This window comes from Streptomyces sp. NPDC047014, assembly GCF_040644195.1.
Taxonomy (GTDB): domain Bacteria; phylum Actinomycetota; class Actinomycetes; order Streptomycetales; family Streptomycetaceae; genus Streptomyces.
The window spans coordinates 1-57,671 of the sequence record NZ_JBEYVX010000032.1 but is presented as its reverse complement, the minus strand read 5'-3'; the positions used below and the strand labels follow the sequence as shown (position 1 = coordinate 57,671).

The following is a 57,671-nucleotide window of genomic DNA, read 5'->3' as shown; positions in this document are numbered from 1 at the left end:
CCCGGCCTAGTCCGGGTCGCGGACGGCTGTCCGACGGCCGGGCCCGCCTCCCCCTGGGGGGCGGGCTCCGGCCATTCGAATACCTGTCTAAGATTCACCCCCATGACGGAAACGCACGCGCGGCCCCGACGCCGCCGACGCCGCATTCTGCGGATCACCCTGCTGCTGGTCGCCGTGCTGATCCTGGGCGCCGCCGGGGCGGGCTGGTGGACGTACAGCCACCTCAACGGCAACATCGACAGCGTCGACCTGGACCAGGCGATCGGTGACAACCGGCCGCAGAAGGTGGTCGCGAACGCGCAGAACGTGCTGGTGCTCGGCTCCGACTCACGGGCCGGTGCCAACGGCGACCTCGACCACGGCGCCGTCAGCGGCGCCCGCTCGGACACCGCCATGCTGGTGCACATACCCGAGGGCCGGGCCAAGGCCACCGCGGTGAGCATCCCCCGCGACACCCTGATCACCCGGCCCGAGTGCAAGGACCGGGACGGCAAGAGCGTGCCGTCCGCGAAGCGGGTCATGTTCAACTCCGTCTACTCGCTGGCCGGTCCCGCCTGCGTGGTGAACACCGTCGAGCAGATGTCCGGGGTCCGCGTGGACCACTTCGTCGAGGTGGACTTCGCGGGCTTCAAGGGCCTGGTGGACGCTCTCGGCGGGGTCACCGTCACCCTGGACAAGCCGATGAGCGGCGCCAAGGGCGGTCTCAAGCTCGACGCGGGCACCCACCGCCTGGACGGCACCGACTCGCTCAAGTTCGTCCGTACCCGCTACGGCTACGGCGACGGCAGCGACCTCGGACGCATCGGTCTCCAGCAGCAGTTCATGCTGGCGATGCTCTCCGAGATCAAGAAGCAGGACGCCCTGGGCAACCCGGCGCGGCTCTACAAGCTCGCGGACGCCGGTACCAAGTCCCTGACCACCGACTCCCAGCTCGGCTCGCTGACGGCGCTGGCGGACTTCGCGCAGAGCATGAAGGGCGTGAACCCGGAGACGATGGAGACGATCATGCTGCCGGTGGCCTACGACAAGGTCGACCCCAACCGCGTGATCGTGGCCGAGCCGCAGGCCGGGCAGCTGTGGGACGCCATCCGCAAGGACCAGCCGGTCCCCGCCTCGGCGAAGAACTCGCCCGCGAAGGGCTGAGCGCGCGCCGCCGCCGGCGCGAGGACGCGAGGAGGGCCGTACGGGTGATCCCGTACGGCCCTCCTCGCGTCGTGGGCCCGGTGAGCGGTGCCGCCCGTCAGAACCTGGCGTCCTGGCCGGCCCTGCCGAGCCGGCTGTGGCTGCGGCCGTAGAGGAAGTAGACGACCACGCCGATGACCATCCAGACGCCGAAGCGCAGCCAGGTCTCGGTCGGCAGGTTGAGCATCAGCCAGAACGAGGCCGCGATCGACAGGATCGGGACGAAGGGCACCCAGGGGGTGCGGAAGGACCGGTGCAGGTCGGGACGGGTCCGGCGGAGGATGATCACGCCGAGCGCGACCACCACGAAGGCGAACAGCGTGCCGATGTTCACCAGTTCCGCCAGGCTCTCCAGGCTGGTGAAGCCCGCCACGATCGCGATGATGCCGCCGAGCAGCATCGTCGCCCGGTACGGGGTGCGGTACTTGGGGTGCGTCACGGAGAACACCCGCGGCAGCAGTCCGTCGCGGCTCATCGCGAAGAACACGCGGGTCTGGCCGAGCAGCAGGATCATGCACACCGTGATCAGGCCGACGGAGGCGCCCAGGCTGATGGCGCCCGAGAAGAAGGGCTGGTTCACCGATTTGAAGGCTTCGGCGAGCGGCGCCGTCGGGGACATCTCCGTGTACTTCTGCATGCCCGTGACCACCAGGGTCACCGCGACGTAGAGCACGGTGCAGATGAGCAGCGAGCCCAGGATGCCGCGCGGCATGTCCCGTTGCGGGTTCTTGGTCTCCTCGGCGGCGGTGGCGACGACGTCGAAGCCGATGAAGGCGAAGAAGACCAGCGAGGCGGCGGTGAAGATGCCCATCACACCGAAGTTGGTGGGCTCGTAGCCGAACATCACCTGCACCAGCGGCGCGTGCCAGCCGCTGACGCCCTCGGCCTGCGGCTGGGCCGGCGGGATGAACGGCGAGTAGTTGTCGGCCTTGATGAAGAACAGGCCCGCGATGATGACCAGCAGCACGACCGTCACCTTGATGGCGACGACGACCGCGGTGATCCGGGCCGACAGCTTGGTCCCCACGACCAGGATCGCCGTGAGCACCAGGACCAGCAGGAAGGCCAGCAGGTCGAAATGGCCGCCGGCATCGGGCCCGGAGAGGGAGGTCGGCATGGTCCAGCCGAGGTTGGTCTCCATCAGATGGCGTACGTACCCGGACCAGCCGACGGCCACCACCGCCGTGCCGAGCGCGAATTCCAGTACGAGGTCCCAGCCGATGATCCAGGCCGGGAGCTCGCCGATCGAGGCGTAAGAGAACGTGTACGCCGACCCCGCGACCGGGACGGTGGACGCGAACTCGGCGTAGCACAGGGCCGCGAGGGCGCAGACGACGCCCGCCGCCACGAAGGCGAGGGCGGTGGCGGGGCCGGCGTTGTTACGGGCGGCGATGCCCGTGAGGACGAAGATGCCGGTACCGATGATGACGCCCACACCGAAGACCGTCAGGTCCCAGGCGGAGAGCGACTTGCGGAGCGCGTGTTCCGGCTCCTCCGTGTCGCGGATGGACTGCTCCACCGTTTTGGTACGGAACGGGCTGTTCAGATTGCTCACCGACGCCTCCGGGAGGTGACGACGCACGACGGGCCGGGAGGCCCACTCCTCAAGAGTGATCTCCCGGCCCGTGACGTGCAACCGCGCCTCGGTCCCCGGCGGGGGTGCGGCGGGGCGGCGGACTAGTCGACGGCGGTCGCCGGCTCGCTGTCGTAGCGCCCGTCGAGCTTGGCCACCAGGCCGGTGACCTGCCGGGCGATGTCCGGCGCGGTCAGGCCGATCTCGGCCAGGATCTCCTTGCGGAGGGCGTGGTCGAGGAAGCGCTGCGGGATACCGAAATCGCGCAGCGGTACGTCGACCCCCGCGTCCCGCAGGGCCTGCGAGACGGCGGATCCCACGCCTCCGGCGCGGCCGTTGTCCTCGACGGTGACAACCACGCGGTGGCGGTCGGCCAGCGGGGCCAGCGCCTCGTCCACCGGCTTGACCCAGCGCGGGTCGACCACGGTGGTGGAGATGCCCTGCTTGTCGAGGAGGTCGGCGATCTCCAGGCACATCGGGGCGAGTGCGCCGACCGAGACGAGCAGTACGTCCGGACGGGTGACCTCGGGGGCCGGGGCGCGCAGCAGGTCCATGCCGCCGATGCGGCCGACGGCCGGGACGGCCGGGCCGACGACGCCCTTGGAGAAGCGGACCACGGTCGGGGCGTCCTTGACCTCGACGGCCTCGCGGAGCTGGGCGCGCAGCTGCTCGGCGTCGCGCGGTGCGGCCAGGCGCAGGCCGGGGACGACCTGGAGGATGGACATGTCCCACATGCCGTTGTGGGAGGCGCCGTCGTCACCGGTGACGCCGGCCCGGTCCAGGACGAAGGTGACCCCGCACTTGTGCAGGGCGACGTCCATCAGCACCTGGTCGAAGGCACGGTTCAGGAAGGTCGCGTAGACCGCGAAGACGGGGTGCACGCCGCCGGTGGCCAGGCCCGCGGCGGAGGTCGCGCCGTGCTGCTCGGCGATGCCGACGTCGTAGATGCGGTCCGGGAACGCCTCGGCGAACTTGTTGAGGCCGACGGGGTGGAGCATCGCGGCGGTGATGCCGACGACGTCCGGGCGCTCGTGGCCGATCTTGACCATCTCGTCGGCGAAGACCGAGGTCCAGCTGGCGGCGGCGGTCTTGACGGGCAGGCCGGTGTCCGGGTGGATCACGCCGACGGCGTGGAAACGGTCCGCCTCGTGCTCCAGGGCCGGGGTGTAGCCGCGGCCCTTCTGGGTGAGGCAGTGGACGATGACCGGGCCGCTGAACCGCTTGGCGCGCTGGAGGGCGGACTCCAGGGCGTCGAGGTCGTGCCCGTCGATCGGGCCGATGTACTTGAGGCCGAGGTCCTCGAACATGCCCTGCGGGGCGATGAAGTCCTTGAGGCCCTTCTTGGCGCCGTGCAGGGTCTCGAAGAGCGGCTTGCCGACGACCGGGGTGCGCTCCAGGAGCTCCTTGCCGCGGGCGAGGAAGCGCTCGTAGCCGTCCGTGGTGCGCAGGGTGGCCAGGTGGTTGGCGAGGCCGCCGATGGTGGGGCCGTAGGAGCGCTCGTTGTCGTTGACGACGATGACGAGCGGGCGGTCCTTGGCGGCGGCGATGTTGTTCAGCGCCTCCCAGGCCATGCCGCCGGTGAGCGCGCCGTCGCCGATGACGGCGGCGACGTGGTGGTCCTCGCGGCCCAGTACCTCGTTGGCCTTGGCCAGGCCGTCGGCCCAGCCCAGCACGGTGGAGGCGTGCGAGTTCTCGATGACGTCGTGGTCGGACTCGGCGCGCGAGGGGTAGCCGGACAGGCCGCCCTTGGAGCGCAGGTTGCCGAAGTCCTGGCGGCCCGTGAGCAGCTTGTGGACGTACGCCTGGTGGCCGGTGTCGAAGAGGACCTTGTCCTTGGGCGAGTCGAAGACCCGGTGCAGGGCGATGGTCAGTTCGACCACCCCGAGGTTGGGGCCGAGGTGCCCGCCGGTCTTGGAGACGGCGTCGACGAGGAAGGACCTGATCTCGGCGGCGAGCTGTACGAGCTCCTCCTGGCTGAGCCGGTCCAGATCGCGCGGTCCCTTGATGCGGGTCAGCAGCACCCGTGCCTCCTTGCAGTTGCTTGCTGGTCTGTCGAGTCTAATGTTCCGCTCGCGGACGCGGTCATCGGGCCGTCCCGGCGGGGTCACACCTTTGTCATACATGTACGCACGATCATGCGATCACACATCACATACGGGCGTATACCCGTACAGGAGTACCCGTCTCCGCACGCGCGGATGCCCGGCGCCACTCGGGGTGGCGCCGGGCATGTGACCGGTCTTACCGCCGGACACCGCTCCGGCGGGCAGTCGGGCGCGCGGTCAGGCGCGTCCGGCCGTCTTCTGGGTCTTGCGGGTGACCGAGTCGATCACCACGGTGGCCAGCAGGACCGCGCCGGTGATCATGTACTGGATCGGCGTGGCGATGCCCTCCAGGGCCAGACCGTACTGGATCGAGATGATGACCATGACGCCGAGGAGGGCGTTCCAGGTCCGGCCCCGGCCGCCGAAGAGGCTGGTGCCGCCGATGACGGCCGCGGCGATCACGTTCATCAGCAGGTCGCCGGCGCCGGCGCTCTGGTTGGCCGCCGCGATCTTGGAGGCCCAGAAGAGGCCGCCGATGGCCGCGAAGGTGCTGGAGATCGCGAAGACCGTGATCCGGATCCGGGTGACGTTGATGCCCGCGCGGCGGGACGCCTCGACGCTGCCGCCCAGTGCGAAAACGTTTCGCCCGAAGGTCGTGCGGCGCAGCAGGAAGTCCGTGGCGACCAGGGCCAGCAGGAAGATCACGACCGCGAGCGGCAGGCCCTTGTACTGGTTGAACACCACGGCGGGGCCGAAGGTGAACACCGCGAGCAGGCCGGTGCGCAGCAGGATCTCGGCCATCGGCCGGGAGGGCATCCCGGCGGCCTCGCGGCGCCGGGCGTCGAGGAGGACGGCCACGAAGTAGCCGGCCACCGCGAGCGCGGCCAGCCCGTAGGCGACGGCCACGTCCGAGAAGAAGTACGTGGTCAGCTGGCCGACCACGCCGTCGGCGTCGATGTTGATCGTGCCGTTGCTGCCGAGGATCTGCAGCATCGCGCCGAGCCAGAACAGCAGGCCCGACAGGGTGACGGCGAAGGCGGGGGCGCCGACCCGGGCGAAGAAGAAGCCGTGGATGGAGCCGATGAGGGCGCCGCCGACGATCGCCGCGAGGATCGCCAGCCACTCGTTCACGCCGTGGGTGACGGCGAGGACGGCCACGATCGCGCCGGAGACACCGCTGACCGAGCCGACCGAGAGGTCGATCTCGCCGAGCAGCAGCACGAAGATGATGCCGATGGCGATCATGCCCGTGCCGGTCATGGTGATCGCGATGTTGGTCAGGTTCTCCGGGGAGAGGAAGTTCGAGTTCAGCCCCTGGAAGATCGACCAGATCACGATCAGGCCGATGACGACCGGGAGGGAGCCCAGGTCGCCCGCCTTGAGCTTGCGCTTGAACTCGCCCACGTACCCGGCGAGCCCCTCCTCGCGGACCAGCAGGCGGGGGTCCACCGCCGGGATCGCGTCGTGGGCGGCCGCCGGGTTGACCGGGTCGATGTGCTCCTGCTGGTCGGCGGCAGGCTTGTGGGTGCTCACTTGCGGGCCTCCCCGGTGCGGGCCGCCCGGCGGGTCACGGCGTTGTCCGTGGCACCGGTGATGGCGGAGATGATCTCTTCCTGCGAGGTGTCGGCGACGTTGAAGACACCGTTGTTGCGGCCGAGCCGCAGGACCGCCACCTTGTCGGCGACGGCCTTCACATCGGCCATGTTGTGGCTGATGAGGATCACGGCGTGACCGCGCTCGCGCAGGCGCTCCACCAGGTCGAGGACCTGCGCGGTCTGCTCGACGCCGAGGGCGGCGGTGGGCTCGTCGAGGATGACGAGCTTGGGGGCGCCCAGCATGGAGCGGGCGATCGCCACGGTCTGGCGCTGGCCGCCGGACAGCGAGGCGATGGGGATCCGGACACTGGGGATCCGGATGGACAGCGTGGTCAGGAGCTCGCGGGCGCGGCGCTCCATCTCCACCTCGTCGAGGACGCCGAACTTCTTGAGCTCGCGGCCGAGGAACAGGTTGCCGACGACGTCGATGTTGTCGCACAGCGCCAGGTCCTGGTAGACCGTCGCGATGCCCAGGTTCTGGGCGTCGTGGGGCTTGCCGATGGCAACCGGGCGCCCCTCCCACTCGATGACGCCGTCATCGATGGGGTGCACGCCGGCGATCGTCTTGACCAGCGTGGACTTGCCGGCGCCGTTGTCGCCCACCAGGGCGACCACTTCACCGGAGTGGATCTCGAGTTCTACGTCGGTCAGGGCCTGAACGGCGCCGAACCGCTTCGAGACCCCTCGCAACGCCAGCACGGGCGCAGCGGACACATGAACCATCTCCTTCGCCGCCTGACCGGCGGGGATGTCGTGCAAAGAGCAGGAGCGGGGCGAATGGGGGAACGTTTCTGCCCGGCGCCCCGCCCGGTGGCGGGGTGATGAGGGGCGGGACGCCGGTCAGGCACGGGGGGGCACGCCTCCGGGGAGGCGGCGGGGGGCCGTTACTTCAGGCCGAGGGTGGCGCAGGCGGCCGCGTACTTGTCGGTGCAGATCTCGTCGGCCGTGTAGACGCCGTCCTTGACGACGGTGTCCTTGATGTTGTCCTTGGTGAGCGAGACGACCGGGATCAGCACGGACGCCACACCCTTGGTGGTGGGGCTGTCGACGGTGGAGGTGGTCAGACCGTCGAGCTTCTCGCCCTTGGCGAGGGCGACGGCCATCTTCGCGGCGGCCTCGGCCTCGGGGGCGTAGGGCTTGTAGACGCTCATGAACTGCTCGCCCGCGACGATGCGCTGCACACCGGCGAGTTCGGCGTCCTGGCCGGTGACCGGCGGGAGCGGGGTGACACCGGCGGCCTTGAGGGCGGTGATGATGCCGCCGGCCATGCCGTCGTTGGCGGAGTAGACGCCGACGACCTTGTCCTTGCCGAGCGCGGAGAGGGCGGCCGCCATGTTGGTGTTGGCGTTCTCCGGCTTCCACTCGACGGTGTCGTACTCCTTGCCGACGTTCACCTTGCCGTCGAGGACGGAGTGCGCGCCCGACTTGAAGAGCTTGGCGTTCGGGTCGGTGACCGAGCCGTTCATCATGACGATCTGGCCGTCCTTGGCCTTGTCGCCCAGCGCCTCCAGGAGCGCCTTGCCCTGGACCTTGCCGACCTCTTCGTTGTCGAAGGAGGTGTACGCGTCGATCGGGCCCTCGGCCAGGCGGTCGTAGGAGACGACCGGGATGCCCTTGTCCTTGGCCTTCTTGACCGAGCCGGCGATCGCCTTGGAGTCCACCGCGTCGACGATCAGCACGTCCACCTTGTTGGTGATCATCGTGTCGACCTGGGAGTTCTGCGTGGTGGCGTCCTGCTTGGCGTTGGCGTAGACGACCTCGCCCTTGCCGTTCGTGAGCTCCGCGACCTTCTTCTCGATCAGCGGCTTGTCGAACTTCTCGTAGCGCGCGGTCTGGTTCTCCGGAAGGAGCAGGCCGACCTTGATCGCGTCACCCTTGGCGGTGCCGGAGGACTCCTTGGTCGCGTCGCCGGCCTCCTTCGCACTGCCACAGGCGGCGAGGGAAACGGCCATGGCGCCCGCGGCGACGGCTACGGCGGCTCTGCGCATACGCGTGTTCATTACTTGAACCTCCCTGACGAGGCCGCAGCACTGCGGCCGAGGTGGATGTGAGTCAACCCCGGCCGCGTTTTGCCGTCAAGGAGTGAATTCTTAACGAGATGACAACGGTGCCATTCGTTATCTACCTGAAGGCAAGACGGCGGGAGCTCGCACTCCACTTCCATGGTCCGACAAAAGTGTCGAATCGCCCATCTCGCTGAGTACGAGGGCCAGCGCGCCCAGCACCTCGGCACGCCCGCCCAGGGACCCCGTGAGCACGGACAACTGCCGGGCCGCGCTCGGGATCGCGTACCTCCCCACTGATTCACGGATGGGGGCCAGGACGAGTTCACCGGCCTCCGCCAGCGAGCCGCCGAGCACCAGCCGGCTCGGGTTCAGGAGGTTGCACAGGCTGGCCACGCCGCTGCCGATGTGGCGGCCCACGTCCGTGATCACGCGGCGGCAGCCCGGGTCCCCGTCGCGGGCCAGCTCGACCACCCGCTCCATGGTCAGCTCGGGGCCGTGCGTGCCCTGGAGCAGGGGCAGGACGTACCGGGCGGCGGCGAAGGTCTCCAGGCAGCCGCGGTTGCCGCAGCGGCAGACGGGCCCCGACTCGTCCAGCGTGATGTGCCCGATCTCGCCCGCGGTGCCGCCCGGTCCGCGGTAGATCTGGCCGTTGATGACCAGGCCGGCGCCGACGCCGCTGGCCACCTTGATGTAGGCCAGGTCCTTCACCCCCCGGCCGCTCCCCCAGACGAGTTCACCGAGGGCGCCGAGGTTGGCGTCGTTGTCCACGTAGACGGGCACGCCCAGCCGCTGGGAGAGCTCCTGGCGGGGGTTGATGCCCGCCCAGCCCGGCAGGATCGCGGTGGAGCCGAGGGTGCCGGACTCCACGTCGATCGGGCCGGGGACGCCGAGCCCGACGCCGATGACCTTCTCCAGCGCCACCCCCACCTCCGCGACCAGCCGTCCGACCAGGGCTTCCGCCCGGTCGAAGCCGTCCACCCAGGAGGCGTCGACGTCCAGCGGCTCGGCCTCCTCGGCCAGGACCCGGTGGGCGAGGTTGCCGACCGCGACCCGCAGGTGGGTGTGGCCGAAGTCGACCCCGATCACGATGCCCGCGTCACCGCTGAGCGAGACGCTGCGGGCCCGGCGGCCGCCGGCCGAGGTGTCGGTGACCTCGACGGTCCCGCCGTCCTTGAGCTCCCGGACGATGTTGGAGACCGTGGCCGCCGACAGCCCGGTGGTCCGGGCGATCTCCGCCTGGGTCAGCGATCCCGCGAGCCGCACCGCCCGTACGACCCGTTCGAGGTTCGCGCGGTGCAACGAGGACTGCGATCCGGGAGTCTGCACGACTCATCCACTCCTGCCCATAAGCGACGGCCAGCCGTCGCCCCCCGGCCGGGTCACCTCGCGACAGCGCGCTCCGAGACCCCGGCGTCTCTCCAACTTGTGAACCTTAAGTCGAGCCTTTGCGCATCCACACGTCAAGAGGCTGACACGGCACGAACCGGACACATTGTCCGATAGAGGGAGAGAAGCGGCCGCCGGGGCGGCCGGTTGTGGCCGTTACTTGAGGGTGGCCGAGGTCAGACCCGCCTGGATCTGGCGCTGGAAGGAGAGGTAGACCACCAGCATCGGGATCATGGCGATGGTCACGCCGGCGAAGAGCACGGGCAGGTCCGTCTCGTAGCCCTGCTGCTGCTGGAGCTGGATCAGGCCCTGGGTGAGCAGGTAGCGCTCGGGGTCCGATCCGCTCTGCGGCTGCATCAGTACCGAGGGCAGGATGTACTGGTTCCACTGGCCCAGGATGTTGAAGATCCCCACGCTGATCAGGCCGGGCTTGGCCATCGGCACCATCACCTGGAAGAAGATCCGGGTGTCGGAGGCCCCGTCGATCACCGCCGCCTCGTGCACCGCCGTGGGCAGGGTGCGGAAGAAGGAGTGCATGAAGAACACGGTGAACGGCATCGAGTAGGCGACGTACACGAGGATCAGGCCCTGGTACGTGTTCAGCATGTCGAAGCGCTTGACCATGAAGAAGAGCGGGACGAGCGCGAGGAAGACGGGGAACATCGCCCCGCTGACGAAGAAGTAGTAGACGAAGCGGTTGCCGGGGAAGGGGTAGCGGGCCAGGACGTACGCCGCCATGGAGCCGAGCAGCATCGTCAGCGGCACGGAGAACGCCATCACGATGAGGGTGTGGGCGAAGTAGTCCCCGATGCCCTTGTCCCAGGCGCGGCCGAAGGCGTCGAGGTTCCAGTTCGTGGGCCAGCTCAGGGCCGAGCCGCCGATCTGCGCGTCGGTCTTGAAGGAGCCGAGGGCCAGCCAGAGCAGGGGCAGGACGATCAGCACGGCCCAGAGGGCGAGGAAGCCGTGCGAGAAGACGTTGAGGGCCATGCCCTCGGAGCGTCCGCCGCCCTCTCCCCCGGCCGGGCCGGCTCCCCCGGACCGCTCCGCGGCGGCCTCGCCCGGAGCCTTGATCACTGTGGTCATGAGGGTCTCCGGCTCAGAACTCGATGCGCTCGCGGCGGGTGGCGCGCAGCGTGACGACGGAAAGGATCATGGTGAGGACGAGCATGACCACGCCCATGGCGCAGGCGTAGCCGCTCTTGCCGAAGTAGAGGAAGTTGCGCATCAGGACCGTCGCCATGACCTCGCTGTGGTGGTCGGGGCCGCCGCCGAACTGGCCGGAGGTCATGGTGGAGACGAGGACGAACATGTCCATGGCGGCGATGCCCAGGTAGACCGCGGAGGTCTGCACCGAGTCCCAGAGCAGGGGCAGGGTGACCCGCAGGAAGGTCTGCGCGCGGCCCGCGCCGTCCAGGAGGGCGGCCTCGTAGATGTCCTTGGGCACGGACTGCATGGCGGCGGAGAACAGCACAAGGTAGAAGCCGACCCCGTGCCAGACGACCACGAGGAGCAGGCACCACAGGACCAGGTCGGGCTCGTTGAGCCATTCGACGGGATGGAGCCGGTCCACCAGGCCGAGCTTGATCAGGATGCCGTTGAGCAGGCCGCCCTCGTCGGTGCGGTAGACGGCCCCGAAGAGCACGGCGAGGATGGCGAGGGAGAGGACCTGCGGGAAGAAGTAGACGATCTTGTAGAAGCCCGATCCGCGGACGCCCTGCACCCCGCCGGCGCCGCCCCGCCCGCCCGCGTTCACCATGAAGGCGAAGAAGAGGGCGAGCAGGATGGTCACCGCCGGGACGAACACCAGGAGGAGCAGGTTGTTCCACAGCGCGCCGCGGAAGACCTCGTCCTTCATCAGGGCCGTGTAGTTGTCCACCCCGACGAAATCGAACGTCGGCGACTGGCCCGACCAGTTGGTGAAGGAATAGCCGAACGTCTGTACGTACGGCCAGATGACGAAGGTCAGATACAGCGCGAGGGGTGCGAGGAGGAAGCCGGTGATGAAACCGGCCCGTCCCCTGCCCCGGACTACTTGGCTCATGGTGTCCGTCCCTGGTGTGCCCGGTGACCGGTGGCGCGCGAGATCAGCTGCGGCGGTTGTTCTTGGCGTTGGGGTCCTGCGCCGCCTTGTTCACCGCGGCCTGCGCCCGCTTGATCCACTCCTTCGGCTGAATCCGCTTGGCCATCAGTTCATTGGACGCGTCCTGGATCGCCGTGTCCATTTCGCTGTACCAGTCGGTGTAAAGGTAGTTGAAGGTGTTGGTTCCCGCCGCCTTGAGCGCGGTCACCGCGGACTGGGTGCCGGGCCGCAGCTTCACGCCCGGGTCGACGCCGTCCTTGACCACGGTGAGCGAGTTCGCCCGCTGGGCGAAGACCGTGGACCACTCGCGCGAGAGCATCGAACGGATGAACTCCAGACCGGCGGCCTTGTTCGCGGCCTTCTCCGGCACGATGAAGGGCTCGCCGGCCCCCGCCCGGATGGCCTCGAAGGGCAGCTTGCTCCCCGCGAGCAGCGGCATCGGCAGGAACTGCATGTCGAAGTCCTCGGGCGTCTGCTTCAGCTGCTCGTTCTCCAGCCAGGAGCCGGAGGGGATGAAGGCCGCCTTGTACTGGTTCCACGCGGTCTGGGACTCGGTGTGGGTGAGGCCGTTGGTGCCCGGCAGGAGCAGGTCCTTCTCGACCACCTCGTAGACCGCCTCCACGGCGGCGAGGGCGTCCGGACTGCCCTCGAAGGCGTTCGGCTCCAGGTTGTCGATGGCCTTCATGGCCTCCAGACCGCCCTTCTTGGCGATCAGGTCCATGATGACGACGTTGATGTAGTACGGGAACTTCCCCTGGTGGGCCAGGCCCCCGATGCCGGCCTCCTTGGCCTTCGCGCAGACCGCCAGGAACTCGTCCCAGGTCTTGGGCGGGGTCCAGCCCTTCTCCTTGAAGAGCTTGCCGGAGTACCAGAGCCCGTAGACGGTGTAGACGTAGTTGAGCGAGACGAACTTGCCGCCCTGCGTGCCCTGTTCGATGGTGCCGGCGATCAGCGTGTCGCGGACCTTCTTGCCGGGGTCGTCGAGCGAGGGGGCGTCCAGCACCGGGGTGAGGTCGGCGAGCTGGTTGCTCTTGAAGAGGACGTCGAGCTTGATCTTCTGGGCGCCGGAGTTGTCGACCACGTCCGGCGGGTTGCCCGCGTTGAAGCGGGTCTGGAGCTTGCCGGTGATCTCCTGGGTGCCCAGGTGGTCGCTGGTGGTGCCCCACTTCTTGTCGAAGGCGGCCTCCCACGCCTTCGCGTAGTCGTCCCCGAACCCGCCCTTGAAGACGACGACGTCCAGCTTGCCGCCCTTCGCCACTCCGAAGGGGTTCTGCGCACTCGTCGCGGCCTTGGAGGGGCCGTTGGTGGTCTCACCGCCGCCGGAGGCGCAGGCGGACAGGAAACCCATCGACGGCACGGTGATCAGGCCGAGTGCCGCGGAGCGCTTGATCAGATCACGGCGGCCGAGGCCCTCACCGGTGGAAGCCATGCTCATGTCCTCGCCTTCGTCAGAAGTATGAAGGAGGCGGGAAATCACGGCAGTTGCCGCGCACGCGGACGACGCCGCAGTTCCCCGCTGTCCTCCGGTCCCGGGCCGCTCCTGACGGAGCGACCTGAACGCGCACAGGTATAGTCCACTTCCGCTCGACTGAGCAAGATCGTGCACAAGGATGACCGCCAGCTTTTCCGAGTTGAGACCTGTCCGTCATCTGGGGCACCGCCGTGACGAAATGCGGAAGGGCCGTACCCCCGTGACGGGGATACGGCCCTATGGTGCCGATGACGCGGAGCGGGGCTCCGCGAGGCGCGCCCTTAACCCCGGATGAGGTTCCGCAGGACGTACTGCATGATGCCGCCGTTGCGGTAGTAGTCCGCCTCGCCCGGCGTGTCGATGCGGACGACCGCGTCGAACTCCACACCGGAGTCGGTGGTGACCTTGACGGTGCGCGGGGTGGTGCCGTTGTTCAGCTCCTCCACACCGGTGAAGGAGAAGGTCTCCTCGCCGGTGAGGCCCAGGGAGGCGGCGGTGGCGCCCTCCGGGAACTGCAGGGGCAGGACGCCCATGCCGATCAGGTTGGAGCGGTGGATGCGCTCGTAGGACTCGGCGATGACGGCCTTGACGCCGAGCAGCGCGGTGCCCTTGGCGGCCCAGTCGCGGGAGGAGCCGGAGCCGTACTCCTTGCCGGCCAGGATGACCAGCGGGATGCCGGCGGCCTGGTAGTTCTGCGAGGCGTCGTAGATGAAGGAGACCGGGCCGCCCTCGGCCGTGAAGTCGCGGGTGAAGCCGCCCTCGGTGCCCGGCGCGATCTGGTTGCGCAGGCGGATGTTGGCGAAGGTACCGCGGATCATGACCTCGTGGTTGCCGCGGCGGGAACCGTACGAGTTGAAGTCGCGGCGCTCGACGCCGTGCTCGGTGAGGTACTTGCCGGCCGGGGTGTCGGCCTTGATCGCACCGGCCGGGGAGATGTGGTCGGTGGTGACCGAGTCGCCCAGCTTCGCCAGCACGCGGGCGCCGGCGATGTCGGAGACCGGGGTGGTCTCCATGGTCATGCCCTCGAAGTAAGGGGGCTTGCGCACGTAGGTGGACTGCGGGTCCCACTCGAAGGTGTTGCCGGTCGGGATCGGCAGCGCCTGCCACTGGGCGTCGCCCGCGAAGACGTCGCTGTAGGACTTGTTGAACATGTCCTCGCCGATGGCGTTCGCCACGACGTCGTTGACCTCGGCCTCGGAGGGCCAGATGTCGGCCAGGTAGACCGGCTTGCCGTCGGTGTCGGTGCCGAGGACGTCCTTGGTGATGTCCACCTTCATGGAGCCCGCGATGGCGTACGCGACGACCAGCGGCGGGGAGGCCAGGTAGTTCATCTTGACGTCGGGGTTGATGCGGCCCTCGAAGTTGCGGTTGCCCGAGAGCACCGAGGTGACGGCGAGGTCGGCCTCGTTGATCGCCTTCGAGATCTCCTCGTCCAGCGGACCGGAGTTGCCGATGCAGGTGGTGCAGCCGTAGCCGACCAGGTTGAAGCCCAGCTTGTCCAGGTACGGGGTCAGGCCGGCCTTGTCGAAGTAGTCCGTGACGACCTTCGAGCCCGGGGCGAGGGTGGTCTTGACCCACGGCTTGCGGGACAGGCCCTTCTCGGCCGCCTTCTTCGCCACGAGCGCCGCGGCGACCATGACGTAGGGGTTCGAGGTGTTGGTGCAGGAGGTGATCGCGGCGACGGTGACGGCGCCGTGGTCGATCTCGAAGGAGGTGCCGTCGGCCAGGGTCACCAGGGTGGGCTTGGTGGGCACACCGTTGGAGGACGCCGGGGCGTCGGACGCCGGGAAGGACTCCTTGCCGGCCTCCTCGTCGTCGGTGACGTAGTTGCGTACGTCGACGGCGAACTGCTGGGCGGCGTTGGCGAGGACGATGCGGTCCTGCGGGCGCTTCGGGCCGGCGATGGAGGGGACGACCGTGGAGAGGTCGAGCTCCAGCTTCTCGGAGAAGTCCGGCTCGGCGGCCGGGTCCAGCCACAGGCCCTGCTCCTTGGCGTACGCCTCGACGAGCGCGACCTGCTGCTCGGAGCGGCCGGTGAGCTTGAGGTACTTGAGGGTCTCGTCGTCGATCGGGAAGGTCGCGGCGGTGGAGCCGAACTCCGGCGACATGTTGCCGATGGTGGCGCGGTTCGCGAGCGAGGTGGCGGCGACGCCCTCACCGTAGAACTCGACGAACTTGCCGACGACACCGTGCTTGCGCAGCATCTCGGTGATGGTCAGCACCAGGTCGGTGGCGGTGGTGCCGGTGGGCAGCTCGCCGGTCAGCTTGAAGCCGACGACGCGCGGGATCAGCATGGAGACCGGCTGGCCGAGCATCGCGGCCTCGGCCTCGATGCCGCCGACGCCCCAGCCCAGCACGCCCAGGCCGTTGACCATGGTGGTGTGCGAGTCGGTGCCGACGAGGGTGTCGGGGTACGCCTGGCCGCCCCGCACCATGACCGTGCGGGCCAGGTGCTCGATGTTGACCTGGTGGACGATGCCGGTGCCCGGGGGGACGACCTTGAACTCGTCGAAGGCGGTCTGGCCCCAGCGCAGGAACTGGTAGCGCTCCTTGTTGCGGCCGTACTCCAGCTCCACGTTCTGGGCGAACGCGTCGTGGGTGCCGAACTTGTCGGCGATGACGGAGTGGTCGATGACCAGCTCGGCCGGGGCCAGCGGGTTGATCTTCGAGGCGTCGCCGCCGAGGGCCTTGACGGCCTCACGCATGGTGGCGAGGTCGACGACACAGGGCACGCCGGTGAAGTCCTGCATGATCACGCGGGCCGGCGTGAACTGGATCTCCTGGCTGGGCTGGGCCTGGGAGTCCCAGCCGCCGAGCGCCCGGATGTGGTCGGCGGTGATGTTCGCGCCGTCCTCCGTGCGGAGCAGGTTCTCCAGCAGCACCTTCAGGCTGTAGGGCAGGCGGGCGGAGCCCTCGACCTTGTCCAGCCGGAAGATCTCGTACGACTCGTCGCCCACCTGCAGCGTGCTGCGGGCGTCGAAGCTGTTCGCCGACACGACAGTCTCCTTCATGCATGATTTCGCGCGTATTACCGCAATCCTGCCGCCACGCCCCTTGGCCAATCCGCTAAGGTAGGGCTAAGTTAGGTAACCCTTACCAGCGGGGGCGGCTGCGGTACGCCTTCGGCAGATATCTCGATGTCGAGATAACTCTAGTACATGTCCGGGGGGAGGGACGAGGCGCGCACCCGTAGGGCTGCCGCGATCGTGCGCTGCCCGGGCGGTTCCGCATGCCCGGATTCGATCAGGTTGACCAGGACAGACACCGCCGAAGCGGCGATCCGCTCAGGATTAAGGGTGACGGTGGTCACGGCGGGCCGCGCGGCGGCGTAGGCGGGATCCTCGCTGGCGCAGACGAGCAGCAGTCCGTCATGCCCGGAAGCTCCGCTTATGCGCGGGCCGGGTGCAGGGAGCCCGGGTGTACGGAGTCCGGGTGTACGGGGCCCGGGTGTACGGGGCTCCGGTGTGCGCAGTCCCGGTATACGCAGTCCCGGTATACGCAGGCCGTGGCGCGCGGCGGCGGCCAGGACCTGGCGGCCGCCCGGGTCGTAGACGCAGTACACGGCGTCGGGGCGGTCCGGCCCGGCCAGTGCGGCGTCGAAGGCGTGCCCCGCCGTGTCCTCGGGGTCGAAGGGGATCAGCAGGGGCGCCCGGCCGTGCTCCGCGCACCACTGTTCGTAGGCCGAGGTGACGGCCGCGGTGTAGAACTCCCGGCCGTATCCGGCGTGCAGCGCGATCCGCCGGGCCCCGGAGGCGGCGAGGTGGTCGAGCACCTGCCGGGTGGTCGCGGTGTGGTCGTTGTCCACCCACGCATCCCCCGGCCGGGGGTCCGGCGGCCGGCCGTCGAAGACCACCGGCAGACCCCGCGCGCGCAGGGCCCGTAGCACCGGGTCGCCGGCCGGGCTGTCGAGCAGCAGCATCCCGTCCACGGCGAGCGTGTGCCACAGCGGCTCGGCGCCCCGGTCGGCGGGCAGGGTGGTCAGGGCGTAGCCGTGCGCGTGCGCGGCCGAGGTGGCGGCGGTGAGCAGGCGGGAGTAGTAGGCGACGCCGACGAAGTCCCAGGCGTCGCCGGCGTACGTGGTCACCGCGACGCCGAGGCTGCGGGTGCGCGGGCCGCGGTGGGTCCCGTAGCCGAGGGCGCCCGCGACCTCGCGGACGCGGCGGCGGGTGGACTCGCCGAGGCGGCCGGTGCCGTTGAGGGCGTGGGAGACCGTCGCGGTGGAGACCTCGGCGGCGCGGGCGATGTCGGCGAGGGTGGGGGCGGTTCCCGCGGCGGGGGCGGGTCCCGGGGTGGGGCGGCCGGGGCCCGGGGCGGGTGCGGGCGGGGGTGCGGGCACGCGGCCATCGTACGGATTTCGTCGGCGGGGGCGGCTTCTGGTTAAGCGGTTAATCAAACAGTGTCCTGGCCACACCAACCTTTGGAGTGGGCATGACGTCTTCTTCACACCCTTCCCGCGATTTCTCGCGCGATCTGTCCCGCGATCTGTCCCGCGGCCTGGCCCGCCCTCTGTCCCGCCGGAGCCTCCTGGCGGCTGCCGGGGCCGCCGGGGCCACCGGGGCGGCCGGCCTGCTGGGGGCCGCACCGGCTTCGGCCACCCCCTCCACCGGGCGCGGTTCGGCGGCCCTGGTCGTGCACAGCGCCTCCGTGTTCACCGGTACGGGCGGCCGGGCGCCGGTGGAGGCGGTCGCGGTGGGCCGCGACGGGAAGATCCTGGCCACCGGCAGCAACGCGGCGCTGCGCCGGCACGTGGGCCGGGACACCGAGGTGGTCGACGCCCGGGGCAACACGGTGATGAGCGGCATCCACGACGGCCATGTCCACCCGCTCGGCGCCGGCGAGCGCTCGCTGTCCCCCTCGCTGGAGGGCGCCGAGACCACCCCGGAGCAGCTGCGCGAGATCCTGGCGGGCTTCCTCGCCGAGACGGGCGGCGCGGGCGCGGAGCCCGACCGCTGGCTGGTGGTGGAGGACTGGAACCCGGTCGGGCTGCTCCCCGTCGGCACCCTGCCGCACCACGCCGTCCTGGACGCCCTGCCGACCCGGCGGCCGATCGCCCTGATCGGCGGCGACGGCCACAACCTCTGGGCGAACCGGCGGGCCCTGGACATCGCCGGGATCACGGCCGCCACGCCCGACCCGGTCGGCGGCAAGGTGGTCAAGGGCGCGGACGGGCAGCCGACGGGCGTGCTCAAGGACGACGCCCAGGCCCTGGTGCGGCGGCACATCCCGGCGCCCACCCGGGCGGAGCTGGTCGCGGCCTGCGCGAAGGTGCTGGACCTGGCGGCCGCCTCCGGGGTCACCACCATGATGGACGCGCTGGTGGGACGGCACGAACTGGAGCTGTACCAGGCCCTCTCGGCGGCCGGGAAGCTGCCGCAGCGGATCGTGCCGGCCATCCGGCTGGAGGCGGAGCAGACCAGGGACCCGGCGGGCGCGCTGGCGTACGCGCGGGGGCTGCGGCGGGAGTTCGAGGGGGTGCGGGGGCTCCGCTTCGGGATGGTCAAGGTCTTCCTGGACGGGGTCATCGAGTACCCGGCGCAGACGGCCGCACTGCTCAGGCCGTACCTGGACGGGCAGGGCCGGCCGACCGGCAACCGGGGCGAGCTGTACACCTCGGCGGCGGACTACGGCCGGCTCACCGCCGCCTTCAACCGGGCGGGCTGGCAGATGCACGCCCACGGGCTGGGCGACCGCGCGGTCCGCACCGCCCTGGACGGGTACGCGTACGCCGTCCGGGCGACGGGCCGGCGCGACGCCCGCAACGCGATTGCGCACCTGCAACTCGTGGACCCGGCGGACCTGCGGCGGTTCGCCCAACTGGGTGTCGCGGCGTGCATGCAGCTCCAGTGGGCGGCGCAGGACACCTGGACGATGGAGGCGCTGCTCCCGTACATCGGCCCGGAGCGGCACCGGTGGATGTATCCGGCACGGAGTCTGGAGAAGGCGGGGGCGCGGCTGTCGGGCGGCTCCGACTGGCCGGTGGACGCCCTCCAGGTGTGGAACCAGCTGCGGACGGCGATCGACCGGCAGGGCGCCTCCGGGACGGGGCCGCTCCACCGCGAACTGGAGGCGCTGGGCCGGGACACGGTGCTGCGGATGCATACCTCGGGCACGGCGTGGCAGCTGCGGCAGGAGGGACTGACGGGCACGGTGGAACCGGGCCGGGCGGCGGACCTGGTGCTGCTCGACCGCGACGTACGGCGCTGCCCGGTGGCCGACATCAGCGGGACGGGGGTCCGGCTGACCCTGGTCGGCGGGCGTGCCGTGCACGACGCGGACTCCGCCTCGGGGAAGGCGGCTTCGGCCCGGCTGGCCGCCACGGCGGCGACCCCGCCGCGCCCGGCTTCGTACGCGGGGGTGCACGGAGGGGGCCGCCACGGGGCCTGCGGGCACTGAGGGCGGGGCTTCGGCGGGGCGGGTGGTGGGTGACGGGGCGGCGGGTGGTGGGGTGGGGGGTGGTGGGTGGGCTCACATACTCCGGGCGGAAGAATTGACGACCGGTAAGTCCCTTATGGGGGACTCGCGCCACCCGTCTGCCCCACCCGCCGCGCGCCTCATCTCATATCTGAGATACCGTGCTCCCCATGGCAGACGACTACCTCGTACGCATCGGCAAGCTCATCCGTGACGCCCGGCAACACCGGGGCTGGACACAGAGTCAGCTTGCCGACGCCCTCGGCACGAGCCAGAGTGCGGTGAACCGGATCGAGCGCGGCAACCAGAACATCAGCCTCGAAATGATCGCCCGCATCGGTGAAGCGCTCGACAGCGAGATCGTCTCCCTCGGCTACGCCGGCCCCATGCACCTGCGCGTGGTGGGCCGGCGCCGCCTCTCCGGCGCCATCGACGTCAAGACGAGCAAGAACGCGTGCGTCGCCCTGCTGTGCGCCTCACTGCTCAACAAGGGCCGTACGGTGCTGCGCCGGGTGGCGCGCATCGAGGAGGTCTACCGGCTGCTGGAGGTCCTGAACTCCATCGGCGTCCGCAGCCGCTGGATCAACGACGGGGTGGACCTGGAGCTCGTCCCGCCGGCCACCCTGGACATGGAGGCCATGGACGCGGAGGCGGCCCGCCGGACCCGGAGCATCATCATGTTCCTGGGCCCGCTGCTGCACCGGATGGAGACCTTCCGCCTCCCGTACGCCGGCGGCTGCGACCTCGGCACCCGCACCATCGAGCCGCACATGATCGCCCTGCGCCGCTTCGGCCTGGACATCACCGCGACCGAGGGCATCTACCACGCGAAGGTCGAGCCGGGCACCTCCCCGGACCGCCCGATCGTACTGACCGAGCGCGGGGACACGGTCACCGAGAACGCGCTGCTGGCCGCCGCCCGGCACGACGGCGTCACCGTCATCCGCAACGCCTCCTCCAACTACATGGTCCAGGACCTGTGCTTCTTCCTGGAGGCGCTGGGCGTCAAGGTCGAGGGCGTCGGCACCACCACCCTCACGGTGCACGGCATCCCGAACATCGACGTGGACGTGGACTACTCCCCCTCCGAGGACCCGGTCGAGGCGATGAGCCTGCTGGCCGCCGCGGTCGTCACCGAGTCGGAGCTGACGATCCGCCGGGTGCCGATCGAGTTCATGGAGATCGAGCTCGCGGTCCTGGAGGAGATGGGCCTGGACCACGACCGCTCGGCCGAGTACACGGCCGACAACGGCCGCACCCGCCTGGTCGACCTCACGGTCCGCCCCTCGAAGCTCGAAGCCCCGATCGACAAGATCCACCCGATGCCGTTCCCCGGGCTGAACATCGACAACGTCCCCTTCTTCGCGGCCATCGCCGCCGTGGCCCAGGGCCAGACCCTGATCCACGACTGGGTCTACGACAACCGCGCGATCTACCTCACCGACCTCAACCGCCTGGGCGGCCGCCTCCAACTCCTGGACCCCCACCGCGTCCTGGTGGAAGGCCCGACGCGCTGGCGCGCGGCAGAAATGATGTGCCCCCCGGCCCTCCGCCCGGCGGTGGTCGTCCTCCTGGCGATGATGGCGGCCGAGGGCACATCGGTCCTCCGCAACGTCTACGTCATCAACCGCGGCTACGAGGAACTGGCGGAACGCCTGAACTCGGTAGGCGCCCAGATCGAAATCTTCCGCGACATCTAGAGACCGAGCACACCTCCCCCTGACAGGACGCCCCCCGCCCCGGCACCGAGCCGGCCGGCGGGGGCTCCGCCGTTCCCGGGATCAGCCGAGGTACTTGTTCCGCCACTCCAGCGGGGACATGTTCAGCGCGGCCTCGGCGAGTTCACGGGCGGACGCGGTCTTGAGGCTGTTCAGCGAGGTGTCGATCCAGTCCTGGACGAGGGTGTTGCCCTGAGACCGGTACTCCACCGCCTGCACCAGGCACTCCAGCTTGTCCGCGTCCTTGGCCACGATCGCCTCCGGGCTGTCGTTGGCCTCGTACTCTTCGACCACCCGCAGCACACCGACCCGGACAGCAGGGTGCGCCCGCGCGACCTGGTCCGCGGTGACATCCACATTCTCGGCGACGTCGATGTAACGCCGTCCGATGTGCGGGATGTCCCCGATCCGCGTCTCCTGGGTGTCGTGGAACAGGCACATCAGCGCTGTCTTCGCGGGATCCACTCCCTCCATCATGGCCAGCACCGCGCCGATGATGCCCACGCGGAACGAGTGGTCGGCGATCGACTCGGGGTTGTTGTTACCGGTGAACCACCAGCCGGTCCGCTTGGCGTTCTTCATCACGCCCATCTCGAAGATGAAGCATGCGGTGCCCTGCGCGCTCGCCGTCTCGTCTGCCATCTGCTGACCTCCGGTCTCAGGTTCGATCACGAAGAACGTAATGCACAGTGGTGAGTTCGCGCCGGGACCTTCCGGAGATGACGCCCCCGTCCAACAAGCGCTCGGTACGCTCCGCCAGGTCCCGCACCAGCAGGTGGGACGCCTGCGGAAGCCACGGGTGAGCCGCGAGCAGAGCCCACATCGTGTGCACGTACAGGTCGACGTATCCGGGGGCATGGTGCAGGCCGTACGTGAGCCCTCGCAGGAGCGTGACGGGATCCCAGCCGGTGAGCTGACGGTCACGCATGAACATGTCGTCGGACTGGGGTAACGGGGTACCGCCGAGCCAATAGGCCCAGTAGTTCAGATTCGCCGCCTCGCCCGCGTCGTCGTCCACGAGCGCCCGCTCGATGAAGTCGAGCAGCGGCACCGGATCACCCAACCGCGCGAGGGCAGTCGCCGTCGAACGCGCTTCGGCCCACTGCGGCGTCCACCCTCGTCGGGCGAGCAGCCCCCGCCGGGCATGCAGCGCCTGCGCCGTCCATGCTGCCGCCTCCGCACTCTTGTCGTACGAGGTCAGGTAAAGGGCCTGACGGTGCAGAAGCGCCCCTCGGGATTCCGTCCGGGGGGCCGCTTCCGCCGTGGTCCGAAGTCGTTGGAAGAACGCCAGCCGGTCGGGGACGGGGAGGAGGGGTGAAGCCGCTGCCGGCCCCCTGCGGCGTGGGGACGGGACGCCGGAAAGGGACGGCGGGCGAATCCCGGTGAGCGCCCAGGCGAGCATGTGGGCGGTGTCCCGGGTGTGAACCCACTCGGCCAGCGGGTGCGGCCCCTCGGTCGGTTGAAGCGTGGCCGCAATGATCCGGTCCGCGTCCATAGCCGCGTCGAGCAGCGCGACGACCATCGCGTCCGCTCCCCGCGCGACCAGCCTCCGCCGCAGCCCCAGCAGATCCGCCGCCCGCATATGTGCCACCGGACGCCGGCCCGACTCCCAGCCCTGCACCGTGGCGAGGTCCACGCACAGGGCCTCTGCCATGCCCGACTGGGTGAGTGGCACCGATTCCCGGGCGGTACGCAGCACGAAGCCCGCGATCGTGCCGGTGATCGGTCTCGTGGCCATCGCGCTCCCCAGTACGGCCCGCCGTAACGCGTACCCACAGTCAGTCCTACCGCACGCAGAGCGACCGTACGTTCATCTCGCGGGATCGACCAGCCCCGGGGGGCAGCCCTACCCCACCGTCCCTGCGCCCCGCTGCGACCACCCGGAGAGGAGCGCTCGATGCCCGGCCCCGAACTCCCCAGCCGTCCCCTGGACCGACAGCGCGAAGACCAGCCCGAGCCCGTCCCCACCCACGTGTGGGTGCGCTCCGTCGGCGGTGGCGTCCAACACCTCGCGCACATCGAGCCTGCCTGACACCCACACACTCCCGCTCCATCGTTCCTGTGGCCGGGGCGGGCGCATCACCCCATCACCACTCACGTACACCAAAGGGAGCATCACCATGTCCGACACCATCCAGGTCAACCACCTCACGCGCCGTCTGGACCACTCGGTCCCCGACGGCGACTTCACACCCGCGCCGACCGTCGAGTGCCTGACCCGACGCCTGGACCACTCCGTCCCGGACGGCGACTTCGCGCCGGAGACACCTGCCGTCTGACCGCGGCACCGGACCGAGCGAGCTGACTGATGGCATCGCGGGGCGTCTCGGCACAACGTTCCGGGGCGCCCCGCACCCATCCCCGCCACCCGCACACCGCGACCAAGGAGAGCCCACATTGGAGAACACCATCGCCACCCGCGTCGAGGCCGGCTCCTTCTTCGACCTCGGCCGGAAGGATCCAGCGCTGATCCGCCTGCGCGAGACCGACTGCGAGCAGGCCCTGCCGTTCGCCCTCATGGAACGTCTTGTGAAGTCGGGCGTGCCCTACGCCGAGCACTCCCGCTCCCTGACCAGCGAGACCGTGGACGTAGCCGGAGCCCGCATCCACTGGTTCAGCGCCGAGCTGCCCGAATCCATCGCCCGCGAAATCAGCCTGGCCGATTACGAGATCGTCCCGCACACCGACGAGCGCCGAACCGCGCTGACCGCAGCACTGGAGCGCCTGGCTTCGGTCCACCCTGACGGCTTCGCCCAGCTCCGGGAGTTCGTACGGGCCCTGCTGTGGGTGGGCCTCAAGCCCGGCGTCCGCGCCTCGTCCCTGACCAGCTCCAGCGACCCGGCACTCCCGTACGTCATCACGTTCTCCGAGAAGGCCCGGCACCACATCCCGCCGAACACCGTCAGCGAGGAGCCGTCCCCCCTCTTCCTGGCGGAGAACCTGCTGCATGAGGCCGTACACCAGTCGGTGAGCTTCCACGTCCTCCAGCACCAGGTCTTCGCCGATGAGTACTCCTCCAAGACGTCCCCCAGGATCGAAATCGCGTGGCGCGCCGCGCAAGGGGTGCCCCGAAACCAGTTCTGGGAGGTGGACCGGGCCTTCCACGCGACGTGCGTGTACAACCAGCTCCTGCGTTTCCGTCGCATCGAACTCGACCGCGACGATCTGAACGCCAACGAGCGCGCGAGCATCCGGGCCGCCTACGACGAAGGCATGTCGGCCGTCCGCTACCTCATGGGCCGGCTCGAACTCCTCCGTGAGCATTTCACCCGGCACGGCCAGGAGCTGCTGGCCGACCTGCGCCACCGGACCGACGAGCTGTAGAGGAGGGGCGGATGCTTCAACACCTCATCACCCAGGACGATGCCTTGCGCATGGTCCCCACCGACCATGCCGCGCTGGCGGCGGCCGTCGAGAAGATCCGCGGGGAACTCCGGTTGCTTCCCGACGGCACGGATGCCGCCAGATCCCGCGTCCTGGCGCGGTGGACCGGAATCGGCCTGATGACCTTGGGCCACCACGACCAGGCACGCCTGTTCCTGCGCAAGGCGCTCGACCTCGCCATGGCCGACGGAAACTCCCGGGCCGTCATCGCCACCGGACTCAACCTCGCTGACGCCCACCGCTATGCCGGTGACACCCGGACCGGTGACAAGCTCTACCGGAGGGCGCTGGAGGCCGCCCGGAGCCAGCATCCGGAACTCGTCGACTTCGCCCTTCAGCACCTCGGCAAGCACCTGATGGAGCAGGGCAGTCTCGTCGAGGCCCGCGCCCACCTGCGGGAAGCGCTGCGACTGCGCACCTCCAAGGGAGACCCCGGGCTGATCGAATCCACCCAGTCAGCAGTCGACCGCGTCGAACTGCTGATCAGCCGGGCGGAAGCGGCACACTGGAGCCGTTGCTGGACCGCATGGCTCCAGGCCCGGAGCACGACCCGGACCCCGGCCGGGTGGGAAACCGGATTCCCCGCCATCCGGGACGCCGTCCGCGACCTCACCGCCCACGAGCGGGTCCGTCCCCGTCACCTGCGCGAGCAGCCGTTCCCCGCCGAGCTGCTCGCAGCCATGGCGGAGGAGGCCGAGAAGACGCTGGCCTCTGAGGGGTACGTGCACAACGGCAAGTGGAACGCTGCTGTCGGCGACGCGGCGAACCTCTTCGCCGGGCAGGTCGATCTCGCCGCCCTCGTATCGCAGGCCACCGGCCTGGAGGTCGAGCAGCCCCACACCGGCGTCTACATCGCCTACGTGGAAGAAGGACAGTTCCTCGACTTCCACGTGGACGAATTCGGCTTCGGGGAGGCGAACCTGATCCTGTGCCTCAAGCACGAGCGTCCCCCCGCGACCCCCACCGCGAGCTGCACCGTCTTCATCACCGCCCATGGCTACCGCGCATACGACCTCGCACCGGGAGACTGCGTCGTCTTCGACGGAGCCCTCACACCGCACGGCCGCACCGCCGTCGGCGCCGGGGAGCGCGTCATCCTCGTCAGCTTCGGCTTCCACGCCAGTGCCCACGCCCCGCGGACGGCCCACCACTTCCCCCCGGTGCCGCGCTGACCACGGGATCCAGTAGAGCGCTCCCCAGGACGCGCCCTGGCCGACCGGTCATGTCATGGTGATCGACAACCTCCCGGTCGCCGTGTCGGGCTGAGCGGCTCGGAGGTGGTCTGGCGGAGTGGCTGGGGGCAGAGAGGAGTGGGGTGGGTGGCGGTGGCCGGGGTGAAGGGGGTGATGTCGCGGCGGGGCCTGTGATCCGGGGCGTTGTGGGGTGGTTGTGCGCACCTTGCGGCTGATGGGGTGATTGCCCTGGCCGCCGTGGTTGTGCTGTTCGGGCTGGTGGCCGGGGTGTTGCTGGTGCCCGTCGCGTTGTCCGGGGTGCCTGTGGTGGTGGCCGCGGGGTGGGCTCTGGGGCGGCTTGCGGCTCTGGAGCGCCGCCGCTTCGCCGCGACCTGCCGGGTCGAGATCCCGGCGCCGCCCCATGTGCCACCGGCCGGGCCGATGCTGCCCGCGCTGCGCTCGCTGATGCGCGACCGCTGCGCGTGGCGGGAGCTCGGGTACTTCGTCGCGCTGATCCCGGTGTCGGTGGTCACCGGAGTGGGGGTGGCGCTGGCCTGGGCCGTGCCGCTCACGCTCGTGGCGCTGCCCGGCTACTACGACCGGCTGCCCCGCGGCCGGGCGGCCCTCGGCCCGGTCTCCGTGGACGGGTTCGGGGAGTCCCTGGTGGTCGCCGTGGCCGCCGTACTGTTCGGGGTGTTCGTGTCGCCCGCCCTGGTGCGGGCCCTGACGGCGCTCGACGCCGCGCTCGGGCGGGCCCTGCTGGCGCCGCCCCGGGATCTCGAACTGACCGAGCGCGTCGTGCAACTGACGTCCAGCCGGGACCTGTTGCTCGCCGCCGTCGAGGCGGAACGCAAGAGGATCGAGCGCGATCTGCACGACGGGGCCCAGCAGCGGCTGGTGGCCGTGGCGATGACGCTGGGCAGGGTGGTGTCCCGTCTGCGCAAGTCGGGAGACGAGGCGACGCGGGAGATCGTGGAGGGTGCCCGCGAGGACGCCCGCGCTGCCATCACCGAGCTGCGGGAACTGGCCCGGGGCCTGCACCCTCCCGTGCTCAGCGACCGCGGTCTGGGCGCCGCGCTCACCGCGGTGGCGGCCCGCGCACCCGTACCCGTCACCGTGGACGTACGGGCGGAGCCGCGGCCGCCGGCCGCCGTCGAGGCGGCGGCCTACTTCGTGGTGACGGAGGCGCTGACCAACGTCGCCAAGCACGCCGGGGCCTCCCGGGCCTGGGTGGAGATCCGCCGGGACGGCGACCGGCTCCGTGTGATCATCGGTGACGACGGTGCGGGCGGGGCGGATCCGGCCCGCGGCACGGGACTGGCCGGGCTGGCCGGGCGGGTCGCGGGGATCGACGGCACGCTGACCGTCACCAGCCCTCCCGGCGGACCGACCCTGATCGAAGTGGATGTGCAATGCGGGTAGTGATCGCCGAGGATTCCGCCTTGTTGCGGCAGGGCATGGTGCTGCTGCTGGGCGAGGAGGGATTCGAGGTCGTGGCCGCGGTCGGCGACGGCGAGGCCCTGCTGGCCGCCGTGGCGGAACACCGCCCGGACGTCTGTGTCGTGGACGTCCGGATGCCGCCGAGCTTCGTCGACGAGGGGCTGCGCGCGGCCCTGGAGATCCGCGGCCGCTGGCCCGGGACCGGGGTCCTGGTGCTCTCCCAGTACGTGGAGGAGCGCTACGCCTTCGACCTCGTGGGCGAGAACAGCGGCGGGATCGGCTACCTCCTCAAGGACCGGGTCTCCGACGTGGACGACTTCGTCCAGACCCTGGAACGGGTGCGGGCGGGCGAGACCGTGCTCGACCCCGAGGTCGTCAAGCAGTTGCTGACCCGCAGCCGCCGGCAGGACCCGCTGACGGCGCTGACGGCCCGGGAGCGCGAGGTACTGGCGCTGATGGCCGAGGGCGAGTCCAACGCGGCCATCGCGACGGCCCTGACGATCACACACAGCGCGGTGGGCAAGCACATCAACAACATCTTCGCGAAGCTGGACCTGCCGAAGGAGGACGGCGGCGGGCACCGGCGCGTCCTCGCCGTCCTGCGCTACCTGGGAGCCTGACATCCTTACGTCGGCCCGTCCCCCGGAACCGGCACGCCCAACGGCACGCCCGGAGCCACCCCGTCCGGCATCGTCCAGGGAGCGCCGTTGGGCCGTAGGCGGCGGTCTGGCGCTGCTGGTCCTCACCGTGTCCTGCGCCTGCCTGGGCATCGTCGCCCTGCTCGCCGCCCCCCGCGGGTTCGACCAGGCGCTGCAGGCCGATGCCGCGGGCAGTGCCCTGCTGGAGGTCGCGACCGAGGGCACCGCCGTCTCCCTGCGGCCGGGCACCGACTCCGCGGTACGGGTCTCCGCGAGGGGCACCTGGTCCGGGCCGCGGCCCGAGGTGTCCGTCGGCTCGGGGGACGGCCGGGTCACGGTCCGGGCCGCCTGCCGCACGGGCTGCTCCCTGCGGCTGGACATCGCGGTCCCGGCCGGTCTGGCCGCCCGGCTCAGCGCGGGCTCCGGTGCGATCACCGCCAGCGGCCTCGCCAGCCCGCTCGACCTGCGGACGGGCACCGGGACCATCGACGTCCGCGGTGCGGCCGGCCCCGTGGGGCTGCGTACCGAATCCGGCACCGCCACCCTCGCCGACAGCCGCTCCCCCCAGGTGTCCGTGGTGACCTCCCGGGGAGCGGTGCGGGGGGACTTCGCCGAACCGCCCGTCGCGCTCGACGTGGTCACGGACACCGGCGCGGTCGATCTCTCGCTGCCCGCGGGTACGGAGTACGCCGTCGAGACCCACAGCGACACGGCCCCGATGATCTCCCTCCCGGTCAACCGCACGGCCCGGCACGCCGTGACCGTACGCACCGGCAAGGGCGGAATCCGCATCCACTGACCCCCCTGGGGGTGGTGCAGGCACCACCCCCAGGACTGAGCCGCGGTTCATTGTCCGGCGATGGACCGGAAGGTGTACTTACCGACATGACCGTCACACGATTCGGTGTCGAACTCCGCTCCGTCGCAAAGACCTACCGTTCCGGACCCGAGCCCGTCGTGGGCCTCGACCGGGTGAGCCTCGGCTTCCCGGCCGGCACCTTCACCGCCATCATGGGGCCGTCCGGCTCCGGGAAGTCGACGCTGCTGCGCGCGGCCGCGGGCCTGGAGTCCATCGACAGCGGGACCGTACTCGTCGGCGGCACCGAACTGGGCGGTCTGGGCGACCGCGAACTGACTCTGCTGCGCCGCGAGAAGATCGGCTTCGTCTTCCAGTCGTTCAACCTCCTGCCCTCCCTGACGGCCGCTCAGAACGTCGCCCTCCCCCTCAAGCTCGCGGGTCACCGGCCCAAGAAGTCCGAGGTACTGGCCGCGCTCACCTCGGTCGGCCTGGCCGACCGGCACCGGCACCGGCCCGGCGAGCTGTCCGGCGGCCAGCAGCAGCGCGTGGCCATCGCGCGGGCGCTGATCAGCCGGCCCGCGGTCGTCCTCGCCGACGAGCCGACGGGCGCCCTGGACACCAGGAGCGGGCGCGAAGTACTCGGCCTGCTGCGTGCCTTGGCCGACGACGGCGAGCGCGCGGTGGTCATGGTGACGCACGACCCGGTCGCCGCCTCGTACGCGGACCGCGTCGTCTTCCTCACCGACGGCCGGATCGCCGGCTCGCTGGAGGCCCCGACGCCCGAGCAGGTGGCCGCCCGTATGACCAGCCTGGAGGCCGTCGCATGCTGAGCGTCGCCTTCGCCACCCTGCGCGTGCGCTGGGTGTCCTTCGTCGGCACCTTCGTCGCGCTCGCCTTCGGTGTCGGGCTGATGGCGACGGCGATCCCGGTGATCGCCGCGACCGGCAGCGTCGTGGACTCCGCCCGGCAGCGCTGGTCCGAGGCGCCGGTGGTCGTCGTACCGAACAGCACGATCGACGTCGTCGGCACGTCCGGTCAGGCGCAGAGCACGGCCCTGCCCCAGCAGCCGGGCCTGTCACCGCAGCTGGTGGCGGCCGTGGCCGCGACCGGCCGGGTCGTCGAGGACCACAGTTTCTACGCCCAGCTCCAGGGCGGGCCCAAGGACCAGGTGGGGCGCGGCTGGTCGGCGCACGAGGCCGGCGGCTACCGCCTGGCGGCCGGCCGCCCGCCCGCCGCGGAGGACGAGCTCGTGGTGGGCGGTGGTGACGCCGCGCTCATCGGGAAGCAGCTGCGCCTGACGACCGGTACGGGGCCGCGCACCGCCACCGTCACCGGTGTCACCGGCGAAGTCCCCTTCGAGCACGCGCTGTTCTTCGCGGACGCCACGGCGGCGCGCCTCTCCCCCGCCGTCGATGCCCTGGCCGCCTACGGGCCGGCCGAGGAGGTACGCAAGGCCGTGGCCGCGGCCGGTGGCGCCCGCGTCTCCGTCCTGACCGGCAGCGAGCGAGCGGCCGCCGACCCCCACACCTCGTCCTGCTGGCCCAGATGGACAGCGTGGACACCCCGCTCGGTCTGGCGGCCGGCGTGGCCGGTTTTGTCGCGGTCTTCGTCGTCGCCGGGACCTTCGCGCTGTCGATCGCGCAGCGCCGCCGGGAGCTGGCCCTGCTGCGGCTGGTCGGATCGACCCGGCGCCAGCTGCGCCGCGTGATCTGGTGCGAGGCCGTACTCGTGGGCGTACTCGCCTCGGCCGCGGGCGCCCTGATGGGCCTGGCCGGTGCCCCGCTGGCCCGGAACTGGCTGGTCGACCACGCGATCGTCACCCCGGACTTCACGGTGCCGGTGCCCTGGTGGGCGCTGCTGAGCGCCGCGGGCATCGGCATGGTCACCGCGCTGGCCGGCATCATGGTCTCCTCCGTACGGGCCGGCCGGGTCGCCCCCGGCGAGGCGCTGCGGGACGCGGCGGTCGAACGGAGCTCCCGGGCCGGGAACCTGGTGCGATGGGTGCTCGGCGGGCTCGCACTGGCCGCGGGCGTCGCCGCCGTCTCCGGTACGGCCGCCATGCAGCCGGAGGCCGGCTCGAACGCCGCCGCCTCGGCCTCCCTGTGCCTGCTGGTCGTCGGCGCGTGCGTCACCCTGGCCGGGGTGGTCGCCGGCCCCCTGATCCGGTTCCTGACGGCGCTGCCCACCGCGGTCGCCCGGCGCCGCGACCCCGACGCCGAGGAGGCGGGCGGTGTCGTGTGGACGACCGCCCGGCAGAGCGCGCTGACCGCGTTCCGCCGCACGGCCGCCACCAGTACCCCGGTGGTGATCGTGATCAGCCTCGCCGGCTGCCTGCTGGGCACGATCAACACCATCAACGCCGCCCAGGTCAGCAACGTCCGCCAGCAGCTCTCCCGTGCGGACTTCGTCGTCTCGCCGGCCGGTACGCCGGGCCTGAGCCGGACGGTGGTCGAGCGGGTGCGGTCCGTACCCGGGGTCACGACCCTGGTCAGCACGCCGACGACGCTGCTGGCCGACCGCGGCCCCAAGCCCGCGGTCGCCCGCTCGGCGGCCGCCGTGGACGCGGCGGCGCTGGAGTCCCTGGCCGCGCTGAAGGTGTCCGAGGGCACGCTCTCGGACCTGGGCCCCGAGTCCGTCGTGGTGAGCAGCGTCTGGCCGGGTTCCCCGCACGCCGGTGAGACGATCCGGCTCTGGCTCGCGGACGGCACCCCGAAGGAGCTGCGGGTCGCCGCCGTACTGGCACCGGGCAACGACGGCGTACGGGCCTACGTGGACTCCGCGTACGCGGGCTCCGGCCTGCCCGGCCGGATCACCGTACGGGTGCGGGAGGGAGCGGACCGCGCGGGCGCGGCGGCGGCACTGGAGGCGGCCGTGCACGGTCTGGGGGCCCGGGTGAGCACGCCCGACGAGGTCTCGGCCGCGGCCACCGACGCCAACGCGGAGAGCTCCCGCAACGGCATGCTGATGATCCTCGGCCTGTCGGTCCTGTACGCGCTGCTGGCTCTGGCCAACACCCTCGTGATGACGGTCAGCGACCGCCGCCGCGAGCTGGCGATGCTCCGGCTCGCGGGCGCCACCCGGGGGCAGGTGCTCCGCGCGGTGACGGTGGAGACGCTGATGTGCGTCGCGGCGGGCGCCGTGATCGGCGCGGCCGCCTCGGCCATCAGCATCACCGGCTCATGGGCGGCCCTGACCCGGCTGGTCGGCGAGACCCCGGCGATGGTGCCGTGGCTCCCGCTCGCCGAACTGCTCGCCGCGAGCGCCGCCGTCGCCCTGACGGCAGCCGTCCTCCCCGCAGCCCTGGCCCTCCGCCTCGGCAACGGCCGCGGCATCCTGGCGGGCATCACGGGCGAGGCGGGCTGACGCGCCCGGTGCGGTCGGCCACCGCGCCGCCTTGACGCAGCGGTGCGCTGTTGAGCACGCCGGGGAGCCTCAGCCTGCTCGGCGGTGTCTCAGTTCGGTGAGCCAGTCGTGCAGTTGGGCCTCTTCATGCAGGTAGGTGTCGGGGGTGTCGCCACGGAGGTCGATTCCGTGGAGGAGGCCCAGGGCCCACCAGGAGGTTTCGTCCCAGTCGAGGGTGTCGTCCTTCACCCACCGGCCCGCCCAGCGGTCGGCCTCGTCCCTGGTCAGGGTGCCGTTGAGCAGGGCGGTGAAGCGTTGCTCGATCTCGTCGAGGGTGGGCTGGGGGGTGGGGTGCATCGGCTGAGCATAGTCGTCGCTTCGGGTCAGTGGACGACGTCGAGGATTTGTTTGCTGAGACCTCGTCCAGCGTGCGGAGGAGGGCGGAGGGGCGTGGAACTCATCGGGGTCGGCCAGAACTTCCTATCGGATTCGGCCGGAAAGCGCGGGAGGTCTCGCCAGCCCGTCGGGGCGGCGGCAGAATCGGGCTTCGGTGGCGGAGGGTGACGGAGGATGGGGTGGTCATGGCCGTTGGGGCGGATGCGGGTGTCGGTGCGGGCGCGGGTGCGGAGGTGCCGGTGCTCGGCGGGGTGCCCCTGCTGGGGTCGCTGCCCGACCTGAAAGCGGACTCCCTCGGGACCTATCTGCGGGCGCAGCACCAGCACGGGGACGTCGTACGGATCGACGCCGGGCCCCCCGGCCTGCGCGCCGAGCTGTACTGCGTGTTCTCCCCCGAGGGCGCACAGCAGGTGCTGGCCTCGGAGTCCGCCAACTTCCGCAAGGACAACCACTTCTACCAGGAGGTCCGGGAGTCCTTCGGCAACGGCCTGCTGACCGCCCAGGACGGCGACTACCTGCGCCAGCGCCGCCTGGTGCAGCCGCTGTTCACGCGGCGCCGGGTCGACGGGTACGCGGGGGCCGTCGCCGCCGAGACCGCCGCGGTGCTCGACGGCTGGGCCGGTGCCCCGGACGGCGTGGTCGACGTATCCGACCAGATGATGCACCTGGCCCTGCGCGCCGTCGCCCGGATCCTCTTCGGCACCGATGTCGAGACCACCGCCGATGTCGTGGCCCGGTCCTTCCCCGTGATCACGGAGTACGTGCTGCGCCGCGGCTACTCCCCCGCCAACATCCCCCGTACGTGGCCCACCCCGGGCAACCGCCGGGCGGCCGCCGCGCTGGACGAGCTGTACGGGGTCTGCGACCAGATCATCGAGCAGCGGCGGCGGGGCGGCTCGGAGGCCGCCGGCGAGGATCTGCTGACGCTGCTCGCCGCCGCCCGCAGCGCGGACGACCGGGAGTTCGACGCCGCCGAGCTGCGCGACCAGGTGCTGATCTTCCTGCTCGCCGGGCACGAGACCACCGCGACCTCGCTCTGCTTCGCCCTGCATCTGCTGGCCCGCCATCCCGAGCAGCAGGACCTGGCCCGCGCGGAGGTCTCCCGCGTGCTGGGGGCGCGTACGCCCGAGGCCGCGGACCTCGACCGGCTGCCGTTCCTCGGGCAGGTGGTCAAGGAGGCCATGCGGCTCTACCCGGCCGCGCCGGTCATCGGCCGCAAGTCCGTCGCCGCCACCCGCATCGCCGGGTACGCCGTGCCCGCGGGCGCGGACGTGATCCTCGCGCCGTGGGTGACGCACCGCCACCCGGCGCACTGGCCGGACCCGGACCGCTTCGACCCGGGCCGGTTCACCCCGGAGGCGGAGGCGGGGCGGCCGCGGTACGCGTGGTTCCCCTTCGGCGGCGGGCCGCGCGCCTGCATCGGGCAGCACTTCTCGATGCTGGAGTCGGTGCTCGCGCTGGCGATGATCCTGCGCGCCTACGCGTTCGAGGCGGTGGACACCGAGATCCCGGTCAGCGCCGGGATCACCCTGCGGACGGAGGGCCCGGCCCGCTGCCGGGTCCGGCGCCTCGACGCGTAGGGCGCCCGCGGACCGGGTGTCCGATATCGGGATGCGGGCGGCCGCGGGCGGGACGTAGGGTCGACGCCCGTGGAAGCACTCAGCGAGAAACAGATCCGCGCGTCCTTCGTGAACTGCACCAAGGGGGACGCGGCACGCCTGCGCCTGCCGCTCGACTTCGCCGCGACCCCCTGGGCGGACCTGGACTTCCTGGGCTGGGTCGACCCCGGGGCGCCGCTGCGGGCGCATCTGGTGGTGCCGCGCGCGGAGGGGCCGCTCGGGATCTCCCTGCGCGTGCCCTCCGTGGGCCGGACCAGCGCGGTGAAGTCCAGCCTGTGCCAGCTCTGCCTGACCGGGCACGCCTCCTCCGGGGTCACCCTGCTCGCCGCTCCGCTGGCGGGGGCGCGCGGCCGCGAGGGCAATACGGTCGGCACGTACGTCTGCGCCGACCTGGCCTGCTCCCTGTACGTACGGGGCAAGCGCGTGCCGAAGCTGCGGGCGGGACGGCAGGAGGAGTCGCTGACGGTGGAGGAGCGGGTGGCGCGCCTCATGGACCATCTGAACGCCTTCGTGGCGCGGGTCACGGCCGGGGCCGACATCGCCCGGAGGTGACTCGGGGTGACTCAGGTGCGGTCGGCCGCCGGTGCGTGGTTGCCCTGGAGCCGTTCGAGGTCGGAGGGCCGGACCTGGATCACGAACAGCGCGATCGCCGCCCCGACCAGCGTGAACAGCGCCGCCACCACGAAGGCGTGGCTGATGCCCGAGGTCAGCACCTGGTCACTCCACGGCTTCGGGAACTGCCCGGTCCTCTGGAAGTACGCCTTCTCCACGGGCCCGGCGGTGCCCAGGAAGTCCGGTATCAGGCTCTTCGCCTCGTTGCGGCTGGCCGTGCCGAAGACGGTGACCAGGATGGACAGGCCGAGGGAGCCGCCCACCTGCTGGGTGGCGTTCAGCAGTCCGGAGGCGGCGCCCGACTCCCGGTCCGGGACGTTGGACAGCGCCATCAGCGTCAGCGACACGAACTGCAGGCCCATGCCGAGGGCGAAGAAGAGCATCGGGCCGAGCACGCTGCCGAGGTACGTCGAGTGCACATCGGTCTGCGTCAGCCAGGCGAGGCCCACCGCCGAGGACAGCGCGCCGATGACCATGAACGGCTTCGGCCCGAACTTCGGCAGCAGCCGCGCGGTGACGCCCGCGCCCACCGCGATCACCACGCTGACCGGCAGGAAGGCGAGCCCCGCCTGGATCGGGCTGAACCCCAGCACGATCTGCACGAAGAGGGTCAGGAAGAAGAACATGCCGAAGATCGCGCAGGCGAGCATGAGCATGATGCCGTAGGTCCCGGCGCGGTTGCGGTCGGCGAACATGTGCAGCGGCGTGATCGGCTGCGGCGAGCGGCGCTCGTTGAGGATGAAGAGGGACAGCAGGACCACGGCGGCGCCGAAGGAGCCGAGGGTGACGGGGTCGCGCCAGCCCTCCTGCGAGGCGCGGATGAAGCCGTACACGAGGGCGACCATGCCGAGGGTGGACAGCAGCGCGCCCGCGAGGTCGAAGTGCCCGGCGTGGCGCGCGGACTCGCGCAGCACCCGGGAGGCGAGGACCGCGATCACGACGGCGATGGGGACGTTGACGAAGAGCACCCAGCGCCAGTCGAGCAGTTCGACGAGGATCCCGCCCGCGAGCAGGCCGATGGCGCCGCCGGCGGCCGAGACCCCGGCGAATACGCCGAAGGCCCGGTTCCGGTCGGGCCCTTCGCGGAAGGTGGTGGTGATCAGCGCGAGGGCGGTCGGCGAGGCGATGGCGCCGCCGACGCCCTGGAGGGCCCGCGCGGCCATCAACTGGCCCTCGTTCTGGGCGAGTCCGCCGAGGAGGGAGGCCAGGCCGAAGAGCAGGACGCCGAAGATGAAGACGCGTTTGCGGCCGAGGATGTCGCCGGTGCGGCCGCCGAGGAGCAGCAGCCCGCCGAAGGCGAGGGTGTAGGCGTTGACGACCCAGGACAGGCTCTCGGTGGAGAAGTCGAGCGCGCTCTGGATGTGCGGGAGGGCGATGTTCACGATCGTGATGTCGAGAACGACCATCAGTTGACAGGACGCGATGACGAAGAGGGCGAGTCCGTTGCCGCTGCCTCGGCCCGTGCCGTCGGTCCCGGTGCTGCTCGGCTGTGCGTTCGGGTCCACCCTTTCGACGCTAAGCCCGTGCCCCGGGGGTCACCACTCGAACAGCCTAGTGGTGGTGACATTTCACATGTCACACTACGATCATGGATGACTTCCTCAGGCTCTCCGCCAGCACGGCACGGTTCACCCACGGAGCCCCGCGGGCACTGACCTTCGGGGACGAGGGCCGGCTGCTCTGGTTCCTCCGTTCGGCCGGTCCGACCGACCCGTTCGACAGCCTCTGGGTGCTCGACACCACCACCGGCGCCGAGACCCGGCTTGCCGATCCCCGCGCCCTGTGCCCCGAGCCCGGCCCCCTCCCCGAGGCCGAGCGCCGGCTGCGCGAGCGGACCCGGCTCGTCGCCGCCGGCATCGGCTCCTACGCCCTCTCCGGCGACGGCCTGCACGCCGCCTTCGCCCTGTACGGACGCCTGTACGCGGTCACCGCACGCACCGACGCGGCCCCCGAGGAGATCCCCGCCGCCGGACCGGCCCTGGACCCGCGCCCCAACGCCGACGGCTCGCGCACCGCCTACGTCTCCGACGACGCCCTGTACGTCGCACCGGGCGGCCGGATCAGCCCCGACGACGGAGCCCGCTGGGGCCTGGCCGAATTCGCCGCCGCCGAGGAACTGGGCCGCTCCCGCGGCCACTGGTGGTCCCCCGACGGCGCCACCCTGCTCGCCGCCCGCGTCGACGAGACCGGCCTCCAGCGGCGGTACTTCACCGACCCCGCGCACCCCGAGCTGCCGCCCGAGGACTTCGCCTACCCCGAGGCGGGCGGGCCCAACGCCGACGTCCAGCTGTGGGTGCTCCGCCCCGACGGCAGCCGGACCCGCCTGGAGTGGGACGCCGCCGCCCACCCCTATGTCTCCGACGCCGGCTGGGAGTCGGCCGAGGAGATCCTGCTCACCGTGCAGGACCGGCTCCAGCGCACCGTCCTCCTGCTCTCCGCCGACCCGGTCACCGGCCGCACCCGCGAGCTCTCCCGCACCACCCACCCCCTGTGGGTGGACCCCGATGTCGCGGGCACCCCCGCCCGCCTCCCCGACGGGCGCGTACTGACCGTCACCGACACCCCGAGCGGCGCCGCGCGCGGCCTCGCCGTGGACGGCGTACCCCTCACCGGTGACGAGCTCCAGGTCCGCGGCGTGGCCGGGCTCCACGGGGGCCGGCTGCTCATCGAGGCCGCGCTGCGCGACCCGGCCGAGCAGCAGGTGCTGCTGCTCGACACCACCACCGGGGAGACCGCCCCGCTCGCCGACGGGCCCGGCGTGCACACCGTGTCCGCCTCCGCCGGGGCCCTGCTGCTGACCACCGCCGACGCCGACGGGGTACGGCGCGTCCTGCGCACCGCCGACGACCGCGAGTTCACCCCCGCCGACCTGTCCGAACCGCTGCCCTACCGGGTCGTCCCCGTGCTGGAGCGGGTCACCGAGCACGCGATCCCCACCGCGCTCGTCCTGCCCCGCGGCCACGCCCCCGGCCGCAAGCTGCCCGTCCTCATGGACAGCTACGGCGGCCCCTGCGCCCAGGACGTCACCGCCGACCCGCGCCGCTGGCAGCACCGCCAGTGGTGGGCCGACCAGGGCTTCGCCGTGGTGACCGTCGACAACCGCGGCACCGCCTACGTCTCCCCCGCGCACACCCAGGCCATGTACCGCGGCTTCTCCGAGGTCACCCTGGAGGACCAGGTGGCCGCCCTGCAAGCGCTGGCCGCCCGCCACGAGGACCTCGACCTCGGCCGGGTCGGTATCCGCGGCTGGTCCTACGGCGGCTACCTCGCGGCGATGGCCGTACTGCGCCGCCCCGACGTCTTCCACGCGGCGGCCGCCGGGGCCGCGCCCACCGACTTCCGGCACTACGACACCGCGTACACCGAGCGGTACCTCGGGCTGCCGCAGGAGAACCCGGAGGTGTACGAGCGGGACTCCCTGCTGCCCGACGCCCCGAAGCTGTCCCGGCCGCTGCTCCTGGTCACCGGGCTCGCCGACGACAACGTGCACCCCTCGCACACCCTGCGCCTGTCCGAGGCGCTGACGGACGCGGGCCGCCCCCACCAGCTCCTCGCCCTGCCCGGGGTCACCCATATGACGCCCGGCGGCACCCGGGAGAAGATCATGGCGCTGGAGCTGGAGTTCTTCCGCCGCGAACTCGGCCTGTAGAGGCCGGAGAAGGCGTACGGGGCCCCGGACCGGTGGTGACCGGTCCGGGGCCCCGCCCTTCTTCCCGTGATCCCCGTCAGTCACCCGGGAAGTGACAGGCCACCTCGCGCGAGGCGGCGGGCCGCAGGAGCGGGCGCTCCGTCCGGCAGATCTCCCGCGCCTTCGGGCAGCGCGGGTGGAAGGAGCAGCCCGGAGGGGGAGCGGCCGGGCTCGGCGGGTCACCGAGCAGCACGATCCGCTCCCGCCGCCGCTCCGCCGCCGGGTCCGGCAGCGGTACGGCGGACAGCAGCGCCCGGGTGTAGGGGTGCTGGGGGTTCTCGTAGAGGGAGCGCTTGTCCCCGATCTCGACGATCCGGCCGAGGTACATGACGGCGACCCGGTCGCTGACCCGCTTGACCACCGACAGGTCGTGCGCGATGAACACGTAGGCCAGGCCCAGTTCGCCGCGCAGCCGCTCCATCAGGTTGACGATCTGCGCCTGGACGGAGACGTCCAGCGCGGAGACCGGCTCGTCGGCGACGATCAGCCGGGGGCTGGTGGACAGCGAGCGGGCGATGCCGATGCGCTGGGCCTGTCCCCCGGAGAACTCGTGCGGATAGCGGTCGATGTGCTCGGGGATCAGCCCGACGAGCTCCATCAGCTCGGCGGCCCGGCGGCGCGCGTCGGCCGCGCTCCAGCCCCGTACCAGCAGCGGGTCGGAGATGATGCGGGCCACGGTCTGGCGGGGGTTGAGCGAGGAGTGCGGGTCCTGGAAGACCATCTGGAGGTCCGTGCGCAGGGGGCGCAGGGCCGCCTGGGAGAGCCGGCTGATGTCCTTCCCGTCGAAGGCGATCCGGCCTGCGGTGGGTTGCAGCAGCCGGACGAGCATCCGGCCGGTGGTGGACTTCCCGCAGCCCGACTCCCCGACCAGACCGAGGGTGCGGCCGGCCTCCAGGTCGAAGGAGACCCCGTCGACGGCGCGCACGGGCGCCCCCCGGCGCCCGGTCGCGGAGCGTTTCCCGGGGAAGGTCATGGTCAGGTCCTGTACGGACAGCAGCGGTGCGGCGGTCTGGTTCATCGGGCCGCCTCCTGGGCGGTACGGGCCCCGGCGAAGTGGCAGGCCACCGTCCGCCCGGGGCCGTCCCCGTACGCGGCGGGCTCGGGCCGTACCTCGGCGCAGCGCGCGGCGGCCAGCGGGCAGCGGGGGGCGAAGGCGCAGCCCGGGGCCGGGGCCAGCAGGGAGGGCGGGGAGCCGGGGATGGAGGGGAGCGGGGCGTCGTCGGCGGTGTCGAGGCGGGGCAGGGAGTCGAGCAGCCCGCGGGTGTAGGGGTGGGCCGGATCGGAGAAGAGCGCGTCGACGGGGGCCTGTTCGGCGGCCCGGCCGCCGTACATGACCAGGACCTCGTGGGCGACGCGGGCGACGACCCCCAGGTCATGGGTGATCATCACGACGCCGAGGCCACGCTCCTGCTGGATCCGGGCGATGAGCTCCAGGATCTGCGCCTGCACCGTGACGTCGAGGGCGGTGGTCGGCTCGTCCGCGATCAGCAGGTCGGGTTCGCAGGCCAGGGCCATGGCGATCATCACACGCTGGCGCATGCCGCCGGAGAACTGGTGGGGGTACTCCCCCGCCCGGCGGCCCGGTTCCGGGATGCCGACCTCGCCGAGCATGTCGACGGCGCGGCGGCGGGCGGCGGCTCGCCCGGCCCGGAAGTGCACGCGGTGGTGCTCGGCGATCTGCTCGCCGACGGTGTAGTAGGGGTGGAGGCTGGACAGCGGGTCCTGGAAGATCATGGCCATGCGGCGGCCGCGGACGGCGGCGAGTTCGCGCTCGGACAGGCCGGTCAGCTCCCGCCCGTCGAGGGCGACGGAGCCGCCGACCTCGACGGCGCCGCGGTGCAGGCCCATGACGGCGAGCGAGGTGACGGACTTGCCGGAGCCGGATTCCCCGACGATGCCCAGGGTGCGGCCGGCCTCCACGGTGAAGCCGACGGAGTCGACGGCCCGGACGGCGCCCCGGGGCGTGGTGAAGGTGACCCTCAGGTCGGTCACGGCGAGGAGCGGTGCGGCCATCAGTACCTCACTCTCGGGTCGATGACGGCGTACAGGAGGTCGACGAGCAGGTTGGCGACGACGATGAAGAAGGCGGCGAGCAGGGTGACCCCGAGCACCACGGGCTGGTCGGAGCTGACGAGCGCGCCGTAGAACAGCCGCCCGACACCGGGCAGTCCGAAGATGGACTCGGTGATGACGGCGCCGGCGAGCAGGCCGCCGAGGTCCATGCCGAAGATGGTCAGGATGGGCGTCATCCCGGAGCGCAGGCCGTGCTTGACGACGACGGTGCGCTCCGGCATGCCCTTGGCGCGTGCGGTACGGATGTACGGCTCGGCCATCGCCTCGATCATCGAGCCGCGGCTCTGGCGGGCGTACATGGCGGCGTAGAGCAGGGCGAGCGCGGTCCAGGGCAGGAGCAGGTTGGTGGCCCAGCCGAGGGGGTTCTCGGTGAACGCCTGGTAGCTGGGGTAGGGCAGCAGACCGGCGATGCGGATCACGCCGTAGATGAGCAGGACGGAGGTGAAGTAGACGGGCAGGGAGGCGGCGGCGACGGCTCCGACCATCAGCGCGCGGTCCGTGGCGGTGTCCTTGCGCAGGGCGGCGGTGACGCCCGCGCCGAGGCCGAGGACCAGCCACAGCACGGCGGCGCCGAGGGCGAGGGAGGCGGAGACGGGGAGCCGGTCCATCAGCAGGTCCCACACGGGCAGCGAGCTCTCGTAGGAGTAGCCCAGGCACGGGAAGGCGCAGTCGACGGCGTAGGGGCCGGTGCCGAGGGTGCGGCCGGTGAAGATGCCGGTGAGGAAGTCGCCGAACTGCTTCCACAGCGGCTGGTCGAGCCCGAGGTGCTGGCGTACGTCGGCCAGGCGCTCGGCGCTGCAGGTCTTGCCGCAGGCGGCGGCCGCCGGGTCGGAGGGCAGGACGTAGAAGATGAGGAAGGTGACGGCCGCGATGGCGAGGAGTACGCCGGCCAGGGCGAGCAGCCGGCGGGCGAGGTAGGCGATCATGTGCGGCCGCCCCGGGGGTCGAGGATGTCGCGCAGGGCGTCGCCGAGCAGGGTGAAGGCGAGCACGGCGAGGAAGAGGAAGAGGCTGGGGATGACGAAGTACATGGGGTCGGTCTCGTAGTAGGCCACGGACTCGGCGATCATCTGGCCCCAGGAGGGGGTGGGCGGGCGGACGCCGACGCCGAGGTAGCTGAGGGCGGCCTCGGTGCTGATCATCCCGGGGATGAGCAGGGTGGTGTAGGCGATGACGGGGCCCGAGACGCCGGGCAGGATTTCGCGGGTGAGGATCCGCCAGGGGCCGGAGCCGCCCACGCGGGCGGCGTCGACGTACTCGCGGTGTTTGAGGGAGAGGGTCTGGCCGCGGACCACGCGGGCGACGCCGGGCCAGCCGAAGACGCCGATGACGGCGGTCATCAGGAGGATCCGGTTGACGTCCTTGGCCACGGACAGCAGGGCGATCATGAAGATGAGGGAGGGGAAGGACATGGTCAGGTCCATCAGCCGGGACAGGACGGCGTCGGTGCGGCCGCCGAAGTAGCCCGCGGCGATCCCGGCGGCGGTGCCCGCGGCCACCACGATGGCGGTGGCCGCGAAGGCGATCAGCAGGGAGACTTGCGCGCCGTGCACCACGCGGGCGAACAGGTCGCGGCCGGTGACCGGTTCCACGCCGAACCAGTGGTCGGAACTGATCCCGCCGAGGGCGCCGAGCGGCTGGCCGCCGAGGTACGGGTCGACCGCGCTCTTGTCGAACTCGTGCGGGGACCAGCCCCCGAGGGCTCCCAGCCAGGGCGCGGTGACGGCCATCAGGACGAAGAGCAGGACGACGCCGAGGCTGACGCGGACGGCGGGGCGGCGGCCCAGCTCCCGGCGGGCGAGCTGCCAGGGGCTGCTGCCGGGCGCTGCCGCGGACCGGGCCGGGGCCGCGGGCGGTGCGGGCGGCGGGGCCGGGGTCGGGGCGGTGGTGGTCATGGTGGCGGGCTCCGGCTTCCTCAGCCCTGGCTCTTCGCCGGGTCCTTGAGCCCGACGGTGGCGTAGTCGACGGTGCCGGTCCAGACGGGGTGGCCGAAGGCTCCGGCGATGTTGGTGCCGACGAGCAGCGGCTTGCGCTCCAGCAGCAGCGGGACGTTGGGGGACTTGGCCATGAGTGCCGCGTCGAGGTCGATCCACGCCTGGTTGGCCTGCTTGGCGTCGGCCATGGCGTTGATCTCGTCGATCCGCTTCATGGTCTCCTCGTCGCGGAACTGGCTGTAGTTGCCCTGGTTGCCCTTCTCCTTGATGGTGCGGCCGTCGAAGACGAAGGGGATCCAGGTGGAGCCGGAGGGGTAGTCGGGGCACCAGCCGGTGAGGGTCATGTCGGGGGTGGTGGACAGGTCCCCGATGACGTCGTAGTAGGCGCCCGGGTCGACGGTGTCGATGACCACCTCGACCCCGGCGCGGGACAGGCCCTGCTGGATGGCCTCGGCCTTGCCCTTGTCGCCGGTGGAGACGGCGAGGGAGACCTTCAGGCGCTCCTTCCCGGCGGCCTTGAGGAGTTCCTTGGCCTTGTCCGGGTCGCCGGCCGGCGCGATCTTGAGGGTGTCGGCCTGCTTGCCGCCGGAGAGGGCCGGGGGGAGGTAGGCGGTGGCGACCTCGTTGAGGGCGGGGCCGCCGCCCGCGGTGATGACGGCCTCCTTGTCGACGGCGTACTGCATGGCCTGGCGGACCCTGGGGTCGTCGAAGGGGGCGCGGGAGTTGTTGAGGTGCAGCATCTCGGTACAGCCCTGGGACTCGGCGAGCAGCCGGGACTTGACCTCGGGCTTGGGGAGCACCTTGGGGGCGCTCTCGGGGCGCATGTCGGAGTACTGGACGGCTGAGGCGTCGGCGCCCTCGCCCGCGATGATCCGGTCGTCGATCTGGCCGCCCTTGAGGCCCATGACGACCACGAACCGGTCCGGGTACGCCTTGCGGACGGTGTCGGTGGCGGGGTCCCAGTGCTCGTTGCGGACGAGGACCAGCTTCTTGTCGCGGTCGTAGGACTCGATCCGGTACGGGCCGGAGGAGAAGGGGCGGGCGTCGTACTGGGTGCCCTTCTCCTGGGACGGGGGCACCGGGGCGAAGGTGGGGAGGGTGGCGGTCGCGGAGAACTCGGCGACGGGACGCTTGAGTTCGAAGACGATCGTGCGGTCGTCGGGGGTCTTCACCGAGTCGAGGTGCTGCCCCTGGAGGGGGCCCTTGTAGCCCTCGGTGCGGGCCAGGTACTGGGCGGCGTAGTCGGGGCCGCCGGTGAGGTCGGGGGCGAAGGAGCGCTCGACGTTGTACTTGATGTCCTGGGCCTTCACCGGGGTGCCGTCCTCGTACTTCACGCCCTCCTTGAGGGTGAAGGTCCAGGTGCGGCCGCCGTCGGAGGGGGTGCCGAGGTCGGTGGCGAGATCGGGGACCAGCTCGCTGCCGGCCTTGCCGGGCTCGGCCTTGAAGGTGACGAGGGTGCGGTAGAGCAGCCGGGTGCCGAAGTCCATGGTCGGCATCACCCAGTTGCGGGCGGGGTCGAGGTGGGCGAAGTCCTGGTTCGACAGGACGGTGAGGGTGCCGCCCCTGACCGGGGTGCCGCCGAGGATCTTGCCGTCGTTGGCGGCGGCGGGGTTGGCGCCGCCGTTGCCCGCGGAGCCCTTCGTGGTGCCGGAGCAGCCCGAGGCACCGAGGACGAATGCAGCCACGAGGGTGGTGGCGAGGGCGAGTTGGGTGCGCTTGGTCATGGGGTCACTCACTCCAGGGAAGGACACGCTCTGCGATGTGACCGGTAACATAGTAATGTGAAATTGCACTGACAAGAGGGTGGAGCCGACGTTATCCAGCCGTGTCCAAATCCCTTGCCACCGGCCCGGGTTGAACCGGGCCGGCGGTGTGCGAGGGCGCGCGGAGGGGGCTAGCGGACCGCTCCCAGACCGCCCGCCGGGCGGCCCACCGGCTCGTCGCGGCCCTGGGCCCAGAGCGAGCGGACATGCCCGAGGTGGCGGAGCATGCACGCCTCCGCCGCTTCCGCGTCACCACTGATCATCAGGTCCAGCAGCTCCAGGTGCTCCTCGGCGGAGGAGACCAGCTTGCCCGCCTCGTCGAGCCCGGTCAGCCCGTACAGCCGGGAGCGCTTGCGCAGGTCGCCGACGGTCTCCACCAGCCGCTCGTTGCCCGCGAGGGCCAGCAGGGTGAGGTGGAAGCGGCGGTCGGCCTCCAGGTAGCCGATGAGGTTGTGCTCGCGGGCGCTGGTGACGATCTCCTGCGCGATCGGGCGCAGTTCCTCCAGCTGCTCGGCCGTGGCCGACTTCGTGATCCGGCCGATGGTCGGCACCTCGATCATCGTGCGCAGCTCGGTGTACTGGTCGAGGTCGCGCTCGCTGACCTCGGTGATACGGAAGCCCTTGTTCCGGACGGGCTCGACCAGGCCCTCGCGCGCGAGGTCGAGCATGGCCTCGCGGACCGGAGTGGCGGAGACGCCGAGCTCGGCCGCGAGGCCGGGGGCGGAGTAGACGCTGCCGGGGCGCAGCTCACCTGCTATCAGCGCGGCCCGCAGGGCGTGGCCGACCTGGTCGCGGAGGCGTTCCTGGGCCTTGATGAGACTGTGCTGCTTCAGGTCACCCATGACGATTCCTCCGAGGCCCTTTTCACCTGCCGACTTCACCTGCCGACGAGCAGAGCACCAGCGTACAATGTCACGTTGCGCTGCTCATACGGCGGCGGCCTCGTACAGCGCCACCGCCACGACAAGATCCTCCCAGGCCATGCCCACACTCTTGAAGAGCTGTGGACAACCGCGCTCCCTTCCGCCGCGCTCCTCTCCGCCCCGCTCCCCTCCCCCGGGCAGCCGTCCGGTGACCAGGTCCGCGAGCGTGCCGGTGATACGGCCCGCCCCGAAGGCCCCCTCCGCCTCCGGGACGAGCAGATCACCGGCCTCCCGCAGCGCCGCCGCCCGCGACTCCACGTACACCGCCGAACGTCGCACGAGGGCGGTGTCGGTCTCCCGGGCCGTCGGCTCGTGCGATCCGACGGCGACGACCACCGCGTCCGCCCGTACCAGCCGCCCGTCGAAGAGCGGTTCGCGGGCGGTGGTGCAGCAGACCACCAGATCCGCCCCGGCCACCTCCTCGGGCCGGCCCGTCCGGGCGGCCGGGCCCCGCCCCCGGGCGTACGCGGCGAGGGCTTCGGCCCGCTCCGGGTCCCGGCCGACCACCACCACCTCGGCCAGCTCCCGTACGGCGAGGATCGCGTCGAGGTGACCGCGGGCCTGCGGGCCGGAGCCGAAGAGCACCAGCCGCAACGGCCGCCCCCACGGGGCGAGATGGCGCAGGGCCAGGGCGGAGACGGCCGGGGTGCGCAGGGCGGTGAGCGCGGCCCCGTCCAGCAGGGCCAGCGGCCGCAGGGTGGGGCCGTCCAGCAGCAGGTAGGAGCCGGTGATCCGGGGCAGCCCGCGGGCGGTGTTCCCGGGCGCGACCCCGGCGATCTTCACTCCGGCGTACGCCCCCGACGCGGCCGGCATCAGCAGCAGTTCGCCCCCGCCGGGGACGGCGATCGCCGAGCGCGGCGGGCAGTGCTCCGGGTCGAGGCCGCCGCGCAGGGCGGTGGCCAGCGCGTCGGCGGCCGCGGCCGGGGTGAGCAGTGCGGCCATGGCCTCCGCCCCGATCTGCGGCGTCGGGCCGGCCGTCCGGGCCGTCGCGGTCCTCGCCGTAGCGGTCCTCGCCGTAGCGGTCCGGGCCTTCGCGGTCCGGGCCCTCACAGCAGGAACCCGGTACCGAGGGAGTCCTGCGGGTCCAGGAGGAAGGTGTGCTCGCCGGTGCGGTAGGCGGTGCCGGTGACCTCGGTGATCCCGCCCTCCAGGATCCGGCCGGTGAAGACGGTGCCGGTGACGGACTCGTGCAGCAGGTCCTCCTCCGGGCCGAGCCTGCCGTCGGCCGCGAGCAGCGCGAGCCGGGTGGAGGTGCCCGAGCCGCAGGGCGAGCGGTCGACCTGCCCGTCGGCGAAGACGGTGACATTGCGCTGGTGCGGCCCGAAGGGGGTGCCGGGCAGCTCCTCGTACAGGATCACCCCGTACACCCCCGAGAGCAGCGCGCCGTCCGGGTGCCAGGTGGCGGGGTGGGTGGCGAGGGCCGCCCGCACCTCCTGGCCGGCCCGGACCAGCGCGGGCAGTGCGGCCCGCGAGAGGTCCAGGCCGAGATCGGCGGCGCGGACGGAGGCGTAGCAGGCCCCGGCGTGGGCGATGTCGGCCTCGGCCAGTCCGAGGGAGGTGGCGACGGGCACCTTGCGGGCGGCCACCCGGGCGGGGACGTTGCGGAAGGTGATCCCGGTGGTGCGGCCGCCGGCCCGGTGCACGGTGGCGGTGACCCGCCCCGACGGTACGTCGATCCGCACGGGCACGTCCCCGTCGTCCGGGGCGGCCACGCGGCCGGTGTCGACGGCCCAGGCGCCGAGGGCCATCGTGCCGTGGCCGCAGGCCGTGGACCAGCCGTCCTTGTGCCAGAACAGCACGCCGAAGTGGGCCCCGTCGTCGTCGGGCGGCACCACGAACCCGCCGTACATCCCCGCGTGCCCGCGCGGCTCCCGCACCAGCAGCCGCCGTACGTCGTCCAGGGCGCCCCGGCGCGGCGCGGTGCCCGATCCGCCGGGGCCGACGGCGGTGGCGCAGCGCTCGGCGACGGTGTCCCCCGGGGCGGGCGGCAGGCCCGCGTCGGCGCCGTCGACGATCCGGAAGGGCTCGCCGGCGGTGTGGTAGTCCACCGTTCGGACGGTGATCACAGGAGGAAGCCTCCGGGGAAGGGGTCGGACGGGTCGAGGAAGTACTGGGCGGTGCCGGTGATCCAGGCCCGGCCGGTGACGGTGGGCACCACGGCGGGCCGTCCGCCGACGGTGGTCTCCGCGAGGAGCCGGCCGGTGAACTCGGTGCCGATGAAGGACTCGTTCACGAAGTCGGTACCGAGGCCGAGGAGGCCGCGGGCGTGCAGCTGGGCCATGCGCGCGCTGGTGCCCGTACCGCAGGGTGAGCGGTCGAACCAGCCGGGGTGGATGGCCATGGCGTGCCGGGAGCGGCGGGCGTCGGAGCCGGGGGCGGCGAGGTAGACGTGCTTGACCCCGGCGATGGAGGGGTTCTCGGGGTGGACGGGCCGGTCGGGGCCGGAGTTGATGGCGTCCATGACGGCGAGTCCGGCGGCCAGCAGCTCGTCCTTGCGGGCCCGGTCAAAGGGCAGGCCGAGGGAGTCGAGGTCGACGAAGGCGTAGAAGTTGCCGCCGTAGGCCAGGTCGTAGGTGAGCGTGCCGTAGCCGGGCACCTCGGCCTTGAGGTCGAGACCGACGCTGAACGAGGGGACGTTGGTGAGGGTGACGGCGGTGGCCGCCCCGTCCGCCACCTGGACGTCGACGCTCACCAGCCCGGCCGGGGTGTCGAGCCGGACGGTGGTGACCGGCTCGACGACGGGCACCATGCCGGTCTCGACCAGGACGGTGGCCACCCCGATGGTGCCGTGACCGCACATGGGCAGCAGGCCGGACACCTCGATGTAGAGCACGCCGTAGTCGGCGTCGGGGCGGGTGGGGGGCTGCAGGACGGCGCCGCTCATCGCGGAGTGGCCGCGCGGCTCGTACATGAGCAGGGTCCGGATCCGGTCCAGGTGCTCGATGAAGTGGAGCCGCTTCTCGGCCATGGTGGCGCCGGGGATCACCCCGACTCCCCCGGTGATGACCCGGGTCGGCATGCCCTCGGTGTGCGAGTCCACCGCGTGGTAGACGTGACGCGTACGCATGGAGTCCCCCGGATCGGTTAGTTGAGGCCCTCGGCGAGGGCCTTCTCGGTGGCGGCGCGGACGGCGGCCTCGGTCTCGCCGGTGAGCGGGAGGCGCGGCGGGCGGGTGGGGCCGCCGGGGCGGCCGGCCAGGTCCATGGAGAGCTTGATGGCCTGCACGAATTCGGTCTTGGAGTCCCAGCGCAGGAGGGAGTGCAGGGACTTGTAGAGCGGCAGCGCGGTGTCGAGGTCCCCGGCGACGGCGGCCCGGTAGAGGGTGGCGCAGGCGCGGGGCAGGGCATTGGGGTAGCCGGCGATCCAGCCGACGGCGCCCGCGAGGGCCAGTTCGAGGAGGACGTCGTCGGCGCCGATCAGCAGGTCCAGGCCCGGGGCCAGTTCGGCGATCTCGTAGGCGCGGCGGACGTCCCCGCTGAACTCCTTCACGGCGACGACGGAGCCGTCGGCGTGCAGCCGGGCGAGGAGGGCCGGGGTGAGGTCCACCTTGGTGTCGATGGGGTTGTTGTAGGCGACGACGGGCAGCCCGGCGCGGGCCACCTCGGCGTAGTGGGCGCGTACGGCCTCCTCGTCGGCCCGGAAGGCGTTGGGCGGCAGGAGCAGGACGGAGCCGGCGCCCGCCTCGGCGGCCTGGTCGGCCCAGCGGCGGGCCTCGGCGCTGCCGTAGGCGGCGACGCCGGGCATGACGCGGTCGCCGTCGCCCGCCGCCTCGACGGCGGTGCGGACGACGCGGGCCCGCTCCTCCTCGGTGAGGGTCTGGTACTCCCCGAGGGAGCCGTTGGGGACCACGCCGTCGCAGCCGTTGGCGATCAGCCAGGCCACGTGCTCGGCGTACGCGTCGTAGTCGACGCTCCGGTCCTCGCGCAGCGGGAGCGCGGTGGCGACCATGATGCCGTGCCAGGGGCGGGTGCGGGTGCGGGGCGCGGGGGTGTGCGCGTGGGTCATGTGACAGCTCCCTTATGTGGTGTGTGACATTTTACTAGCGGGTGCGGAACGGCCACAAGGGCCGGGACACCCCGATCAGCGGTCGGCGGCCGGGAGTTCGGCCAGCCGGCCCAGCGGGACCGGGCAGGAGAGGGGCCGCCGGTCCGCCGCCGGCTCCACCCCGGCCAGGGCGGCCACGGCCGCACCGCACATCCGGCCCTGGCACCACCCCATTCCGGCCCGGGTGAGCAGTTTGACCGTACGGGCGTCCCGCGCGCCGAGGTCCGCGACGGCCTCGCGGATCCGGCCGGCCGGGACCTCCTCGCAGCGGCAGACCACGGCGTCGTCCCGGAGCCAGCCGGTCCAGCCCGCGCCGGGGCGGTGCGCGGCGGCCATGGCGTCGGCGAAGGCGCGCAGCCGCGCGCGGCGGCGGCCGAGGCGGGCCACCTCGCGCGGGGCGGCCTGCGGGCGGCGGAGTTCGGCCGCGACGGAGTGCGCGGCCAGTTCCCCCTCCACCATGGCCAGTTGGGCTCCGCCGATGCCGCCCGTCTCCCCGGCGGACCAGATGCCGGGCACGGTGGTGCGCTGCCCGGCGTCGAGCTCCAGGGCGACGGTGGCGTCGGGGCAGGTGCGGGTGGCGCAGCCGAGCCCGGTGGCCAGTTCCAGCTGCGGCACGAGCCCGTGGCCGACGGCGAGCGCGTCGCACGGGATGCGGCGGGCGGTGCCGGGCAGCGGACGCCAGTCGCGGTCGAGCCGGGTCACGGTGACCGCCTCGACCCGGTCGGTGCCGTGGGCCTCGGTGACGGCGTGCCGGGTGAGCAGCCGGACCCGGTGGCGGGCCAGCGCCCCGCCGTGCACGGCGCCCTCGGCCAGCTTGCCGGGGTTGCGCAGCAGGGCCGGGACCTCGCCCGCGTACGCCGTGTAGGCGGCGGCCTCCACCACGGCGGGCACGGTGGCTCCGGCGGCGGCGAGGGAGCCGGCCACCGCGAGCAGCAGCGGCCCGCTCCCGGCGACGACCACCCGCCGGCCGGGCAGCACCAGGCCGCCCTTGAGCATGGCCTGCGCCCCGCCGGCCCCGACCACACCGGGCAGGGTCCAGCCGGGGAAGGGCAGCTGGCGTTCGTGGGCCCCGGTGGCGAGGAGCACGGCGCGGGCGGTGACCGTCGCGGCCCGCTCCTCGGGGGCGTGCCCGGCGAGCGCGTGCAGGGTCCAGCCGCCGTCCTCGTCCGGGACCACCGTCCACACGTGGTGCCCCGCGAGCCAGGTGATCCGCCCGGCCGACTCGTGTGCGCGCAGGGCGGCTTCGCGCCGGGCGAAGGCGGACCAGCCGTGGTGCAGCGCCTCGGGCCGGGCCGCGCCGAGGCCGGGCGCGGGGTGGCGGTAGTACTGCCCGCCGGGCCGTTCGCCCGCGTCGAGCAGGGTGACGGCGAGGCCGAGCCCGGCGGCGGTGACGGCGGCGGCCAGCCCGGCCGGCCCGGCCCCGACGACCGCCAGGTCGGCCAAGCGGGGACCGCTCGCGGCGCCGGGCGGCGCGGCGGGGGACGGCGCGGCGGGGGACGGCGCGGCGGGGTCAGACGGCGAGGTCGGCATGGCCCGTTCCCTCCTGGGTGGTGACGGTGTCCCCGGGGCGGGCCGGGAGCAGGCAGGCGCGCTGGTTCGGGCGGCCGTTGACGGTGGCGAGGCAGTCGTAGCAGCTGCCGATCCCGCAGAAGGCCCCGCGCGGGGTGCCGCCCTCGCGGGTGGTGCGCCAGGCGAGGATGCCCGCGCTCCAGAGCACGGCGGCGACGCTCTGGCCCTCCTGCGCGGGCAGTTCCCGGCCGTCGAAGCCGATCGTGAAGCGGGCGGCCGGGCGGCCGCCCACCAGGGAGCGGGGGGTGCGCATCAGTCGGTCCTCCTCGGGACGGTCGCGGCGGGCCCCTCGCCGTCCTCGTCGCCCTCGCCTCCTTCGAAGCGCTCCGGGCGGAACGGGTGCGGGGGGAGCGGCGGTACGGAGCCGGTCAGGGCGGCGGTGATGAGCAGGCCCGTGGCGGGGGCCAGGCCGATGCCCGCGCCCTCGTGCCCGCAGGCGTGCAGCAGGCCGGGCCGGCGCGGGTCGGGGCCGATGGCCGGGAGGTGGTCCGGCAGGTAGGGGCGGAAGCCGTGGTAGGCGCGCAGCACCCGTACGTCCGCCAGTACGGGGAACAGCGCGGCGGCCTGGGCGGCCAGCCGGCGCAGCGCCTCGGTGGACAGGCTCCGGTCGAAGCCGACCCGTTCCCGGGTGGCGCCGATGAGCACCGGCCCCGAGGGGGTGCCCTCCACCACGGCGGAGGACTGGAGGGCGGCGGAGCCGCTGGCCACGTCCGCGATGTAGTCGGCGGCGTAGACCTTGTGCCGGACCAGCCGCGGCAGCGGCTCGGTCACCAGGACGAAGCCCCGGCGCGGCCGGACGGGCAGGGTGGTCCCGGCCAGCGCGGCGATCTGCCCGCCCCAGGTCCCGGCGGCGTTCACCACGGCGGGGGCGAGGAGTTCCCGGCGCGGGGTGCGGACCCCGCGTACGGTCTCGCCGTCCCGCAGGATCCGTGTGACCTCCTCCCCCGGGTACACCGCGGCCCCCGACAAGGCCAGCAGCCGGGCGGCCGCCTGCGCGGGCTGGACCTGGGCGTCCTGCCGGTAGTGGAAGCCGCCCGCGAGTCCCGGGGCCAGATGCGGCTCCAGGTCGTGCAGGGCGTGCGCGGGGACCTCGACCGCGTCCACCCCGGCGGCGCGCTGCCCTTCGGCGAACTGCCGCAGGGCCTTCACGGTGGCCTCGTCGGGGGCGACGACGAGGCCGCCCTTGGGCTCGTACTCGGTCTCCGGCGGGAGTACCGCGGCCAGTTCGGTCCACAGCCGGGCGGAGAGCAGCGCGAGGTCCAGCTCGGGGCCCGCCTCCTTGTCGGAGACGAGCAGGTTGCCCTCGCCGGCGCCGGTGGTGCCGCCCGCGACGGGGCCGCGGTCGACGACCGCCACGGAGAGTCCGGCGCGGGCCGCGTAGTAGGCGGTGGCCGCTCCGACGACGCCGGCGCCGATGATCACGGCGTCCAGGGAGTGTCTCTTGAGCACGGCAGTAATATGTCACATTCTTTAGAGGCTGCCCAGACCGGTCCCGCACCCTCCTCAGGCGCGGGACCGGTCCGGAGTCCGTCAGCTGCGCAGGGGTCCTTCGCAGCTGTAACCCGAGGTCGCCGCCGTCTTGTTGCTCCAGATCTCCAGGGGACCGAAGGAGCAGTTCATGTCGGCGAGGTTGTTGGAGGCGGCGCCCGCCCGGTCGAGGAGGAAGTAGTCGACCGTCTCCGACATGTCCTTGAAGTTCTGGTCGTCGTTGCGCCAGTTCTTCAGGTTCGCGGTGATCCGTCCGGTACAGGTGAAGCGCCGCTTGCCGGGGTCGCCGTTCTCCACGCAGTCGGGCGTGTTGTAGGTGGCCGTGGCGAAGGAGGACTTCACCGAGGCGAGCGCGGAGTCCCGCAGCCGCTCGTTGGGGGTGAAGGTGGTGTTCGGTACGAAGAGCTGGTCCACCTTGGCGATCTGCGCGTCCAGGAAGCGGTCGTAGGCGCGCTGGAGGTAGGTGTCGGCTCCCATCCGGTGGCGCCAGGCGTCGTAGGCGGCGACGTCGTTGGCCCGCAGGTGCGTGTACATCTCGCGCAGCAGGGTGGGCTTCTCGGTCCACAGGAACTCGAAGAAGGTGCCCGCGTAGCTGTAGAAGCGGAAGCCGTCGCCGTCGTAGGTGGCGTTCAGCAGCTGCTCGACGGTCATGCGCGGGCCGCCGCCGGCGGTGTCGCTGATGATGCTCTTCACCAGGGACTTGCGGACGGCGATGCCGTTGTCGCGGGTCGCGCCGTCGAAGAACTCGGCGGTGCCCTCGTCCATGGCGGTGGTCCGGTCGCCCTCGTACCAGGGGCCCTCGCCGAAGAAGCCGGGGACGGCGAAGCGGCCGTTCAGGTAGTGCGTGTACTCGTGGCGGAACAGCTCCTCCAGGGTGAGGGAGGAGTCCTGCGGGACGCGGCGCTGGTAGGTGTAGAAGGTGGCGCCGTTCTCGATGTAGATGCCGCCGTTGTTGGTGTCGTAGCCGGTCAGGATGGGGTGGTAGTTCACGTAGTCGGCGCGGGAGCCGTACAGGACGATGTTCAGGGTGGTGTTGGGGTCGCCCGCGAGCGGCTGGTCGGTGCCGAGCACCCGGTGGTACTGGGCCTTGACCTGCTTGCTGGCGTAGTAGAGCTGGTCGACGGTGGCGCGGTCCAGGGCGGTGCGGACCTTGATGGCGCCGTTGTCGTAGCTGTAGGTGTAGGGGAAGAGCTGCTTCTCGATGTCCTCCTTGCACACCCCGTACGGCTTGCACGCCTCGTAGACGTTGAGCCAGGAGACGAGCTTCGCCCAGGGCTCGCTGCCGGCGCCGAAAGCGGACTTGACCGGCCCCAGCATCCCGCCGAGGTCGGCGACGACCTGGTCCCGCAGGCCCGCGACCTGGCCGAAGCGGGCGTACTCGCTGAGGGCGTCGCGGACCACCCAGGCGTTGCCGGTGTCCTTGAGGTGGGTGTAGCCGGCGAAGGACTTGAAGACGGCGCGGTAGGAGGGGTCGGCGGCCACGGCGGCGTGGAAGGCCGCGTCCTGGTTGCCCGGGTAGACGCCGAGGTAGGAGACGGACAGCCCGGCGAGGGCGGCGCCCGCCCAGCCGGCGTCGTGGTGGGTGGCCGGGTGGGCCGGGTCCATGGTGGCCAGGACCTTCTTGATGAGGCCCAGCTGGTGCTGGCGCAGGCCCGGCGCGCTGCCCGCGTACAGGGCCTCGCGCAGGGTACGGGCGTTGCTCGGGGTGACGTCGAAGGTGCGGGCGGCGGCGCCGAAGTCGGCGATGGCGCGGCGCATGGCGTCGACGGTGGGGGCGTCGGTGACGTCGATCTCGGAGCGCGAGTAGTCGTGGTAGGCGACGGCGTGCAGGTAGGTGAACATCTCCTCCAGGTGGGAGGAGTTACGGCCGTCGTGGGCGGCGGCCAGGGCGGATATCCGGCGGGAGACGGCCTGGACGTGGGCGTCGGACATGACCGGGGCCAGGCGGGCGTCCCAGGTCCAGATGAGCCCGCGCAGGCAGCCGTCGGCCAGGACCGCCTGGTCGGCGAGGAAGTCGGCGAACTGCTCGGGGGTGAGGCGCGTGATCCCGTCGAGGGTGCAGGGGACGCCCGCGGCGACGCTCCTGGCGGTGGGCGCCTGCTTCGCGGTGCGGCCGCGCTTCTCCAGCTCCTGGGCGGACGCGGGGGTGGCGGCGGGGGACGCGCCGGGGACCTGGCCCGTGATGGCCTGCCCGCCGGGGGCGGGGGCGGGTACCGGGGTGGTGTCCCGGGGCTGGGCGTAGCGGTCGACCTCGTCGAACGGGTTCCCCGTGGGGCCGGCGGCCGCGGGGGCGGCGGCCCGCGCGCCGGCGAGCGTGGCCGGGACGGCGGACTCCGCGGCCTGCGTGGTGCCCTGGGCCGCGGTGGCGAGGAGGGTGACCGCCACGGCGGAGGCGAGAAGGGAAGAGCGCACTGCTCTGTGCTTGAGCACCGGGAACTCCTGTGTGGGGAGGGTGTGGTGGGGGGTGGTGCGTGAACTGCCCTGCGTCACACGGCGTTTGACGGGGATTAACGTGCCGCGGTGTGAGCTGTAACATAGTAATGTGAAATTGCACTGACAAGACCTGTGCGCTCACCAGTTCGCGTCTTTCCCGAAGGAGCTCGCGTGACCGACTCCCCCGCCTCCCTCAACACGGGCAGTCACGACCGCCCGGTCTCAGCGGAGTTGTCCCGTTTCATGGCGGGACACTGGGCCGCCTCCCCGCTGCCCGCCGCCGCACGCGTCCCCGGCCACGCCGTCACCCCGGCCCGCCGGGCCCGGCTCTCGGCCCGCTTCCCCGGCGAGCGGCTGATCGTCCCCGCCGGTGAGCTCACGGTCCGCTCCAACGACTGCGACCACCGCTTCCGCCCGCACAGCGCGTACGCCTGGCTGACCGGCCTGACCGGCGAGGACCAGGCGGGGCACGTCCTGGTCATGGAACCGTCCGGGCCGCACGCGCACGAGCCGGTGCTCTACCTGCGCCCGCGCTCGCCGCGCTCGGAGGGGGACGGCGAGTTCTACCGCGACCGCCGCTACGGGGAGTTCTGGGTCGGCCGCCGCCCCGACCTGGCCGAGGCCGAACGGCTCACCGGCATCCGCTGCGCACACCTGGACACGCTCGGCTCCCCGGACGGCCGCCACGCGGGCTCCGACGCGGCGCTCGCCGCCGCCCTGTCCGAACTGCGCCTGGTGAAGGACGCCTGGGAGGTGGAGCAGCTCCAGCTGGCCGTGGACCACACGACCGCGGGCTTCGAGGACGTCGTACGAGCCCTGCCGCGCGCCCTGGCGCACCCGCGCGGGGAGCGCTGGATCGAGGGGGTGTTCGGCCTGCGCGCCCGCGCCGAGGGCAACGGCACCGGCTACGAGACCATCGCCGCGTCGGGCGCCCACGCCTGCACCCTGCACTGGATCCGCAACGACGGCCGGCTGAACGGCGACGAACTGCTGCTGCTGGACGCGGGCGTGGAGACCGACACCCTCTACACGGCGGACATCACCCGCACCCTCCCGCTGTCCGGCCGCTTCTCCCCCGTCCAGCGGCAGGTGTACGAACTGGTCCTCGCCGCGCAGGAGGCGGGCATCGCCGCCCTGCGGCCGGGGGCGAGCTTCGGGGACTTCCACCGGGCCGGGATGCGGGTGATCGCGGAGGGCCTGACGGAATGGGGCGTCCTCAAGAACGCGGAGGGCGATCTGCACCGGCGGTACACCCTGTGCAGCAGCGGCCACATGCTGGGGCTCGACGTGCACGACTGCGCGAAGGCGCGGGCGGAGACGTACCTGGACGGGGTCCTGGAGGAGGGCCAGGTCCTGACGGTGGAGCCGGGCCTGTACCTCCAGCCCGACGACGAGACGCTGCCCGCGGAACTGCGGGGCATCGGGGTGCGCATCGAGGACGACCTCGTGATCACGGCGGACGGCGCCCGGCTGATGTCGGGGGCGCTGCCGCGGTCGGTGGCGGGGGTGGAGGAGTGGATGGGACGGCTGCTGGAGGGTGACGGCGGGGCGTTCCGCTAGAGCGGAGTGGTGGGGTGTACTGGTGGTACACCCCACTGGTGCGTATCATCGGGTCATGCCTCTTCCCCGTTTTGAACGGCTGCCCGTGGAGCGCCGGGAGCACATCCTGGGCGTAGCCCGCCGGCACTTCGCCGAGCACGGCGCCGAAGGCGCCTCGTACAACAAGATCATCGAGGCGGCCGGGGTCTCCAAGACCGCCGCCTACCACTACTTCGACGGCCGGGAGGACCTGCTCACGGCGGTGCTCGACGGGGTCCTCGGCCGACTGCTCGCCGCCCTCGGCCCCTGGCAACCGGCCCGCGACGCACGGGACTTCGCGGACCGGTTCGCCGCCGGTTCCGCCGCGCTCGGGGCCCATCTGGGGACCCACCCGGACGATCTCGCCCTCGCGGACGCGGCCGTCGGGCGGACCGGAGGCGAGCCCTGGCTCGGCTGGTTCGGCGCGCTGGTGACGGACGGCCGCCGGCTCGGGCTGATCCGTACGGAGGTGGACCACGGGCTGATGGTCGCGGCGACCGCCGCAGTCGTCCGGGCGGCCGATGGCTGGGCGCTGGCGCGGATGCGGGCGGGGGTGGAACCGCCGGAGGACGGCGGCCAGTTGTGGGTTCTCCTGTGCGGGCTGTGGGGCGGGGAGGGGGTGGCGGCCGATGCGGGCTGACCTGCGGATCTCGTGGGAGATACCGGAGACGCCGACGGGCTTCGCCGGGCGCCTCGAACGCTTCATGGGGCCGGGGAAGTCGCGCTCCGAGTCGGTGGTGGAGTCCGTCGGCCTGACCGGCTGCGCGGTGCTGCTGGCCGCCGGGCTGTGGGGCTCGGGGGCGGTGCGGGAGTGGTCGGCGGGGCAGGTGACGGTGGTCGCGCTGATGGGGCTCGACCTGGTGGGCGGAGTCCTGACCAATGCCACGAACGCCGCGAAGCGGTGGTACCACCGGGCGGATCCCGGGGCCCGGCGGGCCCGGCTGCTGTTCGTCTCCGCGCACCTGCTGCACCTGGGCGCGATGGGGCTGTACGTGCTGGGCGGCGACCTCGGCTGGACGGCGGGCAATGCCGTGCTGCTCCTCGGCGGGGCGATGGCGGTGGAGTACGCGCCGCTGCACCTGCGGCGGCCGGTGGCGATGGCCGCGCTGATGGCGGCGGTGCTGGTGAATCTGTTCTGGCTGCCGGTGGCGGTGGCACTCGCCTGGTTCGCGCCGCTGTTCTTCCTGAAACTGCTCGTCTGCCACCTGGTACCGGAGGCTCCGCTGGAGCGGGGGCGGCGTGCGGGGTGAGGGGGTGGCGGGGGCGCCGGGGGCACCGGGGGCGCCGGGGGCGCCGGGGGCGCCGGGGGC

General features: G+C 72.0%; 49 protein-coding genes (1 of these 49 running past the window's edge). 20 read left to right on the top strand and 29 right to left on the bottom strand.

Features of this window, described 5'->3' with window-relative positions:
- A protein-coding gene (locus tag ABZ873_RS19200) for a 3-hydroxyacyl-CoA dehydrogenase NAD-binding domain-containing protein (protein WP_360873056.1) crosses the window boundary here: on the top strand, positions 1-10 show its final stretch. It extends 2,120 nt beyond the left edge of the window; the window shows 10 of its 2,130 coding nt (coding positions 2,121-2,130); its start codon lies off the left edge, out of view; the stop codon is at positions 8-10.
- Positions 11-102: 92 nt separating this feature from the next.
- Positions 103-1,143 carry an LCP family protein gene (locus ABZ873_RS19195; RefSeq protein ID WP_360873052.1) on the top strand — a complete coding sequence of 347 codons (1,041 nt, stop codon included), beginning with the start codon at positions 103-105 and terminating at the stop codon, positions 1,141-1,143.
- Between the two features lie 97 nt (positions 1,144-1,240).
- On the opposite strand, the gene ABZ873_RS19190 is transcribed toward ABZ873_RS19195, so the two are convergent.
- From ABZ873_RS19190 to ABZ873_RS19140, 11 genes are all read right to left on the bottom strand, one after another.
- The gene (locus ABZ873_RS19190; RefSeq protein ID WP_360873050.1) at positions 1,241-2,737 is read right to left on the bottom strand and encodes an amino acid permease; all 1,497 of its coding nucleotides are present in this window, start codon (positions 2,735-2,737) and stop codon (positions 1,241-1,243) included.
- A 122-nt stretch (positions 2,738-2,859) separates the two neighbouring features.
- Entirely contained in the window at positions 2,860-4,776 is a 1,917-nt protein-coding gene (gene dxs / locus ABZ873_RS19185; RefSeq protein ID WP_360873047.1) for a 1-deoxy-D-xylulose-5-phosphate synthase, read from the bottom strand.
- A gap of 261 nt (positions 4,777-5,037) precedes the next feature.
- A complete protein-coding gene (locus ABZ873_RS19180) occupies positions 5,038-6,294 on the bottom strand; it encodes a sugar ABC transporter permease (RefSeq protein WP_360873083.1) in 1,257 nt (418 codons plus the stop codon).
- Positions 6,295-6,329: 35 nt separating this feature from the next.
- Positions 6,330-7,118: an ATP-binding cassette domain-containing protein gene (locus ABZ873_RS19175; RefSeq protein WP_360873044.1), complete on the bottom strand. Its 789-nt coding sequence runs from the start codon at positions 7,116-7,118 to the stop codon at positions 6,330-6,332.
- Between the two features lie 161 nt (positions 7,119-7,279).
- On the bottom strand, positions 7,280-8,395 hold the full coding sequence (locus ABZ873_RS19170) for a substrate-binding domain-containing protein (RefSeq protein ID WP_360873041.1): 1,116 nt from the start codon (positions 8,393-8,395) through the stop codon (positions 7,280-7,282).
- A 117-nt stretch (positions 8,396-8,512) separates the two neighbouring features.
- Entirely contained in the window at positions 8,513-9,727 is a 1,215-nt protein-coding gene (locus ABZ873_RS19165) for an ROK family transcriptional regulator (RefSeq protein ID WP_360873038.1), read from the bottom strand.
- A 216-nt stretch (positions 9,728-9,943) separates the two neighbouring features.
- Positions 9,944-10,870, bottom strand: coding sequence for a carbohydrate ABC transporter permease (locus tag ABZ873_RS19160; RefSeq protein ID WP_360873035.1), 927 nt, complete (start codon positions 10,868-10,870; stop codon positions 9,944-9,946).
- Positions 10,871-10,883: 13 nt separating this feature from the next.
- Positions 10,884-11,828: a sugar ABC transporter permease gene (locus ABZ873_RS19155; protein WP_360873032.1), complete on the bottom strand. Its 945-nt coding sequence runs from the start codon at positions 11,826-11,828 to the stop codon at positions 10,884-10,886.
- A gap of 43 nt (positions 11,829-11,871) precedes the next feature.
- Positions 11,872-13,302: an N-acetylglucosamine/diacetylchitobiose ABC transporter substrate-binding protein gene (gene ngcE, locus ABZ873_RS19150; RefSeq protein WP_360873029.1), complete on the bottom strand. Its 1,431-nt coding sequence runs from the start codon at positions 13,300-13,302 to the stop codon at positions 11,872-11,874.
- Between the two features lie 317 nt (positions 13,303-13,619).
- Positions 13,620-16,334, bottom strand: coding sequence for an aconitate hydratase AcnA (gene acnA / locus ABZ873_RS19145; RefSeq protein WP_360873026.1), 2,715 nt, complete (start codon positions 16,332-16,334; stop codon positions 13,620-13,622).
- A 155-nt stretch (positions 16,335-16,489) separates the two neighbouring features.
- Entirely contained in the window at positions 16,490-17,674 is a 1,185-nt protein-coding gene (locus ABZ873_RS19140; protein WP_360873023.1) for a LacI family DNA-binding transcriptional regulator, read from the bottom strand.
- 92 nt (positions 17,675-17,766) lie between these two features.
- Here ABZ873_RS19140 and ABZ873_RS19135 point away from each other — a divergent pair, with 92 nt between their 5' ends.
- Entirely contained in the window at positions 17,767-19,731 is a 1,965-nt protein-coding gene (locus tag ABZ873_RS19135) for an amidohydrolase (protein WP_360873020.1), read from the top strand.
- A gap of 188 nt (positions 19,732-19,919) precedes the next feature.
- Positions 19,920-21,449: a UDP-N-acetylglucosamine 1-carboxyvinyltransferase gene (locus ABZ873_RS19130; protein WP_360873017.1), complete on the top strand. Its 1,530-nt coding sequence runs from the start codon at positions 19,920-19,922 to the stop codon at positions 21,447-21,449.
- Between the two features lie 81 nt (positions 21,450-21,530).
- Here ABZ873_RS19130 and ABZ873_RS19125 read toward each other — a convergent pair whose 3' ends face one another.
- Both ABZ873_RS19125 and ABZ873_RS19120 read right to left on the bottom strand, forming a co-directional pair.
- Positions 21,531-22,109, bottom strand: coding sequence for an HD domain-containing protein (locus ABZ873_RS19125; protein WP_360873014.1), 579 nt, complete (start codon positions 22,107-22,109; stop codon positions 21,531-21,533).
- A 16-nt stretch (positions 22,110-22,125) separates the two neighbouring features.
- Positions 22,126-23,205 (bottom strand): XRE family transcriptional regulator, encoded by a 1,080-nt coding sequence (locus tag ABZ873_RS19120; protein WP_360873011.1) that lies wholly within the window; start codon positions 23,203-23,205, stop codon positions 22,126-22,128.
- Between the two features lie 159 nt (positions 23,206-23,364).
- On the opposite strand from ABZ873_RS19120, the gene ABZ873_RS19115 reads away from it, so the two are divergent.
- The 10 genes from ABZ873_RS19115 (at position 23,365) to ABZ873_RS19070 (ending at position 32,263) form a co-directional block, all read left to right on the top strand.
- Positions 23,365-23,499, top strand: coding sequence for a hypothetical protein (locus ABZ873_RS19115; RefSeq protein WP_360873008.1), 135 nt, complete (start codon positions 23,365-23,367; stop codon positions 23,497-23,499).
- An 88-nt stretch (positions 23,500-23,587) separates the two neighbouring features.
- Positions 23,588-23,746 (top strand): hypothetical protein, encoded by a 159-nt coding sequence (locus tag ABZ873_RS19110; protein WP_360873005.1) that lies wholly within the window; start codon positions 23,588-23,590, stop codon positions 23,744-23,746.
- 118 nt (positions 23,747-23,864) lie between these two features.
- Entirely contained in the window at positions 23,865-24,791 is a 927-nt protein-coding gene (locus ABZ873_RS19105) for a hypothetical protein (RefSeq protein ID WP_360873002.1), read from the top strand.
- Positions 24,792-24,802: 11 nt separating this feature from the next.
- Positions 24,803-26,023 (top strand): hypothetical protein, encoded by a 1,221-nt coding sequence (locus ABZ873_RS19100; protein WP_360872999.1) that lies wholly within the window; start codon positions 24,803-24,805, stop codon positions 26,021-26,023.
- Positions 26,024-26,263: 240 nt separating this feature from the next.
- Positions 26,264-27,445 carry a sensor domain-containing protein gene (locus tag ABZ873_RS19095; RefSeq protein WP_360872996.1) on the top strand — a complete coding sequence of 394 codons (1,182 nt, stop codon included), beginning with the start codon at positions 26,264-26,266 and terminating at the stop codon, positions 27,443-27,445.
- Positions 27,436-28,083, top strand: coding sequence for a response regulator transcription factor (locus tag ABZ873_RS19090; protein ID WP_360872994.1), 648 nt, complete (start codon positions 27,436-27,438; stop codon positions 28,081-28,083). The genes ABZ873_RS19095 and ABZ873_RS19090 overlap by 10 nt, the downstream gene beginning before the upstream one ends.
- 127 nt (positions 28,084-28,210) lie before the next feature.
- Positions 28,211-28,900, top strand: a complete 690-nt coding sequence (locus tag ABZ873_RS19085; RefSeq protein WP_360872991.1) for a hypothetical protein — start codon at positions 28,211-28,213, stop codon at positions 28,898-28,900.
- Positions 28,901-28,986: 86 nt separating this feature from the next.
- A complete protein-coding gene (locus ABZ873_RS19080; RefSeq protein WP_360872989.1) occupies positions 28,987-29,730 on the top strand; it encodes an ABC transporter ATP-binding protein in 744 nt (247 codons plus the stop codon).
- Entirely contained in the window at positions 29,724-30,608 is an 885-nt protein-coding gene (locus tag ABZ873_RS19075) for a hypothetical protein (protein WP_360872986.1), read from the top strand. The genes ABZ873_RS19080 and ABZ873_RS19075 overlap by 7 nt, the downstream gene beginning before the upstream one ends.
- Positions 30,530-32,263, top strand: a complete 1,734-nt coding sequence (locus ABZ873_RS19070) for an FtsX-like permease family protein (RefSeq protein ID WP_360873080.1) — start codon at positions 30,530-30,532, stop codon at positions 32,261-32,263. The genes ABZ873_RS19075 and ABZ873_RS19070 overlap by 79 nt, the downstream gene beginning before the upstream one ends.
- A 69-nt stretch (positions 32,264-32,332) precedes the next feature.
- Here the strand turns inward: ABZ873_RS19070 and ABZ873_RS19065 are convergent, their stop codons facing one another.
- The gene (locus tag ABZ873_RS19065) at positions 32,333-32,599 is read right to left on the bottom strand and encodes a hypothetical protein (RefSeq protein WP_360872983.1); all 267 of its coding nucleotides are present in this window, start codon (positions 32,597-32,599) and stop codon (positions 32,333-32,335) included.
- Positions 32,600-32,823: 224 nt separating this feature from the next.
- Between ABZ873_RS19065 and ABZ873_RS19060 the strand changes: the two genes are divergently transcribed.
- Positions 32,824-34,218 carry a cytochrome P450 gene (locus ABZ873_RS19060; protein WP_360872980.1) on the top strand — a complete coding sequence of 465 codons (1,395 nt, stop codon included), beginning with the start codon at positions 32,824-32,826 and terminating at the stop codon, positions 34,216-34,218.
- Between the two features lie 69 nt (positions 34,219-34,287).
- The gene (locus tag ABZ873_RS19055; RefSeq protein ID WP_360872977.1) at positions 34,288-34,809 is read left to right on the top strand and encodes an FBP domain-containing protein; all 522 of its coding nucleotides are present in this window, start codon (positions 34,288-34,290) and stop codon (positions 34,807-34,809) included.
- A gap of 11 nt (positions 34,810-34,820) precedes the next feature.
- Here ABZ873_RS19055 and ABZ873_RS19050 read toward each other — a convergent pair whose 3' ends face one another.
- Positions 34,821-36,374, bottom strand: coding sequence for an MFS transporter (locus ABZ873_RS19050; protein WP_360872974.1), 1,554 nt, complete (start codon positions 36,372-36,374; stop codon positions 34,821-34,823).
- An 83-nt stretch (positions 36,375-36,457) separates the two neighbouring features.
- Here ABZ873_RS19050 and ABZ873_RS19045 point away from each other — a divergent pair, with 83 nt between their 5' ends.
- The gene (locus ABZ873_RS19045) at positions 36,458-38,518 is read left to right on the top strand and encodes an alpha/beta fold hydrolase (RefSeq protein WP_360872971.1); all 2,061 of its coding nucleotides are present in this window, start codon (positions 36,458-36,460) and stop codon (positions 38,516-38,518) included.
- Between the two features lie 76 nt (positions 38,519-38,594).
- On the opposite strand, the gene ABZ873_RS19040 is transcribed toward ABZ873_RS19045, so the two are convergent.
- The 14 genes from ABZ873_RS19040 to ABZ873_RS18975 all read right to left on the bottom strand — a co-directional run bounded on the left by ABZ873_RS19040 (position 38,595) and on the right by ABZ873_RS18975 (position 54,780).
- Positions 38,595-39,575 carry an oligopeptide/dipeptide ABC transporter ATP-binding protein gene (locus tag ABZ873_RS19040; RefSeq protein ID WP_360872968.1) on the bottom strand — a complete coding sequence of 327 codons (981 nt, stop codon included), beginning with the start codon at positions 39,573-39,575 and terminating at the stop codon, positions 38,595-38,597.
- Positions 39,572-40,570, bottom strand: coding sequence for an ABC transporter ATP-binding protein (locus ABZ873_RS19035; protein WP_360872966.1), 999 nt, complete (start codon positions 40,568-40,570; stop codon positions 39,572-39,574). Before ABZ873_RS19035 ends, ABZ873_RS19040 begins: the two co-directional genes overlap by 4 nt.
- The gene (locus ABZ873_RS19030; protein ID WP_360872963.1) at positions 40,570-41,556 is read right to left on the bottom strand and encodes an ABC transporter permease; all 987 of its coding nucleotides are present in this window, start codon (positions 41,554-41,556) and stop codon (positions 40,570-40,572) included. The genes ABZ873_RS19035 and ABZ873_RS19030 overlap by 1 nt, the downstream gene beginning before the upstream one ends.
- The gene (locus ABZ873_RS19025) at positions 41,553-42,524 is read right to left on the bottom strand and encodes an ABC transporter permease (RefSeq protein WP_360872960.1); all 972 of its coding nucleotides are present in this window, start codon (positions 42,522-42,524) and stop codon (positions 41,553-41,555) included. Before ABZ873_RS19025 ends, ABZ873_RS19030 begins: the two co-directional genes overlap by 4 nt.
- A gap of 20 nt (positions 42,525-42,544) precedes the next feature.
- Positions 42,545-44,287 carry an ABC transporter substrate-binding protein gene (locus ABZ873_RS19020; protein ID WP_360872957.1) on the bottom strand — a complete coding sequence of 581 codons (1,743 nt, stop codon included), beginning with the start codon at positions 44,285-44,287 and terminating at the stop codon, positions 42,545-42,547.
- Between the two features lie 170 nt (positions 44,288-44,457).
- Positions 44,458-45,168 (bottom strand): GntR family transcriptional regulator, encoded by a 711-nt coding sequence (locus tag ABZ873_RS19015; RefSeq protein WP_360872954.1) that lies wholly within the window; start codon positions 45,166-45,168, stop codon positions 44,458-44,460.
- A gap of 84 nt (positions 45,169-45,252) precedes the next feature.
- Positions 45,253-46,191, bottom strand: coding sequence for an ornithine cyclodeaminase family protein (locus tag ABZ873_RS19010; RefSeq protein ID WP_360872951.1), 939 nt, complete (start codon positions 46,189-46,191; stop codon positions 45,253-45,255).
- A 104-nt stretch (positions 46,192-46,295) separates the two neighbouring features.
- Positions 46,296-47,315: a proline racemase family protein gene (locus ABZ873_RS19005; RefSeq protein ID WP_360872948.1), complete on the bottom strand. Its 1,020-nt coding sequence runs from the start codon at positions 47,313-47,315 to the stop codon at positions 46,296-46,298.
- Entirely contained in the window at positions 47,312-48,316 is a 1,005-nt protein-coding gene (locus ABZ873_RS19000) for a proline racemase family protein (RefSeq protein WP_360872945.1), read from the bottom strand. The genes ABZ873_RS19005 and ABZ873_RS19000 overlap by 4 nt, the downstream gene beginning before the upstream one ends.
- A 17-nt stretch (positions 48,317-48,333) precedes the next feature.
- On the bottom strand, positions 48,334-49,254 hold the full coding sequence (locus tag ABZ873_RS18995; protein WP_360872943.1) for a dihydrodipicolinate synthase family protein: 921 nt from the start codon (positions 49,252-49,254) through the stop codon (positions 48,334-48,336).
- A gap of 75 nt (positions 49,255-49,329) precedes the next feature.
- Positions 49,330-50,823, bottom strand: coding sequence for an NAD(P)/FAD-dependent oxidoreductase (locus ABZ873_RS18990; RefSeq protein WP_360872940.1), 1,494 nt, complete (start codon positions 50,821-50,823; stop codon positions 49,330-49,332).
- Positions 50,804-51,115, bottom strand: a complete 312-nt coding sequence (locus ABZ873_RS18985; protein WP_360872937.1) for a (2Fe-2S)-binding protein — start codon at positions 51,113-51,115, stop codon at positions 50,804-50,806. The genes ABZ873_RS18990 and ABZ873_RS18985 overlap by 20 nt, the downstream gene beginning before the upstream one ends.
- The gene (locus ABZ873_RS18980; protein WP_360872934.1) at positions 51,115-52,311 is read right to left on the bottom strand and encodes an FAD-dependent oxidoreductase; all 1,197 of its coding nucleotides are present in this window, start codon (positions 52,309-52,311) and stop codon (positions 51,115-51,117) included. Before ABZ873_RS18980 ends, ABZ873_RS18985 begins: the two co-directional genes overlap by 1 nt.
- 81 nt (positions 52,312-52,392) lie before the next feature.
- Complete coding sequence (locus ABZ873_RS18975) at positions 52,393-54,780, bottom strand: collagenase (protein WP_360872931.1); 2,388 nt, start codon at positions 54,778-54,780, stop codon at positions 52,393-52,395.
- A 174-nt stretch (positions 54,781-54,954) separates the two neighbouring features.
- On the opposite strand from ABZ873_RS18975, the gene ABZ873_RS18970 reads away from it, so the two are divergent.
- Genes ABZ873_RS18970 through ABZ873_RS18960 form a run of 3 tightly spaced genes read left to right on the top strand, consistent with a single transcriptional unit; the run spans position 54,955 to position 57,611 of the window.
- A complete protein-coding gene (locus tag ABZ873_RS18970; protein WP_360872929.1) occupies positions 54,955-56,343 on the top strand; it encodes an aminopeptidase P family protein in 1,389 nt (462 codons plus the stop codon).
- A gap of 55 nt (positions 56,344-56,398) precedes the next feature.
- Positions 56,399-57,001, top strand: a complete 603-nt coding sequence (locus tag ABZ873_RS18965) for a TetR/AcrR family transcriptional regulator (RefSeq protein WP_360872926.1) — start codon at positions 56,399-56,401, stop codon at positions 56,999-57,001.
- Positions 56,991-57,611, top strand: a complete 621-nt coding sequence (locus ABZ873_RS18960) for a hypothetical protein (protein WP_360872924.1) — start codon at positions 56,991-56,993, stop codon at positions 57,609-57,611. The genes ABZ873_RS18965 and ABZ873_RS18960 overlap by 11 nt, the downstream gene beginning before the upstream one ends.
- Positions 57,612-57,671 lie beyond the last annotated feature (60 nt).

Coding starts and splice junctions, on each gene's coding strand:
- ABZ873_RS19195 (WP_360873052.1), top strand. CDS start 103: ATGACGGAAACGCACGCGCGGCCCCGACGCCGCCGACGCCGCATTCTG.
- ABZ873_RS19175 (WP_360873044.1), bottom strand. CDS start 7,118: ATGGTTCATGTGTCCGCTGCGCCCGTGCTGGCGTTGCGAGGGGTCTCG.
- ABZ873_RS19170 (WP_360873041.1), bottom strand. CDS start 8,395: ATGAACACGCGTATGCGCAGAGCCGCCGTAGCCGTCGCCGCGGGCGCC.
- ABZ873_RS19160 (WP_360873035.1), bottom strand. CDS start 10,870: ATGACCACAGTGATCAAGGCTCCGGGCGAGGCCGCCGCGGAGCGGTCC.
- ABZ873_RS19155 (WP_360873032.1), bottom strand. CDS start 11,828: ATGAGCCAAGTAGTCCGGGGCAGGGGACGGGCCGGTTTCATCACCGGC.
- ngcE (WP_360873029.1), bottom strand. CDS start 13,302: ATGAGCATGGCTTCCACCGGTGAGGGCCTCGGCCGCCGTGATCTGATC.
- ABZ873_RS19135 (WP_360873020.1), top strand. CDS start 17,767: ATGACGTCTTCTTCACACCCTTCCCGCGATTTCTCGCGCGATCTGTCC.
- ABZ873_RS19130 (WP_360873017.1), top strand. CDS start 19,920: ATGGCAGACGACTACCTCGTACGCATCGGCAAGCTCATCCGTGACGCC.
- ABZ873_RS19125 (WP_360873014.1), bottom strand. CDS start 22,109: ATGGCAGACGAGACGGCGAGCGCGCAGGGCACCGCATGCTTCATCTTC.
- ABZ873_RS19120 (WP_360873011.1), bottom strand. CDS start 23,205: ATGGCCACGAGACCGATCACCGGCACGATCGCGGGCTTCGTGCTGCGT.
- ABZ873_RS19115 (WP_360873008.1), top strand. CDS start 23,365: ATGCCCGGCCCCGAACTCCCCAGCCGTCCCCTGGACCGACAGCGCGAA.
- ABZ873_RS19110 (WP_360873005.1), top strand. CDS start 23,588: ATGTCCGACACCATCCAGGTCAACCACCTCACGCGCCGTCTGGACCAC.
- ABZ873_RS19100 (WP_360872999.1), top strand. CDS start 24,803: ATGCTTCAACACCTCATCACCCAGGACGATGCCTTGCGCATGGTCCCC.
- ABZ873_RS19090 (WP_360872994.1), top strand. CDS start 27,436: ATGCGGGTAGTGATCGCCGAGGATTCCGCCTTGTTGCGGCAGGGCATG.
- ABZ873_RS19080 (WP_360872989.1), top strand. CDS start 28,987: ATGACCGTCACACGATTCGGTGTCGAACTCCGCTCCGTCGCAAAGACC.
- ABZ873_RS19075 (WP_360872986.1), top strand. CDS start 29,724: ATGCTGAGCGTCGCCTTCGCCACCCTGCGCGTGCGCTGGGTGTCCTTC.
- ABZ873_RS19065 (WP_360872983.1), bottom strand. CDS start 32,599: ATGCACCCCACCCCCCAGCCCACCCTCGACGAGATCGAGCAACGCTTC.
- ABZ873_RS19060 (WP_360872980.1), top strand. CDS start 32,824: ATGGCCGTTGGGGCGGATGCGGGTGTCGGTGCGGGCGCGGGTGCGGAG.
- ABZ873_RS19045 (WP_360872971.1), top strand. CDS start 36,458: ATGGATGACTTCCTCAGGCTCTCCGCCAGCACGGCACGGTTCACCCAC.
- ABZ873_RS19040 (WP_360872968.1), bottom strand. CDS start 39,575: ATGAACCAGACCGCCGCACCGCTGCTGTCCGTACAGGACCTGACCATG.
- ABZ873_RS19035 (WP_360872966.1), bottom strand. CDS start 40,570: ATGGCCGCACCGCTCCTCGCCGTGACCGACCTGAGGGTCACCTTCACC.
- ABZ873_RS19030 (WP_360872963.1), bottom strand. CDS start 41,556: ATGATCGCCTACCTCGCCCGCCGGCTGCTCGCCCTGGCCGGCGTACTC.
- ABZ873_RS19025 (WP_360872960.1), bottom strand. CDS start 42,524: ATGACCACCACCGCCCCGACCCCGGCCCCGCCGCCCGCACCGCCCGCG.
- ABZ873_RS19020 (WP_360872957.1), bottom strand. CDS start 44,287: ATGACCAAGCGCACCCAACTCGCCCTCGCCACCACCCTCGTGGCTGCA.
- ABZ873_RS19015 (WP_360872954.1), bottom strand. CDS start 45,168: ATGGGTGACCTGAAGCAGCACAGTCTCATCAAGGCCCAGGAACGCCTC.
- ABZ873_RS19010 (WP_360872951.1), bottom strand. CDS start 46,191: ATGGCCGCACTGCTCACCCCGGCCGCGGCCGCCGACGCGCTGGCCACC.
- ABZ873_RS19000 (WP_360872945.1), bottom strand. CDS start 48,316: ATGCGTACGCGTCACGTCTACCACGCGGTGGACTCGCACACCGAGGGC.
- ABZ873_RS18995 (WP_360872943.1), bottom strand. CDS start 49,254: ATGACCCACGCGCACACCCCCGCGCCCCGCACCCGCACCCGCCCCTGG.
- ABZ873_RS18990 (WP_360872940.1), bottom strand. CDS start 50,823: ATGCCGACCTCGCCGTCTGACCCCGCCGCGCCGTCCCCCGCCGCGCCG.
- ABZ873_RS18985 (WP_360872937.1), bottom strand. CDS start 51,115: ATGCGCACCCCCCGCTCCCTGGTGGGCGGCCGCCCGGCCGCCCGCTTC.
- ABZ873_RS18965 (WP_360872926.1), top strand. CDS start 56,399: ATGCCTCTTCCCCGTTTTGAACGGCTGCCCGTGGAGCGCCGGGAGCAC.
- ABZ873_RS18960 (WP_360872924.1), top strand. CDS start 56,991: ATGCGGGCTGACCTGCGGATCTCGTGGGAGATACCGGAGACGCCGACG.